At 55.3% G+C, this 56073-nt stretch carries 57 protein-coding genes (1 of these 57 only partly in view); 24 read left to right on the top strand and 33 right to left on the bottom strand.

Annotated features, from left to right (window positions below; genetic code table 11):
• Both QLG21_RS06405 and QLG21_RS06400 read left to right on the top strand, forming a co-directional pair.
• Nucleotides 1-83, top strand: partial view of an MFS transporter gene (locus QLG21_RS06405; protein ID WP_088208725.1) — the end only. 1465 nt of this gene lie to the left of the window's left edge; the window shows 83 of its 1548 coding nt (coding positions 1466-1548); its start codon lies off the left edge, out of view; its stop codon occupies nt 81-83.
• Between the two features lie 206 nt (nt 84-289).
• Nucleotides 290-1627 carry a hemolysin family protein gene (locus QLG21_RS06400; RefSeq protein ID WP_006179018.1) on the top strand — a complete coding sequence of 446 codons (1338 nt, stop codon included), beginning with the start codon at nt 290-292 and terminating at the stop codon, nt 1625-1627.
• A gap of 88 nt (nt 1628-1715) precedes the next feature.
• Here the strand turns inward: QLG21_RS06400 and QLG21_RS06395 are convergent, their stop codons facing one another.
• Nucleotides 1716-1922, bottom strand: a complete 207-nt coding sequence (locus QLG21_RS06395; protein ID WP_006179016.1) for a DUF1107 domain-containing protein — start codon at nt 1920-1922, stop codon at nt 1716-1718.
• Nucleotides 1923-2246: 324 nt separating this feature from the next.
• On the opposite strand from QLG21_RS06395, the gene QLG21_RS06390 reads away from it, so the two are divergent.
• On the top strand, nt 2247-2801 hold the full coding sequence (locus QLG21_RS06390) for a YtfJ family protein (RefSeq protein WP_058609541.1): 555 nt from the start codon (nt 2247-2249) through the stop codon (nt 2799-2801).
• Here QLG21_RS06390 and cysQ read toward each other — a convergent pair.
• A complete protein-coding gene (gene cysQ, locus QLG21_RS06385) occupies nt 2798-3538 on the bottom strand; it encodes a 3'(2'),5'-bisphosphate nucleotidase CysQ (protein ID WP_088208724.1) in 741 nt (246 codons plus the stop codon). The two genes, QLG21_RS06390 and cysQ, sit on opposite strands and share 4 nt — an antisense overlap.
• 190 nt (nt 3539-3728) lie before the next feature.
• Here cysQ and QLG21_RS06380 point away from each other — a divergent pair, with 190 nt between their 5' ends.
• On the top strand, nt 3729-5672 hold the full coding sequence (locus tag QLG21_RS06380) for a bifunctional 2',3'-cyclic-nucleotide 2'-phosphodiesterase/3'-nucleotidase (protein ID WP_282484083.1): 1944 nt from the start codon (nt 3729-3731) through the stop codon (nt 5670-5672).
• A gap of 82 nt (nt 5673-5754) precedes the next feature.
• Here QLG21_RS06380 and QLG21_RS06375 read toward each other — a convergent pair whose 3' ends face one another.
• Entirely contained in the window at nt 5755-6141 is a 387-nt protein-coding gene (locus QLG21_RS06375; RefSeq protein WP_006179010.1) for a helix-turn-helix domain-containing protein, read from the bottom strand.
• A gap of 84 nt (nt 6142-6225) precedes the next feature.
• Between QLG21_RS06375 and QLG21_RS06370 the strand changes: the two genes are divergently transcribed.
• The 3 genes from QLG21_RS06370 to QLG21_RS06360 all read left to right on the top strand — a co-directional run bounded on the left by QLG21_RS06370 (nt 6226) and on the right by QLG21_RS06360 (nt 9021).
• The gene (locus QLG21_RS06370; RefSeq protein ID WP_282484082.1) at nt 6226-7074 is read left to right on the top strand and encodes an SDR family oxidoreductase; all 849 of its coding nucleotides are present in this window, start codon (nt 6226-6228) and stop codon (nt 7072-7074) included.
• 81 nt (nt 7075-7155) lie between these two features.
• Nucleotides 7156-7980, top strand: coding sequence for an AraC family transcriptional regulator (locus QLG21_RS06365; protein ID WP_282484081.1), 825 nt, complete (start codon nt 7156-7158; stop codon nt 7978-7980).
• Between the two features lie 75 nt (nt 7981-8055).
• The gene (locus QLG21_RS06360; RefSeq protein ID WP_282484080.1) at nt 8056-9021 is read left to right on the top strand and encodes a DMT family transporter; all 966 of its coding nucleotides are present in this window, start codon (nt 8056-8058) and stop codon (nt 9019-9021) included.
• A gap of 75 nt (nt 9022-9096) precedes the next feature.
• Here QLG21_RS06360 and QLG21_RS06355 read toward each other — a convergent pair whose 3' ends face one another.
• Nucleotides 9097-10746, bottom strand: a complete 1650-nt coding sequence (locus QLG21_RS06355) for a methyl-accepting chemotaxis protein (RefSeq protein WP_282484079.1) — start codon at nt 10744-10746, stop codon at nt 9097-9099.
• Between the two features lie 244 nt (nt 10747-10990).
• Here QLG21_RS06355 and ytfE point away from each other — a divergent pair, with 244 nt between their 5' ends.
• A complete protein-coding gene (ytfE, locus tag QLG21_RS06350) occupies nt 10991-11653 on the top strand; it encodes an iron-sulfur cluster repair protein YtfE (RefSeq protein ID WP_282484078.1) in 663 nt (220 codons plus the stop codon).
• A 63-nt stretch (nt 11654-11716) separates the two neighbouring features.
• Here the strand turns inward: ytfE and cycA are convergent, their stop codons facing one another.
• A complete protein-coding gene (gene cycA / locus QLG21_RS06345) occupies nt 11717-13129 on the bottom strand; it encodes a D-serine/D-alanine/glycine transporter (RefSeq protein ID WP_006179001.1) in 1413 nt (470 codons plus the stop codon).
• A 313-nt stretch (nt 13130-13442) separates the two neighbouring features.
• Nucleotides 13443-14063, bottom strand: coding sequence for an FKBP-type peptidyl-prolyl cis-trans isomerase (gene fklB, locus QLG21_RS06340; RefSeq protein WP_042322538.1), 621 nt, complete (start codon nt 14061-14063; stop codon nt 13443-13445).
• A 232-nt stretch (nt 14064-14295) separates the two neighbouring features.
• Between fklB and QLG21_RS06335 the strand changes: the two genes are divergently transcribed.
• Nucleotides 14296-14940 (top strand): OapA family protein, encoded by a 645-nt coding sequence (locus QLG21_RS06335; protein ID WP_137849728.1) that lies wholly within the window; start codon nt 14296-14298, stop codon nt 14938-14940.
• A gap of 45 nt (nt 14941-14985) precedes the next feature.
• Here QLG21_RS06335 and QLG21_RS06330 read toward each other — a convergent pair whose 3' ends face one another.
• The 5 genes from QLG21_RS06330 to rpsF form a co-directional block, all read right to left on the bottom strand.
• Nucleotides 14986-15915 (bottom strand): DMT family transporter, encoded by a 930-nt coding sequence (locus QLG21_RS06330; protein WP_006178998.1) that lies wholly within the window; start codon nt 15913-15915, stop codon nt 14986-14988.
• A gap of 151 nt (nt 15916-16066) precedes the next feature.
• A complete protein-coding gene (gene rplI, locus QLG21_RS06325) occupies nt 16067-16516 on the bottom strand; it encodes a 50S ribosomal protein L9 (protein WP_006178997.1) in 450 nt (149 codons plus the stop codon).
• Between the two features lie 39 nt (nt 16517-16555).
• Entirely contained in the window at nt 16556-16783 is a 228-nt protein-coding gene (gene rpsR / locus QLG21_RS06320) for a 30S ribosomal protein S18 (RefSeq protein ID WP_002210155.1), read from the bottom strand.
• 4 nt (nt 16784-16787) lie between these two features.
• On the bottom strand, nt 16788-17102 hold the full coding sequence (gene priB / locus QLG21_RS06315) for a primosomal replication protein N (protein ID WP_006178996.1): 315 nt from the start codon (nt 17100-17102) through the stop codon (nt 16788-16790).
• A gap of 6 nt (nt 17103-17108) precedes the next feature.
• Nucleotides 17109-17504, bottom strand: coding sequence for a 30S ribosomal protein S6 (gene rpsF, locus QLG21_RS06310; RefSeq protein WP_006178995.1), 396 nt, complete (start codon nt 17502-17504; stop codon nt 17109-17111).
• A gap of 342 nt (nt 17505-17846) precedes the next feature.
• Between rpsF and yjfY the strand changes: the two genes are divergently transcribed.
• Nucleotides 17847-18122 (top strand): DUF1471 family protein YjfY, encoded by a 276-nt coding sequence (yjfY, locus tag QLG21_RS06305; RefSeq protein ID WP_006178994.1) that lies wholly within the window; start codon nt 17847-17849, stop codon nt 18120-18122.
• A 129-nt stretch (nt 18123-18251) separates the two neighbouring features.
• On the opposite strand, the gene QLG21_RS06300 is transcribed toward yjfY, so the two are convergent.
• From QLG21_RS06300 to ulaA, 6 genes are read right to left on the bottom strand one after another with little or no spacing between them, the layout of a single operon-like run.
• Nucleotides 18252-18938 (bottom strand): L-ribulose-5-phosphate 4-epimerase, encoded by a 687-nt coding sequence (locus QLG21_RS06300; RefSeq protein ID WP_006178993.1) that lies wholly within the window; start codon nt 18936-18938, stop codon nt 18252-18254.
• Nucleotides 18925-19791 (bottom strand): L-ribulose-5-phosphate 3-epimerase, encoded by an 867-nt coding sequence (locus QLG21_RS06295; protein WP_006178992.1) that lies wholly within the window; start codon nt 19789-19791, stop codon nt 18925-18927. Before QLG21_RS06295 ends, QLG21_RS06300 begins: the two co-directional genes overlap by 14 nt.
• Nucleotides 19792-19800: 9 nt before the next feature.
• Nucleotides 19801-20451 carry a 3-keto-L-gulonate-6-phosphate decarboxylase UlaD gene (ulaD, locus tag QLG21_RS06290; protein WP_042322516.1) on the bottom strand — a complete coding sequence of 217 codons (651 nt, stop codon included), beginning with the start codon at nt 20449-20451 and terminating at the stop codon, nt 19801-19803.
• Nucleotides 20452-20463: 12 nt separating this feature from the next.
• On the bottom strand, nt 20464-20931 hold the full coding sequence (gene ulaC / locus QLG21_RS06285; protein ID WP_006178990.1) for a PTS ascorbate transporter subunit IIA: 468 nt from the start codon (nt 20929-20931) through the stop codon (nt 20464-20466).
• Between the two features lie 9 nt (nt 20932-20940).
• Nucleotides 20941-21246, bottom strand: coding sequence for a PTS ascorbate transporter subunit IIB (gene ulaB / locus QLG21_RS06280; protein WP_006178989.1), 306 nt, complete (start codon nt 21244-21246; stop codon nt 20941-20943).
• Nucleotides 21247-21258: 12 nt separating this feature from the next.
• Nucleotides 21259-22659 carry a PTS ascorbate transporter subunit IIC gene (gene ulaA, locus QLG21_RS06275; protein ID WP_088208712.1) on the bottom strand — a complete coding sequence of 467 codons (1401 nt, stop codon included), beginning with the start codon at nt 22657-22659 and terminating at the stop codon, nt 21259-21261.
• 359 nt (nt 22660-23018) lie between these two features.
• Between ulaA and ulaG the strand changes: the two genes are divergently transcribed.
• Complete coding sequence (ulaG, locus tag QLG21_RS06270; RefSeq protein ID WP_137849729.1) at nt 23019-24083, top strand: L-ascorbate 6-phosphate lactonase; 1065 nt, start codon at nt 23019-23021, stop codon at nt 24081-24083.
• A 110-nt stretch (nt 24084-24193) separates the two neighbouring features.
• Nucleotides 24194-24949: an HTH-type transcriptional regulator UlaR gene (ulaR, locus tag QLG21_RS06265; RefSeq protein ID WP_006178986.1), complete on the top strand. Its 756-nt coding sequence runs from the start codon at nt 24194-24196 to the stop codon at nt 24947-24949.
• Here ulaR and yjfP read toward each other — a convergent pair.
• Complete coding sequence (yjfP, locus tag QLG21_RS06260; RefSeq protein ID WP_137849730.1) at nt 24946-25668, bottom strand: esterase; 723 nt, start codon at nt 25666-25668, stop codon at nt 24946-24948. The genes ulaR and yjfP overlap by 4 nt on opposite strands.
• A 137-nt stretch (nt 25669-25805) precedes the next feature.
• Here yjfP and bsmA point away from each other — a divergent pair, with 137 nt between their 5' ends.
• The 3 genes from bsmA to QLG21_RS06245 all read left to right on the top strand — a co-directional run bounded on the left by bsmA (nt 25806) and on the right by QLG21_RS06245 (nt 28662).
• A complete protein-coding gene (gene bsmA / locus QLG21_RS06255) occupies nt 25806-26135 on the top strand; it encodes a biofilm peroxide resistance protein BsmA (protein WP_006178984.1) in 330 nt (109 codons plus the stop codon).
• A 148-nt stretch (nt 26136-26283) separates the two neighbouring features.
• Nucleotides 26284-26559, top strand: coding sequence for a DUF1471 family protease activator YjfN (yjfN, locus tag QLG21_RS06250; protein WP_167519818.1), 276 nt, complete (start codon nt 26284-26286; stop codon nt 26557-26559).
• Between the two features lie 171 nt (nt 26560-26730).
• Nucleotides 26731-28662, top strand: a complete 1932-nt coding sequence (locus tag QLG21_RS06245; RefSeq protein WP_282484077.1) for a methyl-accepting chemotaxis protein — start codon at nt 26731-26733, stop codon at nt 28660-28662.
• Here the strand turns inward: QLG21_RS06245 and QLG21_RS06240 are convergent.
• A complete protein-coding gene (locus QLG21_RS06240; protein WP_137849732.1) occupies nt 28659-30281 on the bottom strand; it encodes an isovaleryl-CoA dehydrogenase in 1623 nt (540 codons plus the stop codon). The genes QLG21_RS06245 and QLG21_RS06240 overlap by 4 nt on opposite strands.
• A gap of 193 nt (nt 30282-30474) precedes the next feature.
• Here QLG21_RS06240 and QLG21_RS06235 point away from each other — a divergent pair, with 193 nt between their 5' ends.
• Complete coding sequence (locus QLG21_RS06235; RefSeq protein WP_137849733.1) at nt 30475-31749, top strand: MFS transporter; 1275 nt, start codon at nt 30475-30477, stop codon at nt 31747-31749.
• A gap of 82 nt (nt 31750-31831) precedes the next feature.
• Here QLG21_RS06235 and rlmB read toward each other — a convergent pair whose 3' ends face one another.
• The 5 genes from rlmB to QLG21_RS06210 form a co-directional block, all read right to left on the bottom strand.
• Entirely contained in the window at nt 31832-32563 is a 732-nt protein-coding gene (rlmB, locus tag QLG21_RS06230) for a 23S rRNA (guanosine(2251)-2'-O)-methyltransferase RlmB (RefSeq protein WP_006178978.1), read from the bottom strand.
• Nucleotides 32564-32632: 69 nt separating this feature from the next.
• Nucleotides 32633-35074: a ribonuclease R gene (rnr, locus tag QLG21_RS06225; RefSeq protein WP_137849734.1), complete on the bottom strand. Its 2442-nt coding sequence runs from the start codon at nt 35072-35074 to the stop codon at nt 32633-32635.
• A 38-nt stretch (nt 35075-35112) separates the two neighbouring features.
• Entirely contained in the window at nt 35113-35538 is a 426-nt protein-coding gene (nsrR, locus tag QLG21_RS06220; RefSeq protein WP_058609530.1) for a nitric oxide-sensing transcriptional repressor NsrR, read from the bottom strand.
• A gap of 193 nt (nt 35539-35731) precedes the next feature.
• A complete protein-coding gene (locus tag QLG21_RS06215) occupies nt 35732-37030 on the bottom strand; it encodes an adenylosuccinate synthase (RefSeq protein ID WP_282484076.1) in 1299 nt (432 codons plus the stop codon).
• A 103-nt stretch (nt 37031-37133) separates the two neighbouring features.
• Nucleotides 37134-37331: a DUF2065 domain-containing protein gene (locus tag QLG21_RS06210; RefSeq protein WP_058609529.1), complete on the bottom strand. Its 198-nt coding sequence runs from the start codon at nt 37329-37331 to the stop codon at nt 37134-37136.
• 548 nt (nt 37332-37879) lie between these two features.
• On the opposite strand from QLG21_RS06210, the gene QLG21_RS06205 reads away from it, so the two are divergent.
• The 7 genes from QLG21_RS06205 (at nt 37880) to QLG21_RS06175 (ending at nt 44315) form a co-directional block, all read left to right on the top strand.
• A complete protein-coding gene (locus QLG21_RS06205) occupies nt 37880-38455 on the top strand; it encodes a fimbrial protein (protein ID WP_137849735.1) in 576 nt (191 codons plus the stop codon).
• Nucleotides 38456-38537: 82 nt separating this feature from the next.
• Entirely contained in the window at nt 38538-41183 is a 2646-nt protein-coding gene (locus tag QLG21_RS06200) for an outer membrane usher protein (RefSeq protein WP_137849736.1), read from the top strand.
• Nucleotides 41184-41230: 47 nt separating this feature from the next.
• Entirely contained in the window at nt 41231-41929 is a 699-nt protein-coding gene (locus tag QLG21_RS06195; protein ID WP_249357437.1) for a fimbria/pilus periplasmic chaperone, read from the top strand.
• A gap of 18 nt (nt 41930-41947) precedes the next feature.
• A complete protein-coding gene (locus QLG21_RS06190) occupies nt 41948-42445 on the top strand; it encodes a fimbrial protein (protein ID WP_137849738.1) in 498 nt (165 codons plus the stop codon).
• A complete protein-coding gene (locus tag QLG21_RS06185; RefSeq protein ID WP_137849739.1) occupies nt 42442-42918 on the top strand; it encodes a fimbrial protein in 477 nt (158 codons plus the stop codon). Before QLG21_RS06190 ends, QLG21_RS06185 begins: the two co-directional genes overlap by 4 nt.
• Complete coding sequence (locus QLG21_RS06180; protein ID WP_137849740.1) at nt 42915-43451, top strand: fimbrial protein; 537 nt, start codon at nt 42915-42917, stop codon at nt 43449-43451. Before QLG21_RS06185 ends, QLG21_RS06180 begins: the two co-directional genes overlap by 4 nt.
• Complete coding sequence (locus QLG21_RS06175) at nt 43452-44315, top strand: StfH/YfcO family fimbrial adhesin (RefSeq protein ID WP_137849741.1); 864 nt, start codon at nt 43452-43454, stop codon at nt 44313-44315. It abuts the gene before it with no gap.
• Between the two features lie 83 nt (nt 44316-44398).
• Here the strand turns inward: QLG21_RS06175 and hflC are convergent, their stop codons facing one another.
• The 9 genes from hflC to nnr form a co-directional block, all read right to left on the bottom strand.
• The gene (hflC, locus tag QLG21_RS06170) at nt 44399-45403 is read right to left on the bottom strand and encodes a protease modulator HflC (RefSeq protein ID WP_058609523.1); all 1005 of its coding nucleotides are present in this window, start codon (nt 45401-45403) and stop codon (nt 44399-44401) included.
• A 2-nt stretch (nt 45404-45405) separates the two neighbouring features.
• Entirely contained in the window at nt 45406-46665 is a 1260-nt protein-coding gene (gene hflK, locus QLG21_RS06165; RefSeq protein ID WP_137849742.1) for an FtsH protease activity modulator HflK, read from the bottom strand.
• A gap of 56 nt (nt 46666-46721) precedes the next feature.
• Entirely contained in the window at nt 46722-48002 is a 1281-nt protein-coding gene (hflX, locus tag QLG21_RS06160) for a ribosome rescue GTPase HflX (RefSeq protein WP_282484075.1), read from the bottom strand.
• A 73-nt stretch (nt 48003-48075) separates the two neighbouring features.
• A complete protein-coding gene (hfq, locus tag QLG21_RS06155) occupies nt 48076-48387 on the bottom strand; it encodes an RNA chaperone Hfq (RefSeq protein WP_006178970.1) in 312 nt (103 codons plus the stop codon).
• A gap of 85 nt (nt 48388-48472) precedes the next feature.
• A complete protein-coding gene (miaA, locus tag QLG21_RS06150; protein WP_006178969.1) occupies nt 48473-49423 on the bottom strand; it encodes a tRNA (adenosine(37)-N6)-dimethylallyltransferase MiaA in 951 nt (316 codons plus the stop codon).
• On the bottom strand, nt 49416-51260 hold the full coding sequence (gene mutL / locus QLG21_RS06145) for a DNA mismatch repair endonuclease MutL (protein ID WP_137272946.1): 1845 nt from the start codon (nt 51258-51260) through the stop codon (nt 49416-49418). Before mutL ends, miaA begins: the two co-directional genes overlap by 8 nt.
• Nucleotides 51261-51269: 9 nt before the next feature.
• Nucleotides 51270-52616 (bottom strand): N-acetylmuramoyl-L-alanine amidase AmiB, encoded by a 1347-nt coding sequence (gene amiB / locus QLG21_RS06140; protein WP_282484074.1) that lies wholly within the window; start codon nt 52614-52616, stop codon nt 51270-51272.
• A 16-nt stretch (nt 52617-52632) separates the two neighbouring features.
• The gene (gene tsaE, locus QLG21_RS06135; RefSeq protein WP_006178966.1) at nt 52633-53094 is read right to left on the bottom strand and encodes a tRNA (adenosine(37)-N6)-threonylcarbamoyltransferase complex ATPase subunit type 1 TsaE; all 462 of its coding nucleotides are present in this window, start codon (nt 53092-53094) and stop codon (nt 52633-52635) included.
• Nucleotides 53087-54610, bottom strand: coding sequence for a bifunctional ADP-dependent NAD(P)H-hydrate dehydratase/NAD(P)H-hydrate epimerase (nnr, locus tag QLG21_RS06130; protein WP_102891539.1), 1524 nt, complete (start codon nt 54608-54610; stop codon nt 53087-53089). The genes tsaE and nnr overlap by 8 nt, the downstream gene beginning before the upstream one ends.
• On the opposite strand from nnr, the gene queG reads away from it, so the two are divergent.
• Nucleotides 54609-55748 carry a tRNA epoxyqueuosine(34) reductase QueG gene (gene queG, locus QLG21_RS06125; RefSeq protein ID WP_282484073.1) on the top strand — a complete coding sequence of 380 codons (1140 nt, stop codon included), beginning with the start codon at nt 54609-54611 and terminating at the stop codon, nt 55746-55748. The genes nnr and queG overlap by 2 nt on opposite strands.
• The last annotated feature ends 325 nt before the right edge of the window (nt 55749-56073 follow it).

The following is a 56073-nucleotide window of genomic DNA, read 5'->3' as shown; positions in this document are numbered from 1 at the left end:
CGGGCTATGAGTATGACGAAGTGTGGGGAGGCGATGCCACGCGTCGCACGACAGGAAACGTTAGCCTGTCAGGCGCAAAATAGGCGCTCAGGGTAGACTGCCGGGCCGCCAATGGCCCGGCTCCTGCCACAGCTGCCGTGACGAAACCGTGACCTCTGGCAGATTTACAGGTCTTTACGCTATACTACCGCTGAAATAATCGGCTCAACGCTACGAGCCGTGTTCTATGTGTCTTCACACAAACGTAACCAACTTCCCTTCCGAGGATCTGGCTGAAGCCGGATAAACTATGTTAAACAGTATTTTAGTAATACTTTGTCTTATCGCGGTCAGTGCATTTTTCTCGATATCCGAGATCTCGCTGGCCGCCTCCCGTAAAATCAAACTCAAGCTGCTTGCCGACGAGGGCAACATCAATGCATCACGCATTCTGAAGATGCAGGAAAACCCCGGCATGTTCTTTACCGTGGTGCAGATTGGCCTGAACGCGGTCGCCATTCTGGGCGGTATCGTGGGCGATGCGGCGTTCTCGCCGGTATTCCACGGCCTGTTCTCACGCTACTTTTCACCGGAACTCTCCGAGCAGCTGAGCTTCATCCTCTCCTTCTCGCTGGTGACGGGCCTGTTCATTTTGTTTGCGGATTTAACCCCGAAACGCATCGGTATGATTGCGCCTGAAGCCGTGGCTTTGCGTATCATCAACCCGATGCGCTTCTGCCTGTTCCTGTTCCGCCCGCTGGTCTGGTTCTTCAACGGTCTGGCCAACAGCATCTTCCGCCTGTTCAAAATCCCGATGGTGCGTAAAGACGACATCACCTCTGACGATATCTACGCGGTCTTCGAAGCGGGAGCCCTGGCGGGCGTGCTGCGTAAGCAGGAGCACGAGCTTATCGAGAACGTATTTGAACTGGAATCCCGTACCGTGCCGTCGTCCATGACCGGACGTGAAAACGTGATTTGGTTCGATCTGCACGAAGACGAACAGAGCCTGAAGCAAAAAGTCGCAGAACATCCGCATTCTAAGTTCCTGGTTTGTAATGAAGACATTGACCACATCATCGGTTACGTCGACTCTAAAGACCTGCTGAACCGGGTGCTGGCGAATCAGAGCCTGGCGCTCAACAGCGGCGTGCAGATCCGCAATACCCTGATTGTGCCGGACACCCTGACGCTCTCTGAAGCGCTGGAAAGTTTCAAATCCGCCGGGGAAGACTTCGCGGTGATCATGAACGAATACGCGCTGGTGGTGGGGATTATCACCCTCAACGACGTAATGACCACGCTGATGGGCGACCTGGTCGGCCAGGGGCTGGAAGAGCAAATCGTTCAGCGTGATGACAACTCATGGCTGATTGACGGCGGTACGCCAATTGAAGACGTGATGCGCGTGCTGGATATCGACGAGTTCCCGCAGTCCGGCAATTACGAGACCATCGGTGGCTTTATGATGTTCATGCTGCGCAAAATCCCGAAACGCACCGACTCGGTGAAGTTCTCCGGGTTTAAGTTTGAAGTAGTGGATATTGATAACTACCGCATTGACCAGCTGCTGGTGACGCGCATTGACAACAAACCGACCGTGCTGGTGCCAAAGCTGCCGGATGCGGAAGAGAAGGTCTCGGCATAACGTGCCTGTCCCCACAAACATCAACGGCTCCCATCGGGAGCCGTCTTTTTATCTACTACTGCTTATTTACTACTGCATAGCACGTTGGTTAAGCCATCTCAGTTTGCAGACGCATAACCTGACGGTTGACTTCGGACATCACAGAAAAATGCTGTTTGTCCTTCACTTTTGGGATAAGGATTTTGCCCTTATCGAACTCAAAAGCGCCAACATCCTTGATGTACAACCGTCCACGGAACAGGATCTTCACGTACTTCGCCACCTGAAGCGGGTTGTAGCGTTGGAAAATTTTCATTCTTGTCTCTCCTGCGAATCATACGCTCTTGCGGCGCCACAATCGGCCCGACTGTCCGGAGCGCAAATTTTATTGCCCAATGACTATAGACCAGAACCTCGTTGTTACCCAGTGTGCATAAGTTTATTTACCGTATGATTACAATTAATCAGAATAATCTATGCAAACCGTGACTGAGCGCAGTATAAGCCGTCGTTTTTTCATGGATATGTGCGTTCACCCGCAAACTGGCATCGGGATTGCGGGAAAACCTCATTGATCGCACTTATGATTAAAAGTGCATGACCAAGTGGTCGGATCACCTGCAAATAATAAGGAAACACCATGACCCTACGTAGCATCCTGGGAGCAGCATGCCTGCTTCTGCCCCTGTGGGCTTGCGCGCACAACATTGAAAAAGGACAACGCGTACCGCCAGTCGGTATTGCAGACCGGGGAGAATTGATTCTCGACAATGATAAGTTTAGCTACAAACCCTGGAATAGCGCGCAGCTCGCAGGGAAAGTGAGAGTTGTACAACATATTGCTGGCCGTACATCGGCAAAAGAGAAAAACGCAACCCTGGTGGAAGCGATCAAGACCGCAAAACTGCCGCATGACCGCTACCAGACCACCACGATTGTGAACACCGACGATGCCATTCCCGGCTCCGGGATGTTTGTGCGCTCAAGCCTTGAGAGCAATAAAAAGCTCTACCCCTGGTCGCAGTTTATCGTCGACAGCAACGGTGTGACGCGTAAAGCCTGGGCGCTGGATGAAGAAAGCTCGGCGATTATGGTGCTGGATAAAGAGGGCCGCGTGCAGTGGGTGAAAGACGGGGCGCTGACGCAGGATGAGGTGCAGCAGGTCGTCGCCCTGCTGCATAAGCTGCTGGATTAGTACAGCGAAACGCGAAAGCCGGGATTGAGGAAAGACTCGCGCGGGGTGTAGTCCAGCGGCTTGCCCTGCCAGTCGTGGACATGTGCCCCGGCCGCCGCGGCAACCGCGTGGCCTGCCGCCGTGTCCCAGACGTTGGTTGGCCCGAAACGCGGATAAAGCTGCGCCTGCCCTTCTGCCACCAGGCAGAACTTCAGCGAAGAGCCAATCGAGGTGGTCTGGTGCTCACCCAACTGTTGCAGATATTCCTGCAGCTCGCTGTCGCTGTGCGAACGGCTGATGACCACCAGCGGCGGACGCGCATCGCGGACCTGGATCTGCTTGCGCACGCCGCACTCCTCTTTCCAGGCCTTACCTTCTGCCGCGCTGTACATCACGTTCATGACCGGCGCGTAGACCACCCCCAGTACCGCTTTGCCTTTTTCAATCAGAGCGATATTGACCGTGAATTCTCCGTTACGCTTAATAAACTCTTTGGTGCCGTCCAGCGGGTCCACCAGCCAGTAACGCTGCCAGTGCTGGCGCTCATCCCAGCTTTGCGGGGCTTCTTCTGATAACACGGGGATATCTGGCGTTAGCGCCTGCAGGCCTTTCAAAATAATGCCATGCGCCGCGATATCCGCCGCCGTCACCGGGGAGTCGTCCGCTTTGCTGACCACGTCCATCGGCGTTGTACCGTCGTAAACCTGCATGATGGCATCACCCGCATCCCGTGCGAGCTGACAAATTTTATCTAACATTCTCCACCTCTTCGTTAACGCAGTGGGCATAACTTATTGTTTTAGTTATATCGTAATGTGAACAATTCCGCTATCTGTGAAGCAATCCCGGTTAAATCATCCTCATTTCTGGCAGGATTCACACTTCTGTAAGCAACGCACTATAGATACATATTCTTTTGTGGCCTGGATCGAAAAAAGGACTCCTGTGATGATTAAGTTTAGCGCAACCCTTCTGGCAACGCTGATTGCAGCAAGCGTACAGGCGGCGACGGTGGATCTTCGGATCCTGGAAACGACCGACCTGCACAGCAACATGATGGACTTCGATTACTACAAAGATACGCCTACTGAAAAATTTGGACTGGTACGCACCGCAAGTTTGATCAACGCCGCCCGGGGCGAAGTGAAAAACAGCGTGCTGGTCGATAACGGAGATGTGATCCAGGGCAGCCCGCTCGGGGATTACATGGCGGCGAAAGGGATAAAAAAAGGGGAGATCCACCCGGTCTATAAAGCGATGAACACCCTGGATTATACCGTCGGTAACCTCGGCAACCACGAGTTCAACTACGGCCTTACGTACCTTCACGATGCGCTCGCTGGCGCGAAATTTCCGTACGTTAACGCCAATATCGTCGATGTTAAGACCCAAAAGCCCCTGTTCACCCCTTACCTGATTAAAGAGACCCAGGTGGTCGATAAAGACGGTAACACCCAGACGCTGAAAATTGGCTATATCGGTTTTGTCCCGCCGCAAATCATGACGTGGGATAAAGCGAACCTCGACGGGAAAGTGACGGTGAACGACATCACCGAGACCGCGCGCAAATACGTACCGGAAATGCGCGAGAAAGGGGCAGATGTGGTGGTCGTTGTCGCCCACTCTGGCCTGTCAGCCGATCCGTATCAGGTCATGGCGGAAAACTCGGTCTACTACCTGAGTGAAGTGAAAGGCGTGGATGCGATTCTGTTTGGTCACGCCCACGCGGTCTTCCCGGGGAAAGATTTCGCCAGTATCAAAGGCGCGGATATCGACAAGGGCACGCTCAACGGCGTGCCGTCGGTGATGCCGGGCATGTGGGGAGACCATCTTGGCGTGGTGGATCTGGTTCTTAATAACGACAGCGGCAGCTGGAAGGTGATTCAGTCGAAAGCCGAAGCGCGCCCGATCTACGACGCAGCCGCCAAAAAATCGCTGGCGGGTGAAGATAAAAAGCTGGTCGAGGTGCTGAAGCATGACCATGACGCTACGCGTGAATTCGTCAGCAAGCCGATTGGTAAATCAGCCGATAACATGTACAGCTTCCTGGCGCTGGTGCAGGACGACCCGACCGTTCAGGTGGTGAACATGGCGCAGAAAGCCTACGCCGAACACTATATTCAGGGCGATCCGGACCTGGCAAAACTGCCGGTACTCTCCGCTGCCGCGCCGTTCAAGGTGGGCGGGCGCAAGAACGATCCGGCCAGCTACGTTGAGGTTGAAAAAGGCCAGCTCACCTTCCGTAACGCCGCCGATCTTTATCTCTACCCGAACACGCTGGTCGTGGTGAAAGCGACGGGCAGCGAGGTGAAGGAGTGGCTGGAGTGCTCCGCCGGGCAGTTTAACCAGATTGACCCGAACAGCAGCAAGCCGCAGTCGCTGATCAACTGGGACGGGTTCCGCACCTACAATTTCGACGTAATCGACGGCGTGAAATACCAGATTGATGTCACCCAGCCCGCAAAATATGACGGCGAGTGCCAGGCCATTCATCCGCAGGCGGAGCGCATCAAGAACCTGACCTTCAACGGCAAGGCTATCGATCCGAATGCGACCTTCCTCGTCGTGACCAATAACTATCGCGCCTACGGCGGGAAGTTTGCCGGCACGGGTGACGACCACATCGCCTTTGCCTCACCGGACGAGAACCGATCGGTGCTGGCGGCGTGGATCGGCGCAGAATCGAAGAAAACGGGCGCAATTCATCCGGCGGTCGACAACAACTGGCGTCTGGCACCGATCCACAGCGATACGCCGCTGGATATCCGCTTTGAAACCTCTCCGTCTGATAAGGCGGCCACGTTTATCAAGGACAAGGCGCAGTATCCGATGAAAAAGGTGGCGACCGATGATATCGGGTTCGCGATTTATCAGGTAGACCTGAGCAAGTAGCGGTGATTGTGTCGGGTGGCGCTTCGCTTACCCGACCTACGCGATCGTGTAGGCCGGGTAAGGCGAAGCCGCCACCCGGCTTTTACGCCGCACGCTCATCCCGGTTCGCCAGCACCTGCGGCGTGTTCAGTTCTATCCAGTCGGCCAGTGCGGCCACCTTCTCGCTCACCTCAATGCCTAACGGCGTGAGGCTATATTCCACGTGCGGCGGTACGACCGGATACGAAACCCGGTCGACAAACCCGTCCTGTTCCAGCGCCTGCAGCGACTGGGCCAGCATCTTTTCGCTCACCCCGCCCATCTTGCGCCGCAGATCGCTGAAGCGATGCGTCCCCTGGCGTAGCGCCACGAGGATCAGCACGCCCCAGCGGCTGGTGACATGCTTGAGCACGTCACGGGAAGGGCACTGCTCGGCAAAGAGATTTCCGTCGCGCATTTGCTCGCTGAGCGTCGGTATCGTCATTTTCATACTTACCTTTTTGTGCGTACTTACTAAAAGTTAGTGATGATGCTAGTGTGCCATAACACCAGACAAACACGAAGGAGAATGATCATGATCGCGATTACCGGCGCAACCGGCCAGCTTGGCCACCTCGTTATTGAACAGCTGTTAAAAACCGTTCCGGCGAACCAGATTGTCGCCATTGTGCGTAACCCGGCGAAAGCCGACGCGCTGAGCCAGCAGGGAGTGGTGGTTCGCCAGGCGGATTACGCTGACGCAGCCGCGTTCACCGCCGCGCTGGGCGGCGTGGATAAACTGCTTTTAATCTCCTCCAGCGAAGTGGGCCAGCGCGCCGCGCAGCATCAGAACGTGATTAACGCCGCCAAAGCCGCCGGAGTGAAATTTATCGCCTACACCAGCCTGTTGCATGCGGACACCTCGCCGCTGGGCCTGCACGTTGAGCACGTACAAACCGAAAAAGCGCTGGCAGAGTCCGGCGTGCCTTACGCTCTGCTGCGCAACGGCTGGTATACCGAAAACTATCTGGCAAGCGTGCCACCTGCCCTTGAGCACGGCGTGTTTATCGGCGCGGCGGGTGAAGGCAAAATTGCCTCTGCGACCCGCGCGGATTACGCCGCGGCCGCCGCAAAAGTGATTTCAGAAGAGGGCCACGCTGGCAAGGTTTATGAGCTGGCGGGCGATAACGCCTGGACGCTGAGCGAGCTGGCGGCTGAGCTGAGCAAACAGAGCGGGAAAAAGGTGGCCTATCAAAACCTGAGCGAAGCAGATTTTGCCGCCGCACTGAAAGGCGCAGGCTTGCCTGCCGGTCTCGCGGATATGCTGGCTGACTCCGACACTGGCGCATCGAAAGGCGGTCTGTTCGACGACAGCCGTACGCTCAGTAACCTGATTGGTCGCCCGACAACACCGCTGGCGCAGAGCATCAGCGCCATCCTGTAATTGTTACGGCCTGGTTATTTTTTGTGGCATCCCCACGGGTCATCTCTGATAATAACGAGATGACCCACAAGGAGGCTCACCGTGCAAGGCGTACCCGATCAGTTCACCGATGAGAGAGACAGCGCGCGCTTTCGCCATCTGGCGCAGCTGCCGGGCCTCGAGCTTTATCACGCGCATATCTCCGGCTACGCCTTTGAGCCTCACACCCACGAAGCCTTCGGCATCGGCACTATCGAGACCGGTGCCGAGCGCTTTCGCTACCGCGGCACGCAGCACCTTGCACCGGAAAAATCCGTTGTCACCATGAACCCGGACGAGATCCACACCGGCGAGTCCGCCACGGAAGATGGCTGGCGCTACCGGATGGTCTATATCGAACCCGGGCTACTGGAAGAGGTGACCGGCCTGCGCCACTGGTGGTTTAGCGACGTGACCCGCTACGACCCCGTGCGCTCGCAGCGAATTGGCCAGCTGATCTACAGCCTGTGGCATACGCAGGATCCGCTGGCGCAAAAAGGCCTGCTGCTGACGTTGATTGAGAGCTTCCAGCCCCTCGCCCGCCACGCGCCAGTGGTTCAGGAAGGCGCGCACCGCTTCGAGCGCGTGCGCGAGTATCTGCACGACAACTACATGCACTCCCTGACGCTCGACGAGCTGGCAAACGTGGTCTCGCTTAGCCCTTACCATTTTCAGCGCCAGTTCAAAGCCCATTTTCACGTGACGCCGCACCAGATGCTGATGGCTATCCGCCTGTGGCGCGCCAAGGCATTTCTCACCCAGGGCATGCCCGCCGCCGACGTGGCTGCCGCAACCGGGCTGACCGATCAGTCGCATTTAACCCGCGCCTTTACCCACCGCTACGGCATTACGCCCGTGCGTTACCAGAAGCAGGTTACGTCGCGTTAATGCGCAACCTCATACAATACGCACACATTTTCCCCTCCTACACTGGATGTTGAACAATTCAATGTGGATGGAAAAATGATTAGCGGCGTGTTGTATGCCCTGCTTGCAGGTCTGATGTGGGGGCTGATTTTTGTCGGCCCTCTGATCGTGCCGGAGTACCCGGCCATTTTACAGTCCACCGGACGCTACCTGGCGCTGGGGCTGATCGCTATCCCGCTGGCGTGGCTGGGCCGTGCGCGGCTCCGGCAGTTGAGCCGCCAGGACTGGTGGACGGCGCTGGGGTTAACCATGATGGGTAACCTTATCTATTACGCCTGCCTGGCAAGCGCCATCCAGCGCACCGGCGCGCCCGTTTCGACCATGATTATCGGCACGCTGCCGGTCGTTATTCCTGTGTTCGCGAATCTGCTTTACAGCCAGCGGGATGGCAAACTGGCGTGGTCGAAGATGCTGCCCGCCCTGGTGTGCATTGCCGTGGGGCTGATATGCGTGAATGTTGCCGAGCTGCGTCACGGGCTGGCCGACTTCAGCTTATGGCGCTACGGTTCGGGAATTTTTTTAGCCTTCATTTCTGTCGTGTGCTGGGCGTGGTATGCCCTGCGCAACGCGCGCTGGCTGCGGGAAAATCCTGACAAACATCCGATGATGTGGGCGACAGCGCAGGCGCTGGTGACGTTCCCTGTCTCGTTGGTGGGCTATGCCGGGGCGTGTCTCTGGCTGGGGAGCCAGCAGTCGGCATTCGCTCTGCCCCTAGGGCCGCGCCCGTGGGTATTCGTCGGGCTGATGATTGCCATTGCGGTGCTGTGTTCATGGGTGGGTGCGCTGTGCTGGAATATCGCCAGCCAGAAGTTGCCGACGGTGATCTTAGGGCCGCTGATTGTCTTTGAAACCCTCGCCGGGCTGCTCTACACCTTCCTGATGCGCCAGAGCGTGCCGCCGCTGTTAACGGCCTGCGGGATCGCGTTGCTGGTGATTGGGGTGGTGATAGCGGTGAGGGCGAAGCCGGAAAAACCGAGGGTTGTTCCGGCGTCGGAGGTATGAGCTTTTCGCCGGGTGGCGGCTGGCCTTACCCGGCCTGTAATGTTCTCGAACGTAGGCCGGGTAAGCGGCATGATGTTAAAACGTTTCCCAGTTCGCTTCAGATGCCGTCGCGACAGGCTGCGCTTTTGGTGCGTAGGTTTTCACCGGAGCCGCTTTCACCGCCTGGCTGCGGGTAATCTTAAACACCGCCACCGCGTCGTTCAGGCGAGCGGCCTGATCTTCCAGCGCCGCCGCTGCTGCCGCAGACTCCTCCACCAGCGAGGCGTTCTGCTGCGTCACGCGGTCCATCTCGGCTACCGCCTGGCCGACCTGATCAATACCGCGGCTCTGCTCGTCAGACGCCGAGGCGATTTCACCCATGATGTCGGTGACGCGGGTTACCGCGCTGACGATCTCCGCCATGGTCGCACCGGCCTCATTGACCAGCTGTGAACCTGCGCTGACGCGCTCGCCGGAATCATCGATCAATCCTTTGATCTCTTTTGCCGCCTGCGCGCTGCGCTGGGCAAGCGTACGAACTTCGCCCGCAACGACCGCAAAGCCGCGGCCCTGCTCGCCCGCACGTGCCGCTTCAACTGCCGCATTCAGCGCCAGAATGTTGGTCTGGAAGGCAATACCGTCAATCACGTTGGTAATCTGCGCGATTTTGCTGGAACTGGTGGCGATCTCGTCCATCGTGCGCACCACACCCTCTACCACGTTGCCGCCCTTCTTCGCGGTGGAGGACGCATCCAGCGCCAGACGGGACGCCTGACGGGCGTTATCGGCGTTTTGCTTCACGGTCGCGGTGAGCTGTTCCATGCTGGCGGCGGTCTCTTCCAGCGACGCGGCCTGCTGCTCGGTACGGGAAGAGAGATCGTTGCTGCCCGCAGAGATTTCACCCGCGCCAGTATAGATTGTGTCTGCGCCTTCACGCACCACCCCGACCGTGTTCGCCAGCGACGTTTGCATCTCCTGAACGTTGCGCGCCAGTACGGCCATCTCATTCTTACCCTGCGCCTGAATCGGCTGGGTTAAATCCCCTGCGGCGATAGCGCGGATATGCTGAATCACCTCGTCCAGCGGCAGCAGCAGCACGCGACGCATCGCTACCCAGCTGGAGATAATCACCGCAATCACCAGAAGCATCACCGCCGAGAGGATCCACAGAATGCGCTTATAGTCGCTTTCATTATCCTGGATACCTTTACTGGTCAGCGCAGCCTGCGCCTCACGCCACTCGCGATACACCTTTTGCATCGCCGTCTGCTTCTGTTCAGCATTTTGCTTGAACATATCTTCCAGATTGCCCTGGGCCAGCAGAACGTTCATTTGCGTCAGCGTGGCGGAGTAAATGCGATACTGCTCTTCCAGCCGGTCGGCCAGTTTTTCATCCATACCCGGCGTTTCAGGCAGCGCGTAATATTTGTCGTAATGCGCCTGCGCATCGGCCAGCAGGTTTTTCGCGGTGGTCACCAGCTCGTTCAGCTGCCCGCCGTTAATTTGATTCGCCATGCTGCTTTGCAGACGCAGCATGCCGCGGTTCAGGGTCACGCGTGCCTGGTTCAGGCTGATCCACGCGTCGGTAAACTCCGCCACGTTCTGGCTGGAAAGCTGAGAAACGGTGAAGTTCTCTTTATCGTTATTCAGCGCATTAATGAAAATGCCCGCAGAGATCAGTTGCATGATGCCGAGCACCAGCAGCACCGAAATCAGAAGGGTTATGACTTTTATACGTTTAAACATGCGTTGCCTTTTTATATGCAGGTATTGTCCGACGTGTATCTATCGGCAGGCGCGGCAGGTTGTTTACTGTTTCTCCACCTTTAAAAACTTTCGAAAGCCATTTCCTGCATTCATTCAGCAAGTTAACTAAGAGGATTTTTTTGTGATCGCCGTCGTGTTTTACCTTTGCCCCTAAAGGGTTATAGCTTCGCCTTAAAGATGCATTTAAAATGCATCTTATATTATTGATGATGAGGTAACTGCTATGGCCTTCCGCGACCAACCCCTCGGCGAGCTGGCGCTCTCCATCCCACGCGCTTCTGCGCTATTTCGTAAATACGACATGGATTACTGCTGCGGCGGTAAGCAAACGCTGGCGCGTGCCGCAGCGCGCAAAGAGCTGGATGTCGGGGTTATCGAAGCCGAGCTGGCAAAACTGGCCGAGCAGCCTGTCGAAAAAGACTGGCGTACAACCGCGCTGGCCGACATCATCGACCACATCATCGTGCGTTACCACGACCGTCACCGCGAACAACTGCCAGAGCTGATCCTGCAGGCGACCAAGGTTGAGCGTGTACATGCCGACAAACCGTCCGTCCCGCGCGGGCTGGCGAAATACCTCTCCATACTGCACGAAGAGTTGTCCAGCCATATGATGAAAGAAGAGCAGATCCTCTTCCCGATGATCAAACAGGGAATGGGCAGCCAGGCCATGGGGCCCATCAGCGTGATGGAAAGCGAACATGACGACGCGGGCGAACTGCTGGAAGTGATTAAACACACCACCAACAACGTCACCCCGCCGCCGGAAGCCTGTACGACGTGGAAAGCGATGTACAACGGCATTAATGAAATGATCGACGACCTGATGGAACACATCAGTCTTGAGAACAACGTTCTGTTCCCGCGTGCCCTCGCAGGCGAATAAAAAAAGGCGCCCGAGAGCGCCTTCATGAAGTCCGAATTCGGCCACACCTGGTGTGGCCTTTTTTTACTTACGCATGCCAGCCATACGTTTTTTGCCGATAAACAGCCAGCCCAGCCCCAGCGCGATAAACCACAGCGGCGTGACGATCAACGCCTGACGGGTATCATCTTCCAGCGTCAGCAGCACCAGCACGAACACGAAGAAGGCCATGCATACCCAGCACATCAGCTTGCCCAGCGGCATCTTGTAGATTGATTTCTCATGCAGATGAGGACGCTGTTTGCGGTACACCAGATAGGAGCACAGGATGATGGTCCAGACGAACATGAACAGGATCGCCGAGACCGTGGTGATCATCGTGAACGCCCCGATCACGCTTGGGTTAACGTAGAGCATCACCACGCCGCCCAGCAGGCAGATACAGGAGAAGGTCAGCCCTTTCGCCGGTACCGCGCGCTTAGAGAGTTTGGCAAACGCGCTCGGCGCGACGCCTTCCTGCGCCAGACCAAACAGCATACGGCTGGTCGAGAACACGCCGCTGTTGGCAGACGAGGCCGCTGAGGTCAGTACCACGAAGTTAATCAGGCTCGCTGCCGCAGGCAGCCCCACCAGCACGAACAGCTCTACGAACGGGCTCTTGGTTGGCACCACCGAGCTCCACGGCGTGACGGACATGATAATAATCAGCGCGAACACGTAGAACATGATGATACGAATCGGAATCGAGTTGATGGCGCGCGGCAGGGATTTCTCCGGATCTTTAGTTTCCGCCGCCGTGGTCCCGACCAGCTCAATCCCCACGAACGCGAATACCGCAATCTGGAAACCAGCAAAGAAGCCGCTGATGCCTTTCGGGAACCAGCCGCCGTCATTCCACAGGTGAGCAAATGACGCCTGAACGCCGGTTGGTGACTGGAAGTGTGTCAGTACCATCACCAGGCCGACCACGATCAGCGCGACGATAGCGACGATTTTGATCATCGCGAACCAGAACTCCATCTCACCGAACATTTTTACGGTGGCCAGGTTCAGGCTCAGCAGCAGGACAATCACCGCCAGCGAGGCCACCCAGTCCGACAGACCGGGGAACCAAAATTGTGCATACGCCGTGATGGCAACGACGTCCGCCATGCCGGTCACTACCCAGCAGAACCAGTAGGTCCAGCCGGTGAAATAGCCTGCCCAGGGGCCGAGCAGATCGGAAGCAAAGTCGCTAAAGGATTTGTATTCGAGGTTCGAGAGCAGCAATTCACCCATTGCACGCATCACGAAAAAGAGCATAAAACCGATGATCATATAAACGAAGATGATCGACGGCCCGGCAAGGCTAATGGTTTTGCCCGACCCCATAAACAGCCCGGTACCGATGGCACCCCCAATGGCAATAAGCTGGATATGACGGTTTGTGAGATTTCGCCGTAGCGACTGTTCAGACGCCGCCTCTTCAGCGGCGGCGACTTTAACCTGATCTACCATGTGATATTTTCCTGTATATGCCTGTCTGTGTTGTTAAGGCTCTTCTGGCCTTTAAATACGTCAAAAAATGACGGTCCCTGCGTAAGGACTCATCGATATTAGGTAAGAATCGGCGGGATGAATACTATGATTTGGATATTATGTTAATAATATGTTTAAAGTGAGTGTCATATCACTCATACAACGCGAAACAGCTCACAAAAATACACGCAACTGTTTTGTTTGCAAGATAAAATGTTGATTCCGGCGTAACTATAGGTTTTCTCGCTATTTTCCTCTCCCCGGGCGGAGAGAGGAAAATAAGAAAAGCCGATTACAGGATTTCCAGCAGCTCGACTTCAAAGACCAGGGTGCTGAATGGCGGGATGGATGCGCCTGCACCACGTTCACCATAGGCCAGGTTCTGAGGGATAGTCAGTTCCCATTTAGAACCCACTGGCATCAGGGTCAGCGCTTCGATCCAGCCTGCGATAACGCCGTTGACCGGGAATTCAGCCGGTTCACCGCGCTGTACGGAGCTGTCGAACACGGTGCCGTCGATAAGCTTACCGGTATAATGTACGCGAACGTGGTCGGTACGCGCCGGGATAGCGCCGTCGCCCTGCTTGATCACGCGGAACTGCAGGCCAGACTCGGTGCTGTTCACGCCTTCACGCTCACGGTTTTCTTCCAGATATTTCACGCCATCTGCTGCCATCTCTTCGAAGCGCGCGCGACGCACGGCGTCAGCACGTTCATGAATTTCACGCAGCGCGCGGTGAACAACGTCAACCGGAACGGCCGGGTGATTGCCTTCCAGCGCGTCAGCGATACCCGCCACCAGCGCTTCCGGTAACAGACCTTCCAGGCCGGATTCGCTCAGCTGCTGTCCTACCTGCAAGCCGATGCCGTAGCTTGCCTGCGCTTCGATAGTGTCAAAAGTCGGGGTGGTCATGGGTTTTCCTTCCATCACATTTAAAGTAGCGGGCAGCATATCAGCCATGCTCTTATGGGTAAAACTTTGTCTTAAGTAAAGGTGACAAACCGCAGCGAAACAGAAACAATAGAGGGGACCAGGATTAATCCCGAACTGATGTCACGGATGTCGGGTTTGCCACGCCGTTCAGGCAGTTAGCGAACTATACTTCGGAGCACAGGATAAAAAGACGCGGAGCAGGAGGAGAGCCATGCCCGGGCGATTTGAACTGAAACCTACCCTGGCGAAAATCTGGCATGCGCCGGACAATTTTCGCCTCATGGACCCGCTGCCTCCTCTGCACCGCAGAGGGATCATTATTGGCGCGCTGCTGGTCATCATTGGCTTCCTGCTTCCTTCGGGGGGCGACGACGCCGACACGGCACCCGTTACCCGCAATGCGCAGCTGGATATCCAGTCCCAGACCCGGCCGCAGCCAGACTCGCAGCCGATGCAAACTCAGCTTGTTACGCCGTCCAACGATCCGGGTCAGATGGCACCGGTCGAACCTGAACCTGTTCAGGAAGAGCAGCCCCAGGATCAGGCCGCTGCGCCCGTTGAACCTCAGGCTCAGCAGCCAACCGGCATTGAGCAGCAGTGGCGCTCTTATCGCGTAGAGCCGGGTAAAACGCTGGCCCAACTGTTCCGCGACCACAACCTGCCAGCGACAGACGTTTACGCCATGGCGCAGGTAGAAGGCGCGGGTAAACCGCTCAGCAACCTGCAAAACGGCCAGATGGTGCAGATCCGCCAGAACGCCAGCGGGGTGGTCACCGGCTTAACGATTGATACAGGAAATGGTCAGCAGGTGCTGTTTACCCGCCAGACGGACGGCAGTTTTATCAGAGCACGTTAATTCCGCAGGCCGGGTAAGGCGAAGCCGCCGCCCGGCATTCTGTTCTCAGGCACGCCGCTTATTCACCCACCAAATCCCCGAACAGACCAGCACCAGCGCAATCGCATATTTGATATCAAGAATGTTTTCACCGAGGAAGATAGCGGACAGCACAGTGCCCGCCACCGGCACCACAAAGTTGAACGGGGCAATCATGCTCACGCGGTTCACCTTAAGCAGCACGCTCCACAGGGCAAATGCCACGGATGACAGCAACGTCAAATACCCCAGCACCGCCGCGGCGGTGAAGCTGTGCACCTCCAGCGTGCCGCCCGTTACATATCCGCCGATTACCAGCACAAGGCCGCCAATCGCCAACTGCCAGCCCGTCATCACCGTGGGGTCGACGGTCTGGGAGATGCGTTTCCCGTAGAGCGTCGCCGCCGACAGAATAAAGGCGGCCAGCACCACGAACCCGTCGCCGTTCCAGACAAAGTGGAACTCACTTAGCCCGCTGTGAAAATTCACCAGCATTACGCCGGCAAACCCGAGAATACAGCCAAGCGTTTTGTTATAGCTCAGCTTGTCGTTGTGGTAGATAAAGTGCGCCAGAAGCACGCTGAAAAACGTCCCGGTCGCATTCATGATCGAACCGTTAACGCCCGTGGTATAAGCCAGGCCGATATAAAAGAAGGTGTACTGAATCGAGGTCTGGGTCAGGCCAAGGATCGTAAGCTGACCAAACTGTGCAGGCGTAAGCCTGGCAATGGGCTTTCGCTGTGCCAGCGCAAAGAGCAGCAGCAACGCACCGGCAAACAGGAAACGGTATCCGGCAAAGACCACTTTTGACGGGATATCATCTGTCGCAATCTGGAAAAGTTCGTAGCCGCTTTTAATCGCCGGGTAGGAGCTCCCCCAAAGCAGACAGCAGAGCGTGGCGCAGGCATAGGCTACGTGTCGACGGGCAAAGACGGGCACAGGCAGAGCGGTATCCATGGCAAATCTCAAAGATAAAATGGCGTTTCAATTTATTATCAAGAATGCGCCAGGAATGGCTGCCCTACAAGGATAAAAGCGAAATTCTGAGAGGTCTGAAAAGCAAAACGCCGGCACAAGGCCGGCGATTTGACGTGAGCAGAGTAAAAAATTACTCAGCTACAACGTTAACAACCAGTTTAGCGAACACTTCGCTGTGAACCTGGAAGTCAACTTCGTGCTCACCAGTGGTACGCAGAACGCCGTTCGGCATACGAACTTCGCTCTTAGCCACTTTCACGCCTGCTGCAGTTACTGCATCAGCGATGTCGCGGGTACCGATGGAACCGAACAGTTTACCTTCGTCGCCAGCTTTAGACGCGATGGTAACGGTGCCCAGTGCGTTGATTGACTCAGCGCGAGCGTTAGCAGCCGCCAGAACGTCAGCCAGTTTGGCTTCCAGTTCAGCACGACGTGCTTCGAAAAACTCTACGTTTTTCTTGGTAGCTGGAACAGCTTTACCCTGTGGTACCAGGAAGTTACGAGCGTAGCCCGCTTTAACGTTAACCTGATCACCCAGGCTACCCAGGTTTGCTACTTTATCAAGCAGAATAACTTGCATTACCTTATCCTCTTAAAGTCGTTAATAGACAGCGGCCGATTACTGATGACGATCGGTATACGGCAGCAGGGACAGGTAGCGAGCGCGCTTGATGCAGCGAGCCAGCTGACGCTGGTATTTTGCACGAGTACCGGTGATACGGCTCGGGACAATTTTACCGCTTTCGGTAATGTAGTTTTTCAACGTTGCGATGTCTTTGTAATCAATCTCAACAACGCCTTCCGCGGTGAAACGGCAGAACTTGCGACGACGGAAATAACGTGCCATTTGGCTAGTCTCCAGAATCTATCAAATCAATCTGCTCGGCATGCAGAACCATTTTGCTCAGGCCGTTCTTTGCCTTGTGGCATGAAATGAACCCCTGAACCGTTACTGCGCTACCGACCGTTATACTGTGAGTAATGGCCTGGTTTTCGTGTCCGCTAATGATAACGGGCATTTGGCACCACGCCTGCCGGTGAAACCCGGCTTCCTCTTGCACAGAACGATGCTCAAGCACGAACTGGCAATGCGGAATTCCTGATGGGCTGACCTTTCGAAGGGGGGTCCTGCACACGGTACCGGACAACACCAGACGGTTGGTCATCAGAAATTACTCTTCAGAATCCCCAGCATCAGAATCATCTGCGGTTTCGTTTGCGAAATCATCGCGACGCTCACGGCGCTCGTCTTTCGCTTTAACCATCGGAGATGCTTCGGTCACTGCGTGTTTGGTACGCATAACCATGCTGCGGATAACGGCATCGTTGAAGCGGAAGTTAGTTTCCAGCTCATCGATCGCTTCCTGCGGCGCTTCAACGTTCATCAGAACGTAGTGAGCTTTGTGCAGTTTGTTGATCGGATAAGCCAGCTGACGGCGGCCCCAGTCTTCCAGACGGTGGATCGTGCCTTCTGCTGCAGTGATTGCACCAGTGTAGCGCTCGATCATGCCCGGAACCTGTTCGCTCTGGTCAGGATGGACCATAAAAACGATTTCGTAATGACGCATCGAATTGCTCCTTACGGATTATTCAGCCTCCTGTCTGGGTCAGCCGAGGCCCGGGGAGGCAAGGAACGTGTTAAAGGTCGGCTGAAAAATTGACGCGTCATAATACTTGCGTGCCCCGGGAAACTCAAGCGAGTTGCACAAATAATTCGCACTAAGCGTAAAGCGGGGTTAAGTGGATGATTTAAAATTAATCACATTCATAAGCGCTGTTTTTTTGAACAAGTGCATCAGAAATGGTCACGCATCCCCGTCACAGAAGCGATTACACTTTAATCAACGCCAATCCAAAGACAAAAGGAGAGCACTCACCGTCACACAGCACGCAGTCGTGGAGCGCATATCATGAAAAAGATCGCAATTGCCGTAATGGCTGCGCTTTTGCTCAGTGCAAACGCGATGGCAGCCATCAAGATAGATGGCCGACAGGCCAAAAACATGGATGATGTGCAGAGCTTAGGCGTAATCTACATCAATCATAATTTCGCCACAGAAAGCGAAGCAGATCAGGCACTTAATCAAGAGACCGATGCACAGGGGGCCACCTACTATCACGTCATACTGACGCGTGAGCCCGGCAGCAACGGCAATATGCACGCCAGTGCAGATATCTACCGATAACGCTAGCACCAGGAAAGCCAACAACGAGACATAGCCATGCTTTTATTTGCCCCCTGCCCGGGGGCTTTTTTTGTGAATGGCTCCGGAATACCGCCGGTTACAACTGTTTTGGTATTCCAGAGCACTTATTTACTTCTGCCCGTAATAGGCATTCGGGCCGTGCTTGCGCATGAAATGCTTATTCATCAGGTAATCATCGATGTCGCGCAGCTGCGGGTTAATGCCGCGGGCAATCCACGCCATCTTTGCGACCTCTTCCATCACCACCGCGTTATGCACTGCGTCGTGGGCGTCTTTACCCCATGCGAACGGGCCGTGCTGATAGACCACAATCCCCGGCGTATGCAGGGGCTCACACTCGCCCAACGTGTCGATAATCACCTTCCCGGTATTGAGCTCGTACTCGCCTTCCACTTCGGCCTGCGTTAATGCACGCGTGCACGGAATGTCGCCAAAAAAGTAGTCGGCATGCGTCGTGCCCAGCGCCGGGATCGCCAGCCCCGCCTGTGCCCATGCGGTGGCGTGCGTGGAGTGGGTATGCACCACACCGCCCAGGGAGGGATAACGCCGGTACAGCGCCAGGTGCGTGGCCGTATCCGACGAGGGACGCCAGCTGCCGTCGACGACGTTTCCGTCGAGATCCACCACCACCATGTCGTCAGCCTTCATGACCTCATACGCTACGCCGCTGGGCTTAATCACTATCAGCCCCCGCTCGCGATCGATGGCGCTGACGTTACCCCAGGTGAACGTCACCAGGCCATAGCGCGGGAGATCCATATTGGCTTCAAACACCTGCTGCTTAAGCCTCTGCATGTTCAGCCTCCAGCAACCCTGCCCGGGCCATGCGCTCGCGCACCCAGTCGCGCGCTTTCGCCACTTCAGCCGCCGGGTCTTCCGACGTTTCGCTCCACATCTCAATCAGGTAGGGTCCGCAATAGCCGGTCTGTTTGAGCGTTTCGAAGCAGCGCTCGAAATCCACCACCCCGGTGCCGAACGGCACGTTTTTGAACACACCAGGGCGGGTGTCTTTAACATGCACCGCCACGATATGCCCGATGCCCGCCTGCAGCTCCATCTGTACGTCGTTATCCCACGCCGATAAATTGCCGATGTCCGGGTAGAGCTGGAACCATGGATTGTTCAGATAATGGGCGTAACCAAGCGCTTTGCTGATGGAGTTCATGAGCGGGTAGTCCATGATCTCCATAGCCAGCGTCACCTGCGCGCGGCTTGCCATCTCAACGCTCTCTTTCAGGCCGTCCCGAAAGCGTCGGCGCGTTTCGTCGTTGGCTTCCTGATAGTAAACATCGTAACCCGCCAGCTGGATCACGCGGATACCGACATCCTGCGCGAAACGAATGGCTTTCCGCATAATCGCCAGACCTTCAGCGCGTACCGCATCATCTTCGCTGCCAAGCGGAAAACGGCGGTGGGCGCTAAGGCACATGGACGGCACGCGTACGCCGGTTTCCGCAACCGCGTTCACCAGCGCCAGGCGCTGCTCGCGGCTCCAGTCGAGGCGTGCCAGACGCGCGTCCGTCTCGTCCACAGACATTTCGACAAAATCAAATCCCAGCTGTTTTGCCAGCTGCAGCCGCTCCAGCCAGCACTCCCCCGCAGGGAGTGCCTTTTCATAAATGCCAAGCGGGACCTGTTTAGACAACATATCCGCTCCTTAGCCCCAAAGCTGAGCGATTGAACGTTTGAACTGGCGCGCGGCTTCTACCGGAGACGCCGCATCACGGATGCTACGGCCCGCAATAAAGACGTGAATCGGAATGCCCTTGAACAGCGGCAGATCTTCCAGCGCCAGGCCACCGGTCACGGTGACTTTAAAGCCCATGTCCGCCAGTCGTTTAATCGCGCTGATGTCGGCCTCGCCCCAGGCAACGCCCGCAGCCTGCGCATCGCGGCTGCGGTGATACACCACCTGTTGAATACCGGCATCGCGCCACTCCTGCGCCTGTTCCCAGGTCCAGAAGCCGGTTAGCTCAATCTGCACGTCGCCATTAAACTCTTTCGCCACGTCCAGCGCCCCTTTGGCGGTGTTGATATCCGCACAGCAGATCACGGTGACCCAGTCCGCGTTGGCTTCAAAACACATACGGGAGAGAATTTTGCCCGCATCGGCAATTTTGGCATCGGCCAGCACGATTTTGTGCGGATAAAGCGCTTTCAGGTCACGAACGGCGCGGACACCTTCGCCCACGCACAAAATGGTGCCCACTTCGATAATGTCCACTTCTTCCGCAATCAGGCGGGTCGTTTCATAAGCGTGAGAGAGCGTCTGGTTGTCCAGCGCAACCTGCAACATCGGTAATGCCATGATAAATTCCTCTTAAACGGCCGCCGCAGTGGCGTGATCAATTAAATCCAGGACGTCCTGCGCGGTACGGCAGGCACGTAAACGGTCAAAATTCGCTTCGTCATCAAACAGGTTGACGATCTGCATGATGCCGACCTCCTGATGGGTGTTGGCATCGACAGCCGCCATGGTGATCAGGATGTCGACCGGGTCGTTATCTTCATGGTTGAACGCCAGCGGCGTTTTCAGTGTTACCAGCGCAAAACCGGTTTTTTTGACGCCCTCTTCCGGACGTCCATGCGGCATCGCCAGCCCTGGCGCAATGACGAAATAGGGACCATGCTGCTCAACCCCGTCGAGGATCGCCTGGTAGTACCGCGGTTCGACAACGTCGGCGTTAACCAACAGATCCACACCAAGCTTCACCGCCTCTTGCCATGTGCTGGCCTCGGCCTGTAAAAGAATGGAATTATTCTCTGCCAGCGAATCACGTAGTTTCATGTGGCGTCCTTACTTCACGTCTTGAGGGAAGTGTTCTTTGATTACGTCCAGCAGCTTTGGACCGAAATCAGCCGGCGAGAGCATGTTGCGCACGCCCACCACATGCTTGTTGCCCGTCACGGTGATTTCACCGGCGATATGGGTAGAGGCGATGATGATGTCCGCGCCGTTCAGTTCACTTTTGTATTCACCCACCGCGCAGCTGTTCACCGTGTGGTCAATGTTTGACTGGGTTAAAAACTGATCCACTTTCATCTTCATGATCATGGAGCTACCTTGCCCATTGCCACACACAGCCAGGATACGTACGGTCATAATCGAAACTCCTTAGTGAGCAGAAACTTCTGCTGTTTGTTTTTCCGCATCTTCTTCAGCTCGCAGCGTACGGCCAGCGAAGAACATATAAACCAGTGCAATCAGGATGATGACGGCCATAAAGACCAGCCCAACGGAGGCGAAGCCCTGCATCATTGGCGGCGCCAGAATTGACCAGTCGGCCATACCCATCCAGGCGCTCATGCCGGTGAGCTTGACCGCCCACACGCAGCCGAAGATCTCAACCATGCCCATCACCAGACAGATCTTGAGCGCCGCGCGCCAGCCGCCGAAGTGGTTCGCAAAGACGCCGATCGTGGCGTTGGAGAAGAACATCGGGATAAAGCCAGGAATGATCAGAATGGACGAGCCGCAACCCACCAGGATACCCACCGCAATCAACTGACCGATGGTGCCCCACATAAAGCCCCAGACCACGGCGTTTGGCGCGAAGCTATAGATAGCTGCACAGTCAATTGCCAGCACTGCGCCAGGGATCAGCCGCTGAGAGATACCGTTAAAGGCCTCTGACAGTTCAGCGACGAACATGCGCACGCCCTGGGTGATGATGAAAATGGCGACGGCGAAGGAGAAACCGGTCTGCAGGATATAGACCGTCCAGTGGGTTTTGCCCGCCATCGCCTGCACCACGTCAATGCCAAAGGAGAGCAGAATGGCACCGAAGAAGATCGTCATTACAATCGCCGTCGAGACGATGTTGTCGTGGAAAATATTAAGCCAGCCGGGCAGCTTGAGGTCTTCGACGCTCTCCTCTTTTTTGCCCAGGTACGGCGCAACTTTATAGGCGATCCATGAGGCAAACTGCTGCTGGTGGCCGATGGAGAAGCCGCAGCCGTCGGTCACTTCCTGGGTCGGCTTGTACATCATGTTGGAGGTGATGCCCCAGTAGAGTGACACCATCACCGCCGTGAAGATGATGGTGGTCCACATTGGGTAGCCGAAAATATAGAGGGAAACCGCAATCAGCCCCGCCTGCTGAAACATGATGTGGCCCGTCAGCATGATGGTGCGAATGCCCGTTATCCGGCGTAGCAGCACATAAATGATGTTCAGCGCCAGCGCGAGCAGAACCGCATAGCCCACCCAACTGTAGGCATCACCCATACGATCAATGGTGGCCATCATGGAAGCGTAAGTATCTGAGATCGCACCGTTAATGCCGTACACTTCCGACATTTTGGCCACCACCGGTTTAAAGGTGCCGGTCAAAATGCCCGACCCTGCCTGCAGCAGCATGAAACCGATAATGGTTTTGATGGTGCCTTTGATGATGACGCTAACGCTTTTACGCAGAAGGATGTAGCCCAGGCACGTCACGATACCCAGCAGCAGCGGGGCGTTGGTCATTACCTGATTAAAGAACACGGTAAAGACGTTGTAGAGGATCTCCATAACTCTCTCCAGAAAAGGGTAACACGAGGGGCAAACCCCGGGTGGTTGGTGCCATCACTCTATTAATCACAAATAATCACCACAAGATTGCATTTGATTATTTGTGACGCATCACGCAATTTATTTCCACATCAGCAGTAATGATTTTCACTTCCAATTCTCAAGAATAATTTTATTCTTATATTTCATTGAATTAACCATAAATACTTGATGCTTTAACAACTCAAAAACGGATGTGCAGTGGAATTCACCGGAAAAATAGCTGCAATTTAGCCATTGCAAACCGAATCAAAGAGTGCCAGCATTAATCATATCAAATCACAATATGATTACTTTTGATTGAACGCAGGAGTCGAACGATGAGTAAAGTGAACACCATCACCCGTGAATCATGGATTCTGAGCACCTTCCCGGAATGGGGTTGCTGGCTGAATGAAGAGATTGAGCAGGAACAGGTTGCGCCTGGCACCTTTGCAATGTGGTGGCTCGGCTGCACGGGGATTTGGCTGAAATCTGAAGGCGGCGCCAACATTTGCGTCGATTTCTGGTGTGGGACGGGCAAACAGAGCCACGGCAACCCGCTGATGAAAAAGGGCCATCAGATGCAGCGCATGGCAGGCGTCGAAAAACTTCAGCCGAACCTGCGCACCACGCCGTTTGTGCTTGATCCTTTCGCCATTCGCCAGATCGACGCCGTGCTCTCCACCCACGATCATAACGATCACATCGACGTCAACGTCGCTGCCGCAGTGATGCAAAACTGTGCCGATGATGTTCCTTTCATCGGGCCACAGACCTGCGTCGATTTATGGATCGGCTGGGGCGTGCCAAAAGAGCGCTGCATCGTCATGAAACCGGGCGACGTGGTGAAAATCAAAGATACGGAGATCCACGCGCTGGATGCCTTTGACCGCACGGCGCTTATCACGCTGCCTGCCGACCAGAAAGCCGAAGGCGTGCTGCCGGACGGCATGGACGAACGTGCGGTGAACTACCTGTTCAAAACACCGGGCGGTTCGCTGTACCACAGCGGCGATTCACACTACTCCAACTACTACGCGAAGCACGGTAACGAGCATCAGATTGACGTTGCGCTCGGCTCCTACGGCGAAAACCCGCGCGGCATTACCGATAAAATGACCAGCGCCGATATGCTGCGCATGGCGGAAGCGCTGAATACCAAAGTGGTGATCCCGTTCCACCACGATATCTGGTCAAACTTCCAGGCCGATCCGCAGGAGATCCGCGTGCTGTGGGAGATGAAAAAAGATCGTCTGAAGTACGGCTTTAAGCCGTTCATCTGGCAGGTTGGCGGCAAGTTCACCTGGCCGCTGGATAAAGACAATCTTGAATATCACTATCCGCGCGGATTCGATGATTGCTTCACCATTGAACCAGACCTGCCGTTCAAATCATTCCTTTGATTGATGCGCCCCGTCGCCAGGCCCAAAGCCTGGCGATTTTCCATTTATCTTAGTAATTTCATGCTATTTCAAATATCATCTTTTCAAATCAATACTTATCGGAATAGCTCATGACGGAAGCGCAACGACATCAAATATTACTGGAACTCCTGGCGCAAACGGGGTTTATCACCGTCGAAAAAGTGATTGAACGTTTAGGGATTTCCCCCGCAACGGCACGGCGAGATATCAACAAGCTGGATGAGAGCGGCAAGCTCAAGAAAGTCCGTAACGGTGCAGAAGCCATCAGCCAACAGCGCCCGCGCTGGACGCCGATGAATATTCATCAGGCGTTGAATCATGATGAGAAAGTGCGTATCGCCAGAGCGGCGTCGCAGCTGGTTAACCCGGGCGAAAGCGTGGTGATTAACTGCGGTTCAACGGCGTTTCTGCTGGGCAGGGAAATGTGCGGTAAGCCGGTGCAGATCATCACCAACTATCTGCCGCTGGCCAACTACCTTATCGATCAGGAGCACGAAAGCGTGGTGATCATGGGCGGCCAGTATAATAAGAGCCAGTCGATCACGCTGAGCCCGCAGGACAGTGAAAACAGCCTCTACGCCGGGCACTGGATGTTTACCAGCGGTAAAGGGCTAACCACCGACGGCTTGTATAAAACCGATATGCTGACCGCCATGGCAGAACAGAACATGCTTAACGTGGTCGGTAAGCTCGTTGTTCTGGTCGACAGCAGCAAAGTGGGCGAGCGCGCAGGTATGCTGTTCAGCCGGGCTGAGCAGATTGACATGGTGATCACCGGAAAAAGCGCTAACCCTGAGATCCTCCAGAAGCTGGAAGACCAGGGCGTAACGGTGCTGCGCGTTTAAAGATGCTGGCGGAAAAATGCCACGGTCGCGTCCAGCGCCGTCGGCGTAATGCGGTGCCGCACACCGGCTTCCCACAAACAGGTGAGATTGCTGTCCAGCCCTTCACGCTGTAACGCCTGCTGCAGACGGAACGTTTCGCCGGGCGGCACGACGTCGTCCGCATCGCCATGCCATAACAGCAGCGGACGATCGGCCAGCTGCGCCAGCGCATGGCTGACGTCCCATTCCGCCAGCAACCCTTCAATTTCCTTGGGTGCCTGCGGCGGGAAAAGCGTTTTCGCCAGCGTGGTAAAGTAACCCGATCCCATCAGGCAGGCCACGGCCCTCACCTCCGGATGGTGGGCCATAATGCCCAACGCCGTCATCCCGCCCATGGAGGCTCCCGCGACCGCCAGGCGGTCATCCGCCACCAGCCCTGACTGACGAAGCGCATCACGCAGCCCGGCGAATTCCGTGAGATTGCCGTGCAGGATGTGCCAGAACTGACCAAGCCGGGCCGCCTCGTTACCTGTGAATCGCGCGCCGTGGTCGGGGGCATCCGGCATCACGACGCGAAAACCCGCCTGCGCCAGCGCCACGGCAAAATAGCTGTATACCAGCTTCGATGAGGTAAACCCATGGTAAAAAACCACGGTGGGCAGCGGGTGTTCACCTTTTCCGGCGGGAAAAGCGTGTAATATTTCATTATCGCCGAGGCGTCGTGTTTCAAGTTCAATCATTGTCACTTCTGGGCTACCGGATGATTCATAATGTTGAGAACTGGGTTACGGTTTCACGATATTTTCATTCGAAAATTACGCCCCAGCTAACACTTCGGGAACATTCCCCCAAAACTAAATTTACAGACAACTACACTATGGCTATCAGGAAACGAGATATGGTTATGCGCAGGTTTGCTGCTTTATTGCTGGTCTCTCTGCTTGGCGGCTGTAGCGCGCTGCAGGGCACACCACAACCCGCTCCGCCGGTCACCGATCGCCCGCAGGAAATTCGTCGTAATCAGACGGAAGGATTACAACGAATGGGCACCGTCTCTGCGATGGTGCGCGGTTCCCCGGACGACGCGGAGGAGGCAATCAGAGCACAAGCCGTCGCCGCCAAAGCAGATTATTACGTCATCATTATGGTCGACGAAACCATTATTACGGGACAGTGGTACTCGCAGGCCATTTTATACCGTAAATAACGGCGATCATTTGAACGACATTTACACTGCTTTGCGTCCATAGACATTTTCCTGTCCACAATAAACTCCATGCCAGCAACAATGGAAGTGAGTTTATTCGCGAAGGATTGCCCGGCGGATACCGGAGACATGTGAAATGGAGCTGACAATGAAACGAACTCTTGCTTTAACCTCTCTGTTGCTCTCAGCGGGCCTTGTAAGCACGACCGCGCAGTCGGCGGAATTCGCCAGCGCAGATTGCGTAACGGGTCTGAATGAGATTGGTCATATCTCCGTAAATAATATTTCGGGAAGTCCACAAGACGTTGAACGTGTCGTTGCATTAAAAGCCGATGAGCAGGGTGCGTCGTGGTATCGCATTATCCAGATGCAGGAAGACCATCATGTCGATCACTGGCGAGTACAGGCCATTCTCTATGCATAATCCCTCCCAGTAAAAGCCACTTACTTTTAGTGGCTTTTCATTTTTGCAAATCTTTCATCACCTTATAAGCCGTTAATAAAACAAATAAATAACATCCAGTTACATTTATAGAGTAAATGTTAGCCCTGCTCTGCCGTTGAAAAGCCATACCTTTTTAATAATGAGCAATTTATGATCAGTTTTTTCCGCCGTGCAGGCCTGGGCACTAAGCTATCGCTGCTGACCGGCGTGAGCGTCGCCATTCTGTTTCTGCTGTTCACTTTTCTTCTCAGCCATAAGGCCAGCCAGCAGCTGGAATCACTGGCCGTTGAGGATCTGCATAATCAGTCCACCGGCATGGTGGATATGGTCGAGATGTTCAACACCAGCCTGAGCGAAGAGGTCGAAAGTTATACCCGGCTTTTCACCACCTTTCTTCCGCAACCGTTACATGTCGATTCCGCCGAGAGCAGGACGATCAATGGTTTAACCGTTCCCCTGCTGAAAGGCGGCGAGACCGGGCTGCATGATAACAATGCCCTTTCCGACGACTTCCTCAATCGAACCGGTGCGATTTCGACGCTGTTTGTCCGCAGCGGTAATGACTTTATCCGTGTCGCCACGTCCCTGCGCAAAGAGAATGGCGAACGCGCAATGGGTACCGTGCTGGATACCACCAGCCCGGCGTTTGCCGCCGTCACCAAAGGGGAAGTGTACCGTGGGCTGGCGCTGCTTTTCGGCAAGCGTTATATCACCCAGTATCAGCCCGTCAAAAGCAGTGACGGCCAGGTGATCGGCATTATTTTTGTCGGGGTGGATATCACCCACTCCTGGAACGTCATGCGCGAGAAAATCCTTAACCGTCGCCTCGGTGAAAGTGGACACTTTTTCGTTCTCGATCGCAGCACCGGGAAGACCCGCGGGCACTACCTGTTCCACAACAGCGAAGAGGGACAATTGCCCAAATGGGATAGCGCCACGCAACAGCAGTTGCTGAGCGATACCGCCGGTACGCTGGAGCGGATCAGTGATGATGGCCGCACGCTCAAAATGGCCTACACCCCGCTTCCGGGCTGGAACTGGACCATCGTGGGCGAGGTGGATAAAGCAGTACTGCTCTCAAACGTGAATCACCTGCGCGATCGCTTCTTGCTGGCGGGCGTGGCGTTATCGGTGCTGTTTGCAGGGCTGTTCGTCATGATTATCCGTCGCATGCTTACGCGCCCGTTACGTAATGTGATCCACCTTGCCCGCCTGTACGCAGCAGGCGATCTGCGGGCAAACCTGCCGGTGACGCGCCAGGATGAGGTCGGGCAGCTGATCGCGGCGATCAACGGTATCGGGGATGGCCTGCAAAAGATCGTTATTCAGGTCCGTGAGGCTGCAGGCGACATTCGGACCGGAACCAACGCGCTGGCCAACGATAGCGGCGAAATTTCAGAGCAGATCAACAAGCAGGCCAGCAGCGTAGAAGAGACCTCCGCCAGCATGGAGCAGCTGGCCGCGACGGTGCAGCAAAATGCGGCCAACATGGAGCAAACGCAGCAGCTCGTCGCAGAGACGTCACGCGCGGTGTATCAGGGCGGTGAAACGGTCACCCACGCCGTCGCCACTATGGATGATATTCGTGATGCGTCGAAACGCATTGAAGATATCACGCGTGTGATCGAGTCAATCGCTTTCCAGACCAACATCCTGGCCCTCAATGCGGCAGTCGAAGCGGCGAGGGCGGGCGAGCATGGCAAAGGTTTCGCGGTGGTCGCGCAGGAGGTCCGCGCCCTGGCAGCACGCAGCGCCAACGCGGTGAAAGAGATTGAGCAGCTGATTGGCGACACGCTGAAAAAAGTGGGCGAGGGGCACGCGCTTTCCGAGCAGACTCGCCTGGCGATGGATGCCATCATCGTTCACATCGATAACATCAGCCAGCTGGTGACTGAAATTAACCAAGCCTCCCGCGAACAGTCCGCCGGGATTGGCCAGGTTAACCTGGCCATGACCCACATTGGCGAAGCGTCGCACATCAACGCCGATCGCGTTTCACGCAGCGAGCAAACCGCACACGCGCTGCGCGAGCAAGGGTCGCACCTCACCCGGCTGGTAAGCCTGTTCCAGCTGAAAGATTAACCCACCCTGCCCGTGGCGCGCAGCAGCAGGTCATTTTGCACCTGTTCGCTCATCAGCGTTCCGCCACGGGTATCCAGCATCATGCGACACCACGCCTGCGCCATCGGCGGCGAGGCGTGCCGCAGCATCTGGCTTCCCGCGCCCAGCAAACTGAGCTGGCGGGCAATCTCCCTGCCCTGCGCCTCCTGAGGCTTACGCAGCTTCTGCTGTAGCTGCCGCCAGCTGCGATCGAAGTGGCGATCCTGCCCTTTTACCTGGGCGAAGTCGTCGCTGAGCAGGTCGAGCATTCCCGGCTGCTTCGTCAGGACCCGCAGCACGTCCAGGCACATAATGTTCCCGGAGCCTTCCCAGATGCTGTTCACCGGCATTTCCCGGTACAGGCGTGGCAGTTCGTTATCTTCGCAGTAGCCTGTCCCCCCCAGCACTTCCATCGCTTCCGCCACAAAGGGAATGCCTGCCTTGCATACGCTGAATTTCGCGGCCGGAGTGAAAAGCCGCGCCCAGGCCATCTCCTGCGGATCGGCGCGCTTATCCCATGCGCGGGCAAGACGAAACAGCAGCGCGGTTTGCCCCTCCAGCACCAGCGCCATCCGGCTAAGCACCTCGCGCATCAGAGGCTGGTCGATCAGGTTTTTTCCAAACGTCTGCCGCTGATGGGCATGATACAGCGCCACCGAAAGCGCCCTGCGCATAAGCCCGTGGCTGCCGAGCGCGCAGTCGAAGCGCGTGAGCCCGCCCATTTTGAGGATTTGCCGAACCCCTTCCCCCTCCTCGCCCAGCAGCCAGCCGGAGGCATCCAGAAACTCGGCCTCGCTGCTGGCGTTAGAGCGGTTACCCAGCTTGTCCTTCAGGCGCTCCAGGCGCACGGCGTTGCGCTGTCCGTCAGGCAAGAAACGCGGAACAAAAAAGCAGGATAAACCGCCCTTCGCCTGCGCCAGCACCAGATGAGCATCGCTTTGTGGGACGGAGAAAAACCATTTGTGACCCACCAGACGGTAGCTGCCGTCACTGCATTTTTCCGCCTTCGTGGTATTGCTCAGCACGTCGGAGCCGCCCTGTTTTTCCGTCATCCCCATACCAATAAGCAGCCCTCGTTTCTGCCCACCGGGGGCCAGATGCGGATCGTAGCGGTCACCGAGCAGCGGGTTTCGCCAGCTTTCGAAGGGCTTGGGCAGCGCCTGCAGCAGCAGCGGCATGGCGGCAAAGGTCATGGTGATGGGGCAAAGCGTGCCCGCTTCCACCTGCGCATGCAGCACAAAGCGCGCAGCCCGGGCGACGAAAGAGCCTTTACGCGCCTCCTCTTCCCACGCCAGGTTATGCACCCGGTTGGCGCACAGCCCCTGCATCAGCAGGTGCCACGCGGGGTGGAAACGGACGTCGTCAAGCCGCTCGCCCATCGCATCATAACGCAGCAGTTCGGGCGGGTTCACGTTGGCCAGCCTGCCCAGCTCCAGCGATTCCGCCGTGCCCAGCTGCTGCCCAATGCTGGCGAGAAGATCCATGTCCCATTCGGCACCTTCGCGCGCCACCGCGTCGCGCAGGGCGCAGTCCGAGAGGAAAAGATTGCTGTTAGAGAGCGGGGAAGGTTGATTGAAAACGGTGTGAGTCTGCCAGTGCATACTGTCTCCCTCCTTCAGTGGCAATGAAGATAAGTATGGACAGAGCGCCTGCGGGCTGCATGGGAGTCGGGTCACATGCTGGCGATCGCATTGAAAGGCTTCGTGAAATAGCTCACAGAACATAAGAATAAACTATTTCATGTTAGCGATTTTGTTGAATAATTTATTCTTACTCTTTTCTGCGAGGATCGTTATGCAACCGGATGCGCACAAGCGTGCATTAATTGCAGGCTCCATTGGTAACTTCATCGAGTGGTACGAGTTTGCGGTCTACGGTTTCCTGGCGACCGTGATTGCGAAGAATTTTTTCCAGCTCGACGGTGAAACGGGGCTAACCAGCCTGATCCTCACCTACGCCTCGTTTGCCATCGCCTTCTTCTTTCGCCCGCTGGGCGCGGTGGTGTTTGGCCGTATTGGCGACAAGATTGGCCGTAAACCGACGCTGATTATCGTGCTGGTCCTGATGACGCTCGCCACCGCCGCCATCGGTATTGTGCCGGACTATGCCAGCATCGGGATTGCCGCACCGCTGATCATCACCCTGCTTCGCATCCTGCAGGGGCTGTTTGCCGGAGGGGAATATGGCGGGGCCGTGTCACTGATGACCGAGTTCGCACCACGCGGCAAGCGCGGCCTGTACGGCGCGTGGCAGTCCTTCACCGTGGCGCTGGGGCTGTTAGCGGGTGCGGGCATTGTGGCGCTGCTCTCCGTACTGCTCACTCCCGAGGCGCTCCACGACTGGGGATGGCGCATTCCGTTCTTCCTCGCGCTGCCTATGGGCGCGGTCGCGCTGTGGCTGCGGGTCAGCATGGAAGAGACGCCAAGTTTTGTGCAGCAAAAAGAGAAACCGGCTGTCGCTCAGGCCGACACTGCGGCTACGCTTCGGGCCATCGTGACGGGCATTGGCCGGGTCATGGTGTGGTCCGCAGCGGGCTATACCTACCTGGTGATCATGCCAACCTATCTGCAGTCGGCCCTGCATACCGGATTCAACCAGGCGCTGCTGATTGCGGTGATTTCAAATATTGGCTTTGCGCTCACCATCATTCCGTCGGGGATCCTGAGCGATAAGATAGGACGCCGCACAGTGATGATTATCGCCGCCGCGCTGCTGCTGATCCTCGCCCTTCCGCTGCTCAACATCCTGCAGGCGGAGTCGAGCACGCTGGCCGTCAAAGCCATCGTGGTGCTGATTGCAGGGGGTCTGGTAGGGATGCTGGCGGGGCCAGGTCCGGCCATGCTCTCGGAGATGTTTCCGACGCGCGTGCGCTATACCGGGCTTGGGCTGGCCTATTCCCTGTCGAATGCGATTTTCTCGGGCTGTGCGGGCTTAATCATTACCAGTCTGATTAAAGAGACGGGCAATCTTGATATTCCGGCCTATTACGTAATGGCAACGGCGGTGGTGAGCATTGTGGCGCTGATGACATTGAGGAAGGATGACCATTTGCGGTCGCTGGAGGAGTGAGGTTGTTTTGCCGGGTGGCGGCTTCGCCTTACCCGGCCTACAAAACCGTAGGCCCGGTAAGCGAAGCGCCACCGGGCGAAAATCAACTACGCTGACGCACCGCTTCAAACAGGCAGATGCCCGTCGCGACGGAGACGTTCAGCGACGACACGCTACCTGCCATCGGAATGCTGATCAGCTCGTCACAATGCTCGCGCGTCAGGCGACGCATGCCTTCCCCTTCTGCGCCCATCACCAGCGCCATGCGGCCGGTCATCTTGCTTTGGTACAGGGTGTGATCCGCTTCGCCAGCCGTACCGACGATCCAGATATTCTCTTCCTGCAGCAGACGCATGGTGCGCGCCAGGTTGGTCACGCGGATCAGCGGTACGTTTTCCGCCGCGCCGCAGGCCACTTTTTTGGCCGTCGCGTTCAGCTGCGCTGAGCGGTCTCTTGGTACGATCACCGCGTGGACGCCCGCCGCATCGGCGCTGCGCAGGCACGCGCCGAGGTTGTGCGGATCGGTCACGCCATCAAGGATCAGGAAGAACGGGTTATCCAGCCCGGCAATCAGATCCGGCAGATCGTTTTCCTGGTACTGACGGCCCGGCTTCACGCGCGCAATAATGCCCTGGTGAACCGCGCCTTCACTTTTCTCATCCAGGTACTGACGGTTCGCCAGCTGGATCACCACGCCCTGCGCTTCCAGCGCGTGGATTAGCGGCATCAGACGTTTATCTTCACGCCCTTTCAGAATAAACACTTCCTGAAAACGCTCCGGCGCGCGCTCCAGCAGGGCCTGCACCGCGTGGATGCCGTAAATCATTTCACTCATTGATGGTTCTCATTATGACAATGCTTGTCCCCCTCCCTTTTCGGGAGAGGGTCAGATTAGCAGAGTAGTTTACTCCGCCTGCTGTTTCTTCGCAGCGCGTTTCGCTTTGGTAGCGGCTGCGATTTTCTGGGTCTTGGTGGAAGGCTTCTTCGCTTTCCGGGCATCTTTCTTCGCTGCCTTCGGCTTCTGTTTCTTCTCGCCACGGAAGGCGCTGTCCGGCTCAAAGTTTACCTTTTTACCGGCCTGACGGCGTTTACCGCCCGCGTTGCCGTTGCCGCCTTTCTTCGCTCTTTCACGCTCGGTTTTGCCGACGTTACGCGGCGCACGCTCGCTGGAGATCAGGCTAAAGTCGATTTTACGGTCGTCCATATTGACGGCTTCAACTTTCACTTCCACGCGGTCGCCCAGGCGATAAGTCTGGCCACCGGATTCGCCAATCAGGCGCTGGCCCACCTGGTCGAAGCGGTAGTAGTCGTTATCCAGGCTGGAAACGTGCACCAGACCGTCGATAAACAGCTCATCCAGACGCACGAAGAACCCAAAGCCGGTCACGCTGGCAATCACGCCTTTAAAGACGTTGCCGACCTGATCCAGCATAAAGTCACACTTCAGCCAGTCAGCCACATCACGCGTGGCTTCGTCGGCGCGGCGTTCAGCCATGGAGCAGTGCTGACCAAGCTGCAGCATCTCGTCCATCGAGTAGTGATAGCCGCCGGTTTCGGTGGTGTTACCTTTGTGACCCTGCTCCTGAGCCAGCAGATACTTGATGGCGCGGTGCAGAGAGAGGTCCGGATAACGACGGATCGGCGAGGTAAAGTGCGCGTAAGACTGTAGAGCCAGGCCAAAGTGGCCCCGGTTTTCCGGATCGTAAATCGCCTGCTTCATGGAGCGCAACAGCATGGTTTGCAGCATTTCTGCATCCGGGCGGTCGCCAATGGACTCCAGCAGCTCGGCGTAATCACGCGGCTCGGGCTTGTTGCCGCCAGGCAGTTCCAGTCCTAATTCGGACAGAACGGTGCGGAACGAATTCACTGCTTCCGTCGTCGGCTTATCGTGGATACGGAACAGCGCCGGCTCTTTGGCTTTCTCAACGAAACGTGCCGCTGAGATGTTCGCCAGGATCATGCACTCTTCAATCAGCTTATGCGCATCGTTGCGCTGGGTCTGCTCGATGCGCTCGATACGACGTTCGGCGTTGAAGATAAACTTCGCCTCTTCGCTCTCAAACGAAATCCCGCCGCGCTCTTCGCGCGCCTGATCCAGCGTTTTGTAGAGGTTATGCAGCTCTTCGATGTGCTTGACCAGCGGCGCGTACTGTTCGCGCAGATCCTGGTCGCCCTGCAGCATATGCCAGACCTTGGTATAGGTCAGGCGCGCGTGCGAGCTCATCACCGCTTCGTAGAATTTGTAGCCGGTTAAGCGGCCCTTGGTCGAGATGGTCATTTCGCAGACCATACACAGACGGTCAACCTGCGGGTTCAGCGAGCAGAGGCCGTTGGAGAGCACTTCCGGCAGCATCGGCACAACCTGTGACGGGAAGTAGACCGAAGTTCCACGGCTGCGCGCTTCGTTGTCCAGCGGGGTATTCGGACGCACATAGTAACTGACGTCTGCAATCGCAACCCACAGACGCCAGCCACCACCGCGTTTCTTCTCGCAGTATACGGCATCATCGAAGTCGCGGGCGTCTTCGCCATCGATGGTCACCAGCGGCAGGGAGCGCAGATCCACGCGGCCCACTTTGGACTCTTCCGGCACTTCTTCACGCAGGTTTTCGATTTGCTCTTCAACCGCTTTCGGCCAGACGTACGGGATCTCATGGGTACGCAGCGCCATATCGACGGCCATACCGGTGCCCATGTTATCGCCCAGCACTTCGACGATTTTACCTACCGCTTTGGTACGGCGGGTTGGACGCTGGGTGAGTTCAACCACCACCACAAAGCCCATGCGCGCGCCCATCACCTCTTCGGGCGGAATAAGGATGTCGAAGCTCAGACGGCTGTCGTCCGGCACCACAAAGCCCACGCCCGCATCGGTAAAGTAGCGACCCACAATCTGGCTGGTTTTCGGTACCAGCACGCGCACCACGCGCGCCTCACGGCGGCCTTTACGATCGGCCCCCAGCGGCTGCGCCAGGATCTGATCGCCGTGAATACACATCTTCATCTGTTCGGATGAGAGATAGAGATCGTCTTTACGGCCTTCCACGCGCAGGAAGCCAAAGCCATCGCGGTGCCCAATGACCGTGCCTTTCAGCAGATCGAGACGTTCAGGCAGGGCGTAGCACTGGCGGCGGGTAAAGACCAGCTGCCCGTCGCGCTCCATGGCGCGCAGGCGGCGGCGAAGGGCTTCGGTTTGCTCTTCACCTTCAATGTTTAATTCAACGGCAAGTTCTTCACGATTGGCGGGTTTTTCGCGTTTGGTTAAGTGTTCAATGATGAACTCGCGGCTGGGGATAGGATTCGCGTATTTTTCGGCTTCGCGTTCCTGGAAAGGATCATGTGACATGTCGGTTCCTCCGTTGTCAGCTCCGGTGGAAATTTTCTTCATTCCACCAGCAATAATTTATAAAGCGGTTGATTCTCTTCAACCAAATCGGCCAGCGTGTAGTTATCCAGTTCCTTGAGAAAACTTTGCACGGCCTGAGAAAGCGCCTGTTTCAGGCGACAAGCGGGGGTAATGTGGCAAAATGCGCTGCTGCAGTTCACCAGAGACAAGGGCTCCAGTTCACGTACCACATCCCCAACACGAATACTCTGCGCCGGTTTACCCAGGCGGATCCCGCCATTCTTCCCGCGGACGGCAGCAACGTATCCGGCACGACTAAGTTGATTGATTATTTTGACCATATGATTACGGGACACGCCGTATACCTCTGTGACTTCAGAGATACTTGTCATTTTCCCGGCGGGTAACGACGCCATGTAAATGAGCGCGCGTAAGCCGTAATCGGTGAAACTTGTTAACTGCACATCAACCTCAGGAAATAAGGAAAAACGCGGTCAAACCGCAGAGATATTCATTAATGATGATAAACCAGCCAGCCAGGTAGCGGCTAATTTATTTGACAGACGGGGCGAAAAAGCGGATATCCAGGAGCGGTCGCCGGATGGCGCTACGCTTATCCGGCCTACGGGTCACCCCGCAGGCCAGCAGTCACGAAGATTATGCGTCGAACGGATCGCGCAGGATCATCGTTTCAGTACGATCCGGGCCGGTAGAAATAATATCGATCGGCACTTCGGTCAGTTCTTCAATACGCTTGATGTAATCCAGCGCCGCCTGCGGCAGGCCGCTACGCTCTTTCACACCGAAAGTGGTCTCAGACCAGCCCCGCATGGTTTCGTAGATTGGCTCGATGCCTTCCCAGTCGTCAGCAGCCAGCGGCGTGGTGGTTACTTCGCGGCCATCTGGCATACGGTAACCTACGCAGATTTTCACCTCTTTCAGGCCGTCCAGCACGTCCAGCTTGGTCAGGCAGAAGCCAGACAGGGAGTTGATCTGCACGGCACGACGCACGGCAACCGCGTCCAGCCAGCCGGTACGACGACGACGACCGGTGGTCGCGCCAAACTCGTTACCCTGCTTGCACAGGAACTCGCCGGTCTCATCAAACAGCTCGGTCGGGAATGGACCTGCACCCACACGCGTGGAGTACGCTTTGATGATACCCAGAACGTAATCCACATAACGTGGACCCAGACCAGAGCCGGTCGCCACGCCACCAGCGGTGGTGTTAGAGGAGGTAACGTACGGATAGGTACCGTGGTCGATGTCCAGCAGCGTACCCTGCGCACCCTCGAACATGACGAAATCGCCACGCTTGCGCGCCTGGTCCAGCAGATCGGAAACATCAACAACCATACCGGTCAGGATGTCAGCAATCGCCATGACGTCATCCAGCACTTTCTGGTAGTCAACGGCGTCAGCTTTATAGAAGTTAACCAGCTGGAAGTTGTGATATTCCATCACTTCTTTCAGTTTTTCAGCAAAGGTCGCTTTATCGAAGAGGTCGCCGACGCGCAGACCGCGACGTGCTACTTTGTCTTCGTAAGCCGGGCCGATACCACGACCGGTCGTCCCGATCGCTTTCGCGCCACGCGCTTTTTCACGTGCAACGTCCAGCGCCACATGATAATCCAGAATCAGCGGGCAGGCTTCGGAGAGCAGCAGACGCTCGCGAACAGGAATACCACGGTCTTCCAGGCCTTTCATCTCTTTCATCAGGGCAGCAGGAGACAGCACGACGCCGTTACCGATGATGCTGGTGACGTTTTCGCGAAGAATGCCTGATGGAATAAGATGGAGGACGGTTTTTTCACCGTTGATTACGAGAGTATGGCCTGCGTTGTGACCGCCCTGGTAGCGTACAACATATTTAGCCCGTTCAGTCAGAAGATCAACGATCTTCCCTTTACCTTCGTCACCCCATTGGGTGCCCAGTACGACGACGTTGTTACCCATTTTTTCAAAATCACCGATTGCTTAAAAATGGATTCTACCATCGCTTTTTCAGATATACAGCACTTTTTGACCCTAAAACATGCCAAATCCGACCACTTTTTGATCAGCCAATCGTTTTCCTCAACATGTAGTAGATAACGATCCCGGCAACCACAAGAGCACCGCCAAATCGACGCAACGTATTTTCTGGCAAGTGTGTCATCGCCAGAATCATCTTCTTCCACGCACGGGGATAGAGCATCGGCCCGAGACCTTCCAACACTAAAACCAAAGCAAGCGCCAGCAAGATGTGTGAGTTCACGCGACTATCCTTCTTACTATTATCGAATCGTATCCGTTGTCATGCCAGTGACTGTAACATACCTTGGCCCTCATTTTTCCTGCGCTTTTTTCGTTTAAAATATGAACAACCCGAAAGATACACTTAAATAATAAATATAAAAGGCAAGTTATATTTATTTAACAAATATACTCCTGGAATATTATTTAAAGGCAGGTAATCATGAGTAAAATCATAAAGTATGTCAGACTTAACCCATAGCATGCTCCCCACTTTGAATATTATCTAATGTTCAAAATCCATAAAGATTACTTAAAATACATGTAAGCAATTGTTGATTGTAACAATCAATGATTCAGATTATTCTTGTAAAACAATATTAAATACACTTAGTTCATGAGTTTACATTACCTAAGTTATTTGTCTCTTTTTAAAGTGTTCCCCTCCCCTTCCTCCGATCGGGTTATGAATTGCTTTCAAAGATGCTGGAGATCGAGGCATACCTCCGCTTGGTTATCAATAACCGCATATTTATTAATGCCTGTTTTTTAATACATTAAGGATGAAAAATGAAAAACGTTGTTAAAACGACGCTCGCTGCTGCGTTGGTTTTGGGTAGTGCAATGTCTGTCGCTCAGGCAGAGGAAACTACAACCGGCGCCAACGATGGTACCGTGACGTTTGTCGGCAAAATCGTAGAATCTCCATGCTCTATTAAGATTGGAGACGAAAACCAGACCATCAGTTTGGGCGAAAACCTGGGTACTGCATCACTGAAAGCAGGCCTGACACAGAAAGTTGATTTTGACATTGAACTCGTAAACTGCGTATTCGACGCTCAGACAAATATGTCCATTGTCTTCAACGCAAATGGTAACGAATCGACTACCCACGCCGGTAACCTGGCTTTAATGGGTGCTGGCGGTGAAATGAAAGGCGCCTACATTGTGATGGCTGACAGTAAAGGTACCGAACTGCGTATGGGTACAGCCTCAACCCAGCTAATGACAAAAGATACAGCGGGTAAAGCTATGGCCGATCAAACCCTGCGTTTCAAAGCTTGGGTTCAGGGCGATACTGCTGCGGCAACTGTCGACACGGGTGAATTTTCTAGCATGACCAGTTTCCAGATTACGTATCTGTAATAAATATATTCCCCTGCTGCATGATGCGGCAGGGGAAAATGAAACAACATGACATCGGAATGTCGAAGGAATAATTCATACTATGCCGCCCGGTCCTCATTTCAGCCTCAAAAGTTTGACAAATGTCATAGCGTTTACGCTTGCCTGTCAATCATATATTGGCCTGGCGGAAGAAAACGTAGAATTCAATACCCAATTCCTGGAGTCTCAGGAAGGGGCGAGTTATGACATTAGTCGTTTTTCTCGCAAAGGATATGTATTACCGGGTTCTTACGATCTCCAGGTTTTTATAAATAATAGCGCCTTGCCAGATGAGCATACCATTATCTGGTACGCTACGGATGATGCATCAAAAACTAGCTTTGCGTGTTTGTCACCTCAGCTGGTCTCCTTATTAGGTATTCAACCCGCACTGACAGAAAAATTCATTTGGATTAAAGATGGCTCCTGCCTGAAACCCGGGCAGTTAGACGGCATGGAAATTGAAGCCGATCTCAGCCATTCCGCATTAAATATCACGCTTCCTCAGGCTTACCTGGAATACACCGATAAAAATTGGGATCCCCCGTCGCGCTGGGATAACGGCGTCTCAGGTATTCTTTTTGACTATAACGTTAACGCTGACCATGAACATCGCATGGATGGCAGCGGTAATGAGCATGATATTAGCGGTAACGGGACAGTAGGCGCGAATATCGGCGCATGGCGTTTACGCGCCGACTGGCAAGGAAACTATCAGCGCCTGGATGACCAAACATACCAACAGTGGAACTGGAATCGCTACTATGCGTATCGTGCTCTGCCCAGTCTTAGCGCGCAGCTGACGCTGGGTGAAGATTATCTGCAGTCAGATATCTTTGACAGTTTCAACTATGCTGGCGCCAGCATACGTACAGACGACCAGATGCTCCCCCCCAATCTTCGAGGCTATGCGCCGGACATCATTGGCGTCGCCAGGAGTGTCGCTAAGGTCATTGTTAGCCAACAAAATCGCGTTCTGTATGAGAAGCAGGTACCGGCAGGGCCTTTCCATATCCAGGATATCAGCCAGTCGACCACGGGCGATCTGCACGTACGCGTCGAAGAACAAGACGGCAACGTTCAGGAATATGATGTCACCACGGCCTCTATCCCGTTCCTGACCCGCCTGGATCAGGTTCGCTATAAGGCGGCAGTGGGTCGACCACAAAGCTGGGACCTTCATATGGAAGGATCCCCCTTTGGCGTTGGAGAAGCGTCCTGGGGGATCGCTAACGGATGGTCGTTATACGGTGGAATGATTGGCGAACAAGATTATCAGGCACTGGCATTGGGTGTGGGCCGCGATCTGGCTATCCTCGGTGCACTCGCCGTTGATGTGACAAACTCCCGTACACACCTGACCGAAGACACCGGTTATGGGACCGGGACGTTGCAGGGCAATTCTTTCCGCATCAGCTATGCCAAAAACTTCGACGAACTGCACAGCCGTCTCTCCTTTGCGGGTTACCGCTTTTCTGAAGAAAAGTTCATGACGATGAATGAGTCTCTTGACGCTCGCAATGGCGAAAACATTCGCGCGGGCCACGATAAAGAGATGTTCACCATGAGTTACAACCAGAATTTCATCGGACCTGGGCTGAACATGTATTTCAACTGGACGCAACGAACCTATTGGGATCGTCAGGACCAGAATAACTACAACGTTATGGTTTCTAAATATTTTGATATCAGCCGTATCCGGAATATCAGCCTGTCGCTCAACGCTTTTCGCAATGAGTTCGATAATGAAAAAGATGACGGTCTCTATTTATCGCTGAGTGTACCTTTGGGTGATAACCGCACGCTAAGCTACAGCGGTTCATTCGACGATAACACTACCTCGAACCGGGTTGGCTATTATGAGCAACTTGATAACCATAACAACTACCAGGTTAATGTTGGTCAGTCAGAACATGCCACATCGGTGGATGGTTACTATCGCCACACAGGGAGCTATGCCGATGTGGATATGAATGCCAGCTATGTGGATGGAGACTATTCATCGGTGGGATTATCCCTAACCGGCGGGGCAACGTTAACCACCCAGGGCGGCGCGCTGCACCGTACGTCAATCCCCGGCGGTACGCGCCTGCTTGTGGACACCAGCGGCGTCCCGGATATCCCGGTTGGCGGTTACAGCGATCCGGTTTACACCAACCGCTTTGGCAAGGCCATTATATCCGATGTTAACGACTACAATCGGAACGATATCCGCATCGACATTGATCACCTCCCGGAGAATGCTGAGGCCTTGCGTTCAATTGCTCAGGCAACGCTCACGTCCGGCGCAATTGGCTATCGTCAGTTTGATGTGATCAGCGGCGTGAAAGCCATGGCGGTACTGCGCATGAGTAATGGTAGCCACCCACCGCTTGGTGCAGAGGTAAAAAACCATCGCCAACAGCAGGTAGGGCTGGTTGATGAAAATGGCAGCGTGTATCTGGTGGGCGTTAACCCCGGCGAGAAAATGCAGGTTTCATGGAATGGCGACGATCATTGCGAGATCGCGCTTCCATCCCCACTACCGAATGACCTGTTTAATGGCGTGTTTTTACCCTGCCGCAACGATAAACCCGTCGGTCCAAACACGCCGGTGCAAACCATTCCGGCCATTCAGCAACAAACCAATCGGCTTGAGCTGCCCCCTACACCCGAAAATATTTCCGGGATACCCGCTCTCGCCACCTCCTCAGGAAAAGCACTATGAAGATTTTTCATTCACATACCGTAAAACTCATCGCAGGTTGCCTGCTGATGTCCACACTTGCGGCTCATGCCGCCGTCGTTCCTGACAGAACGCGCGTGATTTTCCGCGGCGATCAAAAATCGGTCAGCATCACGCTCAGAAACGACAACCAATCGCTGCCGTATCTGGCGCAGGCATGGATCGAGACCAGTACAGGACAAAAGATCACCTCGCCACTGACGGTACTGCCGCCCGTTCAACGAATTGAACCCACGGCCACCGGTCAGGTAAAAGTACAGGGAATGCCTGGACTGGCCTCTTTGCCGCAGGATCGCGAGACGATGTTCTATTTCAACATCCGCGAAATCCCGCCGAAAAGCAGCAAACCTAACGTATTGCAAATCGCTCTTCAAACGCGGATTAAGCTGTTTTATCGTCCCGCGGCGCTGCCTGCGCTGGATCCCCAGCATCCGTGGCAACATAAGCTGACGCTTACCCGAACCAGCGACAGCTATACGGTGAAGAACCCCACGCCATATTTTGTGATCATCAGCAGTGCCGGTCCCAGCAAGGATAAAACTGCCGCTGGCTTTGAGCCCATTATACTCGCCCCCTTCGCCAGCCAGCCGCTGAAGGTGAAATCTGCCGATCTCGGCAGCGAACCTGTTCTGGGATACGTCAATGACTACGGCGGACGTCCCCCTTTGTACTTCACATGCGCAGCGAATACGTGCAGCGTAAATGAAGAAAAGAGTCTGAAGAAATAGTCGCAGGAGAAAAATGAAATGCTGCGCACTGTCCTCTGGAGTCTGATCATCGTGTTCATCAGCGCAAACACAGCATGTTTTGCCGGCAGTAAATCCGTCGATATGTCGCTTACGGTATTGATTAATGTTCCAATTCCCTGCGTCATCAACGGCGGAACGGTGGAGTTTGGTACCGTTGTCACCACCAAAGTGAACGGTGAGCACTATACACAGCCCGTGAACTACGCAATGGATTGTCAGACGAGGATAAGTGATTATCTCAAGCTACAGTTACAGGGCGAGACGACCGTCATTAATGGCGAACAGGTGCTCAAAACCAACATTGAGGGTTTTGGGCTGCGCTTACAGAATAAAGCGGATAAAACACTGATCAAGCCAGGAACAACCGACTGGCTTAACTTTACTTATACCCAGGCCGCTCCCGAACTGGAAGTCGTACCAGTAAAAGAAGCATCGGCATCACTTCAGGCGGCTGAGTTTAATGCCACCGCAACAATGGTGGTCGATTACCAATGAAACCATTGATGCTTGTATTACTCCTCGTTTTCACGCATGACGCCATGGCCAGTGCCGATGTCAACTTTCACGGTTATCTTGTGAACCCGCCACAATGCGTCATTAGCAACAATGAAACCATTGAAGTTCCCTTCGCTGAAATGCAGATCGATGATATCAACGGCATTAACTATATGAAGGAAATCCCTTATACCATCGACTGTGATTCGACGGTCCGTGATGCATACATGACCATGACGTTAACGCTAATGGCGACGCAGTCCGACTTTAACGATGCCGCCGTCAACACCGATATTAACGGTCTTGGGATAAAAATAACCCATGATGATCAACCTTTTACCATCGGCACAGCGCTCACTATTAATCCAGCGACGCAACCGGTGCTAAAAGCTGTGCCGATTAAAAAGGATGGCGTTACGCTTCCTGAGGGCACGTTTGAAGCATGGGCAACGCTTCAGGTGGACTATCAATGATACATCGAAAAACAGCGCGACTCCTGATAGGCGGGCTATTGCTGTGTGGGGGGCTTCAGCCCCTGTTTGCCGCGACGGATAACCTTCATTTTAGTGGAACCTTGCTGACCACCTTCTGTAAACCCGTGATACAGGGGGGCACGTTGGATGAGGTCGTGTTTCCAGAAATGGCTGCGCCGGATTTAATGTTGCGCGGTCAATCAGCACGCGCAAAGCTGGTTATTTCGCTTAAAGACTGCAGCGGACCAACGCTAAAAAACGGCCTGCGGGTGACATTTTCAGGCTCAGAAGAACAGACGCTGCCGGGGTTTCTGGCCCTGGATAGCGGATCGACCGCCAGTGGTTTTGCGATTGGGCTTGAAACATTGGCAGGCACGCAAGTGATGTTCAATCATCCGACGGGGGCAACGTTCGCGTTAAATCCGGGCAGTAACGAGCTGATCCTGAACGCATGGCTACAAACCGTTGCCGGGACTCGGGTGATGCCAGGTACTTTTATCGCAACGGCAACCGCCACGTTTGAGTATTTATAAATGAAAAAATTGCCTGCATTATTTATTCTTTTTTCGCTTATGTTGGCGATGTTATTTACATCATCAGCAATGGCGGCTACCGATAACCTGAAAAGCCAAACGCACTTTCTCGTTTATTTTGCTTATCTTAAAAACCCCAGTGTTCAAGCTAATATTCAGCTTCACGTGTCTTTCCCATCCTCTAATTCCACTGAAAACGGTATTTACGATGCAACCGATGCTGTAGAGAACGGATTAGGCACGCCCACTTTAATTTCCTGGAGCACCTCTCATCTCCCCAGAATAGAAATACTCCATGCTCAAAAGAATGACATTGCCTCATCGCACTGCCCTGGAATTGATACCACCCTGTGGGCATGCGGGAGTTTAGATGTTTCGTACACCGTACACTTTGAGGGTCAGGATTGCCCGTGGAATATCGCGCAATATACCATGAGTGTCGATCCCTCTACCGGTAAATCGTGGACATCTCCCCCAACACGCGAAACGGCTTGCCCGACCGTACCTGTCGCCACCTACGATATTTCCTGGAGTAAAGACCAGGTTCAACATGAAAAACAACTGATTCTAACCCCCAATGGCGGCAGGGTAGAAACGATATTACAAACCTATTTAATGGAAGGGGGTCAGTTGTGCGATGGTAGCCAGATGAACGATCGTGGCGTCTATTGTCGCTACGTTTCCACCGGTGTTTCCGTCAGTGTGTTGGGTTGCGACGATCCCCGCGTCACCACCAGTATTTCTAAACACCCCATGACCGACACTGAGCTTTATGATATTCATGTTCAGGCAGACACCCAGCACCTTGGCGCGGGTTTATTCAGTACGACCTGTAATTTTCGTTATCTGATCGATGAATTGTAACCAGACGCAGACCTTACACTTAACGTAAAAAGGGTGGCCCATTGGCCACCCTTTCGCTTTACGACTTACCTAATGTGAATTAATTAGCGTGTCGCGTTACTCGGCGTCTTCATATAACGGAAGAAATCGCTGTCCGGGCTGAGCACCATCACATCCTGGTTGCTCTGGAAGCTATTCTCGTAAGCACGCAGGCTACGGATGAAGGCGTAGAAGTCAGGATCCTGGCTGAAGGCATCAGCAAACAGTTTCGCCGCTTCGGCATCACCTTCACCGCGCAGGATACGGCCCTGACGCTCAGATTCCGCCAGCGTCTTGGTCACTTCGTAGTCCGCCGCTGCACGCAGCTTCTCAGCCTCTTCCTGGCCCTGTGAACGGTGACGACGGGCTACCGCTTCACGCTCGGCGCGCATACGGTTGTAAATCGCCTCAGACACTTCTGCAGGCAGGTTGATCTGCTTGATACGCACATCGACCACTTCGATACCCAGCGCCGCCATACTGTTCGGATTGATCACCGGCACGTTGCCGTTGGTTTCCGTCTGAACACGCTCAGCCGCTTTGGCAATGGCGTCATCCGCTGCCGGGGTTTCCACTTCGTCTTCCGTACCCGCAGAACCGGAGTTCAGCGCATCACGCACTTCGAGAGTCAGACGACCACGGGAGTCGGTAACGATGTCTTTCACGTCCAGACGACCAATTTCAGAACGCAGACGGTCAGAGAACTTACGTTTCAGCAGCACTTCTGCCTGAGAAACGTCACCACCGCCTGTTGCCAGGAAGTAGCGGCTGAAATCACTGATGCGCCATTTGATGTAGGAATCAACGATCAGGTCTTTTTTCTCTTTGGTCACAAAACGGTCGGCCTGGTTATCCATGGTCTGAATACGCGCATCGAGCGTTTTCACCGACTGAATAAACGGAACCTTGAAGTGCAGGCCCGGCTCATAGATCACCGGACGCTTGTCGCCATCACGCACGACGCTGCTGAACTGGAATTTGATCCCACGCTCGCCCTCTTTCACCACAAAGATCGAGGTGTAAAGCACGACCAGTACGATGATGATGATCGCAATAACTGACTTACGCATCCTTATTCCCCCTGACGCTGGTAGTCGTTACGCTGCGCGTTAGCACGGCGTTGGTCCATAATGTCACCATCGTTCGAAGAAGGCGTTGTGTTCGCGCTGGAGCCGCCCTTTGAGGCTGGCGGCAGACGCAGCAGGTTGTTTGCGCCGCTGGTGTCTTTCGCAGCCGGTGCAGAACCGCCTTTCAGCATCTGATCCAGCGGCAGAACCATCAGGTTCCCGCCCTTGCTGTCGTTAACCAGCACTTTACGCGTGTGGCTCAGCACTTTTTCCATGGTTTCGATATACAGACGCTCACGGGTAATTTCCGGAGCCGCTTTATATTCCGGTAGGATCTTCGCGAAACGCGCCACCTCACCCTGTGCTTCCAGGATGGTCTGCGTCTTATACGCACGCGCTTCTTCCAGAATACGCTGCGCCTGACCGTTAGCACGCGGCTGAACTTCGTTGGTGTACGCTTCCGCTTCACGGATGTACTGCTGCTCGTTTTCACGCGCGGCAATCGCATCGTCAAATGCGGCTTTCACCTCTTCCGGCGGACGTGCAGCCTGGAAGTTGACGTCCAGCAGGGTGATACCCATGTTGTACGGGCGAATGGTCTCTTCCAGCTCGCGCTGGGTATCGCTACGAATAACGGTACGACCTTCCGTCAGGATGCGGTCCATGGTGTACTTGCCGATCACGCCGCGCAGGGCGCTGTCGGTTGCCTGACGCAGGCTGTCGTCCGCGCTGGTCACGCTAAACAGATAACGTTCTGGATCGGTCACGCGGTACTGCACGTTCATTTCAACGCGCACGACGTTTTCGTCAGAAGTCAGCATTACGCCAGAGGCGGCCAGTTCACGGACGGATTCCACGTTTACCGCGGTCACGTCGTCAATGAAGGTCGGTTTCCAGTTCAGGCCCGGCTCAACCAGATGGCTGAACTTACCAAAACGGGTAACCACGCCGCGCTCCGCTTCTTTAATGGTGTAGAACCCGCTGGCCGCCCAGATGATCACCACGGCAGCAGCAACAATGCCCACGATGCGGCCACCCATTTGCGGGCGAGGTCCCTGAGTGGAATTTCCACCCGTGCCAGAACCTTTACCCCCACCTAACCCACCCAGCTTTTTGCTGAGCTTACGGAAGATGTCATCCAGATCCGGCGGCCCCTGCTCGCGACCACCTTTGTTGCCATTTCCCCCAGAGTTGCCGCCTTGATTATTGCTGCTTCCCCACGGGTCGCGGTCTTGTCCGTTATTACCGGGCTGATTCCACGCCATGTATATGCTCCATATTTGTTATGCAAGGGCGAATTATTCAGGCATCCCCTTTCTGATCAGACGATATAGTCGATCAGCGCAGGTTCTTGTTTACAGAGGCGACGCCAGTCAACGATCGGCATACGCACCTGCATCCCCACGCTGCCGTCATCCTCCATCCACTCTTTTTCTATCGCCTGAAGCTGATAAAACCGGCTGCGCAGCCTGCCTTCCTGTGGCGGCAGTCGCAGCGTGTGCTGAGCTACCTCACCGGAAAGACGTTCTGTCAAAGCCTGGAAAAGCAGTGGCACACCAACACCGGTCTGGGCAGAAAGCCAGACCCGAATCGGTTTGTTCTCTTCATCTCGGTCGATACGCGGCTCGAAATCCTCCAGCATATCGATTTTGTTCATCACCAGCAGCGTCGGGATTTCGTGGGCCTCGATCTCTTCGAGCACCACGTTTACCGCGTCGATGTTCTCCTGCACGCGCACGTCTGCTGCGTCAATAACGTGCAGCAGCAAGGTCGCCTGGCGCGTCTCCTGCAGGGTGGCTTTAAACGCTGCCACCAGATCGTGCGGCAGATGGCGGATAAACCCTACGGTATCCGCCAGCACCGTTTCACCGACGTCCGCAACGTCAATACGACGCAGCGTCGGGTCCAGGGTCGCAAACAGCTGGTCTGCGGCATACACCTGAGCCTCGGTTATCTGGTTAAACAGGGTGGATTTACCGGCGTTGGTATAGCCCACCAGCGACACCGTCGGGATATCGGCTTTCGTTCGCGCCCGACGTCCCTGCTCACGCTGTTTCTCTACGCGTTCCAGGCGTGAGAGGATCTGGGTAATACGGCCACGCAGCAAACGGCGGTCGGTTTCGAGCTGGGTTTCACCCGGACCGCGTAAACCAATCCCGCCCTTTTGTCTTTCAAGGTGGGTCCAGCCACGCACAAGACGCGTCGCCAGATGGCGCAGCTGCGCCAGCTCAACCTGCAGCTTCCCTTCATGGGTACGCGCACGCTGAGCAAAAATATCTAAAATTAGCCCTGTGCGATCGATAACCCGACATTCGCAAAGTGCTTCAAGATTACGCTCCTGAGCGGGAGACAGCGCGTGATCAAACAACACGAGTGATGCGCCGGTTGCTTTAACGGCATCCGCAATTTCAACTGCTTTACCTTCACCAACAAAATACTTCGGGTGCGGCGCTTTACGGCTACCGGTAATCACCTGCATTGCTTCGACGCCAGCGGAAGAGACCAGAGTTTCAAACTCCTGGAGGTCTTCCATATCTTTGTCTTGCGAAAAATAGATGTGTACCAGCACCGCCTGCTCACCGGCATCATAACGGTCAAACAAGCGTAAACCTCTCAATAAAGATCAACGGGGAACGCAGGATCCCTGGCTCCCCGTGTGGATAACAGCCGAAACCTTATTCGGTATCGTCGCTGTCCTGCGCAGGGGCAGTAGAACCCTGTGCGTTGCTACCATGATGGTAGTTACTACCTGTGCCGCCGCCAGCGTTATTGCTGTGATGAGATACCGGACGAGACGGAACAACAGTAGAAATAGCGTGCTTATAGACCATCTGGCTGACCGTGTTTTTCAACAGAATCACGAACTGATCGAAAGACTCAATCTGACCTTGCAGCTTAATACCATTCACCAAATAAATAGAAACTGGAACACGTTCCCGACGCAATGCGTTCAGGAACGGATCTTGTAAAGATTGCCCCTTAGCCATTCTATCTTTTCCTTATATGCTTGTTTTGTACTTAGAACCTTGCGATTCTGAAAAATTGCGCACGATACGGCTTAATTGTACACATTCAGTGAGCGATATCACCAATAACCTCAATCACTTCGTTTAACGCCTGTTGTGGTTTTTCACTGTCTAACCAGTGAACCCCCTCCCAACCGCGCAACCAGGTGATCTGGCGCTTCGCTAACTGCCTCGTGGCGCAAACACCTCGATAAACCATTTCATCGTATGAAATCTCACCTTCAAGATACGACCACATCTGGCGGTATCCCACACAACGAATGGAAGGCATGTCCGTATGCAAATCTCCACGGGCAAAAAGCGCCCGCACTTCTGCTTCAAAATCTGAAGCCAACATCTGATGAAAACGCTGCTCAATTCGTTGATGGAGCAGTTCACGGCTCGCCGGGGCGATGGCGAACTGATGCACCTGATACGGCAGAGCCTCTCCTGACGTTTGCGTCAGTTCCGTTAAAGTTTTACCCGAAATGAAAAAAACTTCCAGTGCCCGGGAAAGCCTTTGCGGATCATTTGGATGAATCCGTGCTGCGGCAACCGGATCGACTTGTGCCAGTTGCTTGTGCAAAACGTCCCACCCCTGCTCTGCCGCCTGCTGCTCAATCTTTGCTCTTACCTCAGGATCCGCCGATGGCAGAGGTGATAACCCCTCCAGGAGCGCCTTAAAGTAGAGCATGGTACCGCCAACCAGCAGCGGTATTCGTCCTGCCGCCGTAATGTCGGCCATTTCGGCCAGGGCATCGCGGCGAAAATCGGCTGCCGAATAAGCCTGAGCCGGGTCAAGAATATCCAGCAAACGATGCGGTGCCGCGCGCAGTTCGTCTGCGTCTGGCTTCGCCGTGCCAATGTCCATCCCCCGGTAAATGAGGGCAGAATCAACGCTAATCAACTCTACAGGCAAAACTTTACGCAGCTCAATGGCTAATGCCGTTTTACCGGAGGCCGTCGGCCCCATTAAAAAAATTGCCTTAGGCAGGCTCGCCTTGCTTACATCAATCATCTTTCAGGGCGGTCATCGCCGTTTTTAAATCAACAGGTTGTAATAATCCACCCGGTGGCGCTTTTACCAGATGCGGACAAAGGCGTTCCACCTCCGCCAGCACGGTAATGGCCTGCGCCATACTCCATGCAGCGTGTTCACTTGCCAGATGGCGAGCAATCCACTGCGCGGTATTCGCGGCATCAGACGTTGTCTGTTGCGCCAGGTAGCCTATCAGTTCAGGAATCAAGTTTTGTAAATTTTGTTGGCGTAAGGGTAAAGGCACTGCGCGAATGGTCACATGCTGCGCTTCGAGTGCGATTTCAATACCCATTTCCGCCAGTAACGGCGTTGCACGCTGCAAAACTGCTGCTTCCTGTGCGGTTATTTTCAGGCGTACGGGGATCAGGAGCGGCTGTGCGCAAGCGGCATTGATCCCCGGCGTCAGTTGCGCCTGTTTGAGCCAGCGTTCCGCCACCGGCAGCGCCAGCAGCATCAGTTGCCCTTCGCGTTCGAGCAGCGCGACATCCGGCGCGATGATGGTCAATACCCGTCCAAAGCTCTGGCTGTGGCCGTCCAGCGAAGGCGTAGAGACCGCAATGCGTTCTTTATGCTCAACGGCTGGCGTATCCAGCAGCTTGCGGTACAACGCCCCCTGCTGCTTTTGATAACCCGGCTGGGCGTTCGGGTAGTTCGCCCCCGTGGCTCGCGGCGTGCTGCCCGACGCGGCGAATCGCGGTGCCGCCGGTTCACGCGCAACGGCGGGTTCGGCAAAGTGGTTACGCCCCGCGGCGACCCGGTTTTCCGGCAGTGAACGCGCAGACGGCTCGCTGTCGTCCAGCGGTAACGTCGGCTCTGCCTGCTGCTGCAACACGCTCACCACGCCCTGATAAATAAAATCATGCACCAGGCGCGACTGATGGAAACGGACCTCATGCTTGGCCGGATGAACGTTAACGTCAACCTGGTGCGGGTCAATATCCAGATAGAGCACAAAGGCGGGCTGCTGATCCGCGCCGAGCTTCTCTTCACAGGCCTGGCGAATCGCGTGGTTGATCAAGCGGTCGCGCATCATACGGCCGTTGACGTAGCAGTACTGAACCTCAGCAAACGCGGCGCTGCTCACCTTAGGATCGGCCACCCAGCCGCGCAGGGCCAAATCGCCATGCTGCCACTCAATCGCCAGCGCGTGCTCGAGGAAGGGCGTTCCGCAGATGGCACCCAGGCGGCGCTCTTTTTGACCGCCTTCAGCGACCGCGCGGTACTGGCGCATGACTTTGCCGTTATGGCTGAGGTTGATCGTGACATCAAACCGCGCCAGCGCAATGCGGCGAATAATCTCATCGATATGGCCGAATTCGGTCTTCTCGGTGCGCATGAACTTGCGTCGGGCGGGCGTGTTGTAAAACAGATCCAGCACTTCCAGCGTGGTGCCAACCGGATGTGCGGCAGGTTTCACCGTCACGTCCATGTCGCGCCCTTCGGCGTAGGCTTGCCAGGCCTCCTGCTGTTCGGCCGTGCGGGAGGTGAGCGTAAGACGTGAAACGGAGCTAATACTGGCAAGCGCCTCGCCGCGAAAACCCAGGCTGATAATCGCTTCCAGGTCATCAAGCGAGGCGATTTTACTGGTGGCATGGCGCGCCAGAGCTAACGCCAGCTCGTCCTTTTTGATGCCGCAGCCGTTGTCCCGAATGCGGATAAGCTTCGCGCCACCGCGTTCGATATCAATATCGATGCGGGTTGCGCCCGCATCAAGGCTGTTTTCCACCAGCTCCTTCACCACCGATGCAGGGCGTTCAACCACCTCACCGGCGGCGATTTGGTTCGCGAGCTGCGGCGGGAGAATCTGAATCGGCATGACGTCTCCTTAATTGGTCGCGGTCATCTCACCCGGTAACGCAGCGCTGGCCGTCTGGCTCACGCCGCCCTGCGGTGCCGCCTGCAGCGGATGCGCGTCAAAATATTTACGCAGACCGTTATAAATCGCTTCGGCAATTTTCTGCTGGTAGCTGTCGCTTCCCAGCAAACGTTCTTCACCGTTATTACTGATAAAGCCGGTTTCCACCAGAATCGACGGGATATCCGGCGAGCGCAGAACGCCGAGGCTGGCGTGTTCAGGACGCCGCTTGTGCAGCACGCCCACGCTTTGTAACTGGTTCAGTACATTGGTGGCGACATCATACCCGACGCGCTGAGAATGACCGAACTGTAAATCCAGCACGGCCTGGCTGAGATACGGGTCAGACTGGCTGTTTGCCAGCACATCGCCCGCGCCGCCTAACAGCTCGGACTGTTTCTCATGCTGCTCCAGCCAGCCCGCCATTTCGCTGTTGGCGCGACGGTTTGAGAGCACCCAGACGGACGCTCCGGTGGCATCACGATTCGGAGCCGCATCCGCATGAATCGACACCAGGAAGTTAGCATTTTGCTTACGCGCCACGTCCGAGCGGCCCATGACCGAGATAAAGTAATCCCCGTCGCGGGTCAGCACGCCTTTAAACATCGGGTCGTCGTTGAGCAGCGTACGCAGCTTGCGGGCGATGGCGATAGTGACATTTTTCTCGCGCGTGCCGCCCGGCCCAATCGCACCGGGGTCTTGCCCACCGTGACCGGCATCAATGGCGATAATCACCTTGTCTCCGCTGACCGTCGCACGACGCGCGCTGGCCGCCGGGCGCGTCACCGTATTGCTGCTGGTTGCCACAGTGATGCGATCGTCCTGCGATTTGAACGGATTACGGGCAGGCTCAGCGGGACGCGGAGTATAAACCGGCGTTTCCACGCGTTTCGCGACCACCGGCGCAGGCGGCGGTGGAGGTGGCGGAGGCACATCGGCGTTGATGGTAAAGACCACCGTATAATTCGAGCCGTTTTGCTGCTTAACCGCCTTTGTCTTTCCTTTTTCGGTCAAATCCACCACCAGCCGTAGCGACTGGCTGTCCTTTGGCGTTCCGGATCGGATGCTTTTCACCAGGTTATTTCCGCTAAACTGCAGCGGCAGCCCCTGGATCACGCCGGTTTGTTTGATATCGAGCGCCACGCTGTGGCTGTCGATTTGTGAGAAGGCATACTCAGGATCACCCATAAAGCTGAAGGTGATGCGGGCCTGGCTATCGCCATTGGAGACCTGAATATCCGAAAGATTCGCCGCCCCGGCTTGCGTGCACAGCAGCACCGTTGCAGCTAACAACCAACCTTTAACGCGATTAATCATCCCGTCATTCCTACGCTTAACCGGCCAGACGGGCCAGTAAGGAACACCCTGATGAGGAAACAGCACTGATGCGTGCCTCACGCCCTTGCGCCTGGTACTCTAAGTGAATTTCGACATCCGGGTCAGGCAGCACACCCGCACCTTGCTGCGGCCACTCCACCAGGCAAATGGCGTCGTTGGCAAAATAATCACGGATCCCCATAAACTCCAGCTCCTCCGGGTCCGCAAGGCGGTATAAATCAAAGTGATAGACCGTAACATGGTCCAGGGTATAAGGCTCAACCAGCGTGTAGGTTGGGCTTTTCACATTCCCTTTATGGCCTAACGCCTGCAGGAACCCACGGCTGAAGGTTGTTTTACCCGCGCCTAAATCTCCATACAGATAAATGACGGTTGCCCCCTGACAGGCCTGCGCCACGCGCGTGCCGAAATCCAAAGTGGCTTGTTCATCAGGTAAAGAAATCGCTCGATTAGTCATTTTCTACGTCAATCACATCCGGGTTAACTACACGCCGCAGCGTGCAAAAAAGATCGGTGGCCAGCATACCGCGCGTGCCGTAACGCGCTGCCAGCCTGTCGGCTGCCGCCCCGTGGGCTACGCAGCCCGCGCAGGCTGCATCATATAGGGGAAGTTTCTGTCCGAGCAATGCGCCAATAATGCCGGAAAGCACATCGCCCATGCCGCCGCTGGCCATTCCCGCGTTACCGGCATCAATGATGCCCTGCAAAACGTCGCTGGCAACGACGGTCCCTGCCCCTTTGAGGACAACAACACCTCCGTAACGTTTTACCAGACGCTGGGCAGAAAGTAAGCGATCGCTTTCAATTTCTGCCACGCTGCAGTTAAGCAACCGCGCTGCTTCACCGGGGTGCGGCGTCAGAATGCGATTGTGACGCGTATCCGGGTTGATTGCCAGAAGGTTCAGCGCGTCAGCATCCCAGAGCATCGGTTTACGGAAATTCTCCACCTTTTGCAGGGCTTGTTTGCCCCAGGTTTCTTGTCCCAGCCCGGGACCAATCACCACCACATCCGCCCACTCGAGACTCTCCTCAAGCGATTTTGGGGTCAATTCATGCACCATCAGTTCCGGGCGGGCGGTGATAATCGGAACAATATTTTCGCTGCGCGTCAGCACCCGCACCAGCCCTGCTCCGCAGCGCAACGCCGCTTCGCCGGTCATGCGGATCGCGCCTGCGGTACCGGTATCGCCTCCGATAATCACCAGCCGCCCCTGGTCGCCCTTATGGGACGTTGGACGGCGCGGCGGCAACCAGTGGGCAAGCTGCGAGGCATCAAAACGTGAAAGATTTGTCTCCTGTCCGGCCAGCCAGCCGTCCAGCCCCAGCGTACTGTGGTGCAGCAGGCCGACCACATCCCGCGCTTTACCGGTGAGCAGGCCAGGTTTGAGGGCGATAAAGGTCACGGTGTGAGCGGCGTTAATCACCGCACCCGGCGTGGCTCCGGTCTGCGCGATCAATCCGGAAGGGATATCCAGCGCCACTACCGGAGCAGCATGCGCGTTGGCGCGTTCAATCAGCGCCGCAACGCTGTCGCGCGGCGCGCTATGCAGCCCGGTCCCCAGCAGCCCGTCAACGATCAGCGCGACATCATCCGGCCAGAGAATGTCCGGCGCGTGGATCATACCGCCCGCGTTAAGCCAGGCGTCCCGCGCGGCGCTGGCTTCTTCTGGCAGGGGCTTATCGCTCTCCTGCGCAAGCAGCGTGACGCGAAGACCGGCGGCAACGGCCAGACGTGCGACCACATAGCCGTCCCCGCCGTTATTGCCATGTCCGCATAAAATCAGCCAGTGCGATGCATCCGGGTAGGCCGTCCGGGCAACGTTAAATGCCGCTTCGCCCGCCCGCTGCATCAACTCATAAAGGGTAATCCCCAGGCTGTCGGCCGCCTCTTTTTCGGCATGGCGGAGGTCATCCGCATGCCAGATGGAATGTGGTATACTGGCGGGGTTTTTCTTCACAGTATGGTCCGTCATGTCACAGCCCCTCGATCTCAATCAGTTAGCGCAAAAAATTAAACAGTGGGGTGCTGAACTTGGCTTCCAGAAAGTGGGTATCACCGATACCGATCTCTCTGCCAGCGAGCCAAAATTGCAGGCCTGGCTGGACAAACAGTACCACGGCGAGATGGAGTGGATGGCGCGTCACGGCATGATGCGCGCCCGTCCACACGAGCTTTTGCCGGGCACGTTACGCGTCATCAGCGTGCGCATGAACTACCTGCCAGCCAACGCGGCATTTGCGCGCACGCTAAAAAATCCCTCGTTGGGCTACGTCAGCCGGTATGCCCTCGGGCGTGATTACCATAAGCTTCTGCGTAACCGCTTAAAAAAACTTGGGGAAACTATTCAGCAGCACTGTGTTTCGCTGAATTTTAGACCGTTTGTTGACTCCGCGCCTATTCTTGAGCGTCCGATTGCCGAAAAAGCCGGGCTTGGCTGGACAGGTAAGCACTCACTTATCCTGAGCCGTGACGCCGGCTCCTTCTTTTTCCTCGGGGAGTTGCTCATTGATTTACCACTGCCCATTGACGGGCCGGTAGAAGAAGGCTGTGGACGCTGTGTGGCCTGTATGACCATCTGCCCGACCGGGGCAATCGTCGAGCCGTATGTCGTCGACGCGCGCCGCTGCATCTCCTATCTCACGATTGAACTCGAAGGCGCAATCCCCGAAGCGTTTCGCCCGCTCATCGGCAACCGCATCTACGGCTGCGACGACTGCCAGCTGATCTGCCCGTGGAACCGCTACTCGCAACTCACCGAGGAAGAGGACTTCAGCCCGCGCAAAGCGCTTCATGCGCCACAACTCATCGAACTGTTCGCCTGGACCGAAGCCTGGTTCCTGAAAGTCACGGAAGGTTCGGCTATTCGCCGTATCGGCCACCTGCGCTGGCTGCGTAACGTCGCCGTCGCGCTGGGAAATGCCCCCTGGGCTGAAGCCAATATTCAGGCGCTTGAAAGCCGCAGAGGTGAGCACCCACTTCTCGATGAACACATAGAATGGGCGATTGCGCAGCAAATTGAGAAGCGAAATGCCTGCGTCGTTGAAGTGCAGCTGCCGAAGAAACAGCGCCTGGTGCGGGTGATTGAAAAAGGGCTGATACGGGATGCTTGATATATTCACAGCCTGTGAATAAAAATAAAAACTCAAGCGCTATCAGGGCTGACAACGAGATCAAGCGATCGCGTTAACATTTTGCAATCAAATTTTATTCATTAAAAACAGCAGGTTAAAAAGATATTATTCACCCTGCTAAGTTTTCAGCCGGTTCGGATGCGTCAGGCGTTCTGTGGATAACTCTGTTTACAAGAGTATTTCAAATGCAACGGGAAACGTCCCCAGCATGACTTTACGCTGTGGATAATTTTGACTGGAAAAAGAATTTGGAGCGGGAAACGAGACTCGAACTCGCGACCCCGACCTTGGCAAGGTCGTGCTC

Source organism: Enterobacter sp. V87_3, from assembly GCF_029967835.1.
Classification (GTDB): domain Bacteria; phylum Pseudomonadota; class Gammaproteobacteria; order Enterobacterales; family Enterobacteriaceae; genus Enterobacter; species Enterobacter cancerogenus.
This window is presented reverse-complemented; position numbering and strand designations above follow the sequence as displayed.

Excerpts from the sequence above, each read along its gene's own strand:
- QLG21_RS06400 (WP_006179018.1), top strand. The coding sequence starts at position 290 with ATGTTAAACAGTATTTTAGTAATACTTTGTCTTATCGCGGTCAGTGCA.
- QLG21_RS06395 (WP_006179016.1), bottom strand. The coding sequence starts at position 1,922 with ATGAAAATTTTCCAACGCTACAACCCGCTTCAGGTGGCGAAGTACGTG.
- QLG21_RS06390 (WP_058609541.1), top strand. The coding sequence starts at position 2,247 with ATGACCCTACGTAGCATCCTGGGAGCAGCATGCCTGCTTCTGCCCCTG.
- cysQ (WP_088208724.1), bottom strand. The coding sequence starts at position 3,538 with ATGTTAGATAAAATTTGTCAGCTCGCACGGGATGCGGGTGATGCCATC.
- QLG21_RS06380 (WP_282484083.1), top strand. The coding sequence starts at position 3,729 with ATGATTAAGTTTAGCGCAACCCTTCTGGCAACGCTGATTGCAGCAAGC.
- QLG21_RS06375 (WP_006179010.1), bottom strand. The coding sequence starts at position 6,141 with ATGAAAATGACGATACCGACGCTCAGCGAGCAAATGCGCGACGGAAAT.
- QLG21_RS06370 (WP_282484082.1), top strand. The coding sequence starts at position 6,226 with ATGATCGCGATTACCGGCGCAACCGGCCAGCTTGGCCACCTCGTTATT.
- QLG21_RS06360 (WP_282484080.1), top strand. The coding sequence starts at position 8,056 with ATGATTAGCGGCGTGTTGTATGCCCTGCTTGCAGGTCTGATGTGGGGG.
- QLG21_RS06355 (WP_282484079.1), bottom strand. The coding sequence starts at position 10,746 with ATGTTTAAACGTATAAAAGTCATAACCCTTCTGATTTCGGTGCTGCTG.
- ytfE (WP_282484078.1), top strand. The coding sequence starts at position 10,991 with ATGGCCTTCCGCGACCAACCCCTCGGCGAGCTGGCGCTCTCCATCCCA.
- cycA (WP_006179001.1), bottom strand. The coding sequence starts at position 13,129 with ATGGTAGATCAGGTTAAAGTCGCCGCCGCTGAAGAGGCGGCGTCTGAA.
- fklB (WP_042322538.1), bottom strand. The coding sequence starts at position 14,063 with ATGACCACCCCGACTTTTGACACTATCGAAGCGCAGGCAAGCTACGGC.
- QLG21_RS06335 (WP_137849728.1), top strand. The coding sequence starts at position 14,296 with ATGCCCGGGCGATTTGAACTGAAACCTACCCTGGCGAAAATCTGGCAT.
- QLG21_RS06330 (WP_006178998.1), bottom strand. The coding sequence starts at position 15,915 with ATGGATACCGCTCTGCCTGTGCCCGTCTTTGCCCGTCGACACGTAGCC.
- rplI (WP_006178997.1), bottom strand. The coding sequence starts at position 16,516 with ATGCAAGTTATTCTGCTTGATAAAGTAGCAAACCTGGGTAGCCTGGGT.
- rpsR (WP_002210155.1), bottom strand. The coding sequence starts at position 16,783 with ATGGCACGTTATTTCCGTCGTCGCAAGTTCTGCCGTTTCACCGCGGAA.
- priB (WP_006178996.1), bottom strand. The coding sequence starts at position 17,102 with ATGACCAACCGTCTGGTGTTGTCCGGTACCGTGTGCAGGACCCCCCTT.
- rpsF (WP_006178995.1), bottom strand. The coding sequence starts at position 17,504 with ATGCGTCATTACGAAATCGTTTTTATGGTCCATCCTGACCAGAGCGAA.
- yjfY (WP_006178994.1), top strand. The coding sequence starts at position 17,847 with ATGAAAAAGATCGCAATTGCCGTAATGGCTGCGCTTTTGCTCAGTGCA.
- QLG21_RS06300 (WP_006178993.1), bottom strand. The coding sequence starts at position 18,938 with ATGCAGAGGCTTAAGCAGCAGGTGTTTGAAGCCAATATGGATCTCCCG.
- QLG21_RS06295 (WP_006178992.1), bottom strand. The coding sequence starts at position 19,791 with ATGTTGTCTAAACAGGTCCCGCTTGGCATTTATGAAAAGGCACTCCCT.
- ulaD (WP_042322516.1), bottom strand. The coding sequence starts at position 20,451 with ATGGCATTACCGATGTTGCAGGTTGCGCTGGACAACCAGACGCTCTCT.
- ulaC (WP_006178990.1), bottom strand. The coding sequence starts at position 20,931 with ATGAAACTACGTGATTCGCTGGCAGAGAATAATTCCATTCTTTTACAG.
- ulaB (WP_006178989.1), bottom strand. The coding sequence starts at position 21,246 with ATGACCGTACGTATCCTGGCTGTGTGTGGCAATGGGCAAGGTAGCTCC.
- ulaA (WP_088208712.1), bottom strand. The coding sequence starts at position 22,659 with ATGGAGATCCTCTACAACGTCTTTACCGTGTTCTTTAATCAGGTAATG.
- ulaG (WP_137849729.1), top strand. The coding sequence starts at position 23,019 with ATGAGTAAAGTGAACACCATCACCCGTGAATCATGGATTCTGAGCACC.
- ulaR (WP_006178986.1), top strand. The coding sequence starts at position 24,194 with ATGACGGAAGCGCAACGACATCAAATATTACTGGAACTCCTGGCGCAA.
- yjfP (WP_137849730.1), bottom strand. The coding sequence starts at position 25,668 with ATGATTGAACTTGAAACACGACGCCTCGGCGATAATGAAATATTACAC.
- bsmA (WP_006178984.1), top strand. The coding sequence starts at position 25,806 with ATGGCTATCAGGAAACGAGATATGGTTATGCGCAGGTTTGCTGCTTTA.
- yjfN (WP_167519818.1), top strand. The coding sequence starts at position 26,284 with ATGAAACGAACTCTTGCTTTAACCTCTCTGTTGCTCTCAGCGGGCCTT.
- QLG21_RS06245 (WP_282484077.1), top strand. The coding sequence starts at position 26,731 with ATGATCAGTTTTTTCCGCCGTGCAGGCCTGGGCACTAAGCTATCGCTG.
- QLG21_RS06240 (WP_137849732.1), bottom strand. The coding sequence starts at position 30,281 with ATGCACTGGCAGACTCACACCGTTTTCAATCAACCTTCCCCGCTCTCT.
- QLG21_RS06235 (WP_137849733.1), top strand. The coding sequence starts at position 30,475 with ATGCAACCGGATGCGCACAAGCGTGCATTAATTGCAGGCTCCATTGGT.
- rlmB (WP_006178978.1), bottom strand. The coding sequence starts at position 32,563 with ATGAGTGAAATGATTTACGGCATCCACGCGGTGCAGGCCCTGCTGGAG.
- rnr (WP_137849734.1), bottom strand. The coding sequence starts at position 35,074 with ATGTCACATGATCCTTTCCAGGAACGCGAAGCCGAAAAATACGCGAAT.
- QLG21_RS06215 (WP_282484076.1), bottom strand. The coding sequence starts at position 37,030 with ATGGGTAACAACGTCGTCGTACTGGGCACCCAATGGGGTGACGAAGGT.
- QLG21_RS06205 (WP_137849735.1), top strand. The coding sequence starts at position 37,880 with ATGAAAAACGTTGTTAAAACGACGCTCGCTGCTGCGTTGGTTTTGGGT.
- QLG21_RS06200 (WP_137849736.1), top strand. The coding sequence starts at position 38,538 with ATGCCGCCCGGTCCTCATTTCAGCCTCAAAAGTTTGACAAATGTCATA.
- QLG21_RS06195 (WP_249357437.1), top strand. The coding sequence starts at position 41,231 with ATGTCCACACTTGCGGCTCATGCCGCCGTCGTTCCTGACAGAACGCGC.
- QLG21_RS06190 (WP_137849738.1), top strand. The coding sequence starts at position 41,948 with ATGCTGCGCACTGTCCTCTGGAGTCTGATCATCGTGTTCATCAGCGCA.
- QLG21_RS06185 (WP_137849739.1), top strand. The coding sequence starts at position 42,442 with ATGAAACCATTGATGCTTGTATTACTCCTCGTTTTCACGCATGACGCC.
- QLG21_RS06180 (WP_137849740.1), top strand. The coding sequence starts at position 42,915 with ATGATACATCGAAAAACAGCGCGACTCCTGATAGGCGGGCTATTGCTG.
- QLG21_RS06175 (WP_137849741.1), top strand. The coding sequence starts at position 43,452 with ATGAAAAAATTGCCTGCATTATTTATTCTTTTTTCGCTTATGTTGGCG.
- hflC (WP_058609523.1), bottom strand. The coding sequence starts at position 45,403 with ATGCGTAAGTCAGTTATTGCGATCATCATCATCGTACTGGTCGTGCTT.
- hflK (WP_137849742.1), bottom strand. The coding sequence starts at position 46,665 with ATGGCGTGGAATCAGCCCGGTAATAACGGACAAGACCGCGACCCGTGG.
- hfq (WP_006178970.1), bottom strand. The coding sequence starts at position 48,387 with ATGGCTAAGGGGCAATCTTTACAAGATCCGTTCCTGAACGCATTGCGT.
- miaA (WP_006178969.1), bottom strand. The coding sequence starts at position 49,423 with ATGATTGATGTAAGCAAGGCGAGCCTGCCTAAGGCAATTTTTTTAATG.
- mutL (WP_137272946.1), bottom strand. The coding sequence starts at position 51,260 with ATGCCGATTCAGATTCTCCCGCCGCAGCTCGCGAACCAAATCGCCGCC.
- amiB (WP_282484074.1), bottom strand. The coding sequence starts at position 52,616 with ATGATTAATCGCGTTAAAGGTTGGTTGTTAGCTGCAACGGTGCTGCTG.
- tsaE (WP_006178966.1), bottom strand. The coding sequence starts at position 53,094 with ATGACTAATCGAGCGATTTCTTTACCTGATGAACAAGCCACTTTGGAT.
- queG (WP_282484073.1), top strand. The coding sequence starts at position 54,609 with ATGTCACAGCCCCTCGATCTCAATCAGTTAGCGCAAAAAATTAAACAG.
- nnr (WP_102891539.1), bottom strand. The coding sequence starts at position 54,610 with ATGACGGACCATACTGTGAAGAAAAACCCCGCCAGTATACCACATTCC.